Origin of the sequence: Alteromonas sp. MmMcT2-2, assembly GCF_022348305.1 — a bacterium.
GTDB classification, from domain to species: domain Bacteria; phylum Pseudomonadota; class Gammaproteobacteria; order Enterobacterales; family Alteromonadaceae; genus Alteromonas; species Alteromonas macleodii.
In genome coordinates, this window is sequence record NZ_JAKRFA010000027.1 from 1 (window position 1) to 56,193 (window position 56,193).

Genomic DNA, 56,193 nt, shown 5'->3' on the forward strand with positions numbered 1-56,193 from the left:
GCTGCACTCAAATGGTACAGCTCCATAGTTGACGCAGCCTGGGCCGGAGGCATATGAAATTAAATTCGTGGGGATCCCTCAGACTCTGACCCCATTATTTTTGTGTTGTCAGTATTTGTAGACATTCTTATTCGATAAAAGCCTTAATAGATCTGACTTACTTTTAGCAAAGTGAGCGTTTTTTGGTAAACTCTGTCGAGTATTTTTCTAGTCGAAGTAAATAGGACAAACTAATGGCCGTATTCGGTACAGTATTCATGCCACAAATGGCACTTGCTACCTTTGTCAACGATAAGTGGACTGACACCGAATTTGTCAGTGCAGATAGTATTCAGCTGCACCCTGGTGCACACGTGCTTCATTACTCAAGTACATGCTTTGAAGGCTTAAAAGCATTTAAGCACGAAGATGGCAGCATCAACATTTTCAGAATGGATAAGAATATCGAGCGCTTTGCTCAAAGTAGCCGTCTACTAAACTTGCCTGAAATAGACAAAGCGCAAGTCGAAAAGATGATCATCGATATTGTTGCAAAATACGCCTCCGAGGTTCCAGAGCCTCCAGGTTCTATGTATATCCGCCCTACGCATATCGGCACAGAAGCGTCTATCGGTAAAGCGGCAGCGCCATCAGCAAGTTCTATGCTATACGTTTTGTTATCGCCAGTTGGTGATTACTTTGCTGGCGGTTTGAAGCCACTTCGCTTGTTGCTAGACGAAACAGGCATGCGCTGTGCGCCGCACATGGGAATGGTAAAAAGCGGTGGTAACTACGCCAGTGCGTTGCCTCCTATTCTTAAAGCGCGTGCAGAAGTTCAGGCTGATCAAATTCTGTTTTGCCCTAATGGCGATGTACAAGAAACCGGAGCTGCTAACTTCCTGCTTATCGATGGTGATGAAATCATTACTAAAGGGTTAGATTCTAGCTTCCTACACGGTGTGACCCGAGCAACGATTCTTCAAATTGCCAAAGACCACGGCATGAAAGTGAGCGAGCGTGATATTACTGTAGACGAACTACTAGAGCGTTCAGCCAAACCGAATACTGAAGCAGCACTGTCTGGTACAGCGGCTGTACTTACGCCGGTAGGTACTTTTATTCACAATGATAAAGAGTATCAGGTGGGTAACGGTGAAGCTGGCCCTGTAACGATGAAGCTAAGACAAGCGTTAAATGATATCCAATGGGGTAAGGCCGAAGACACTCACAATTGGTTGGTGAAAGTGCCAAACTAGTCTAATCAGACACCCATTAAAAAAGCCTGCGAACGCAGGCTTTTTCGTTTCTAAAAAGGCACTCGATTACTTCGCTTTGCCTTGCTTAGCGACTGCATCCATCATTGCTTTGATAGCGTCAGCATCGCCAAGATATTCTTTAGAGATTGGCTTAAGGTTTTCATCTAGTTCGTATACTAGCGGTACACCAGTAGGAATGTTTAGGCCCAACACTTCTTCGTCTGACATACCATCAAGGTACTTAACAAGAGCACGAAGACTGTTGCCGTGCGCAGCAATAATTACGCGCTTGCCTGCTTGGATGTCTGGACGAATAACGTCGTGCCAGTATGGTAGTACACGTTCGATAGTTAGTTTTAGACTTTCACCACGTGGCAGGATGTCAGCATCTACATTGTTGTAACGTGGATCGTGACCTGGGAAGTGCTCGCTGTCATCTTCAACTGCCGGAGGTGGGATGTCGAAGCTACGACGCCAGATTTTAACCTGTTCTTCACCATGCTTAGCGGCAGTCTCTGCTTTGTCTAAACCTGTTAACGCACCGTAGTGACGCTCGTTCAGACGCCAGTGACGCTCAACTGGAAGGTAGTGCTGACCCATCTCTTCAAGTGCAATATTAAGTGTTTTAATTGCGCGAAGAAGTACAGACGTATAAGCCTGATCAAATGTAAATCCAGCATCTTTAAGAAGCTGACCTGCGGTCTTTGCTTGTGCTACACCAGTGTCGGTCAAGTCAACGTCGTGCCAGCCTGTGAAACGGTTTTCCAAGTTCCACTGACTTTCTCCATGACGAATAAGTACCAATTTATACATAGTTGGGTTACCTGCGGCGTTAGAGTGAAATAGTCTGAGATAATTCCAGAAATTGGACGTTCAGACGTATATTTAAAAATCTGCTGTTATCATCCTTGATTGGCGCTTAAAAATCCAGTTTATGCTGGTACAAAATCGCAGGTAAGACGTGTGTTTATCACTATAACTTGGGAATTATTATATAAAACGGGTAAGGTCTGGATGAGCAACTTTTATCCACTCTTGCATCGATGGCTCTTCAATAAAGCTAAAGTCTTCGAAGTCGAAGCCAGGTGCTACTGTACAACCAACAAGTGAGTAATCACCCATCGTTGCGGCTGCCTGAAAATTCCCTGCTTTAACAACTTCTACATAGTCAGTGCTTTGCCCACCAATGCGACGTTCCCACAACTGTTGTTTTTCAAGTTGAAACAGTTGTAGTGGAGCCCCTTCGTAGTGATTCCACACTTCATCATGTAACACGCGATGAAAACGACTAACTTGTCCCTTTAATAGAAGAAAATAAATATGAGTAAGCGCGGGTCGACTAGCATTGTGCACAAACGATTTAGTTTCGTTTTCAGAACGGAAAACTTGACGATAGAAACCTCCCTCGGGGTGAGGTGCAAGGTTGTACTTCTTAACTAGCGGGTGTGTCATGATAACTTCGTTATTATTTTTATTGCTTACTACTAATGCTTGTATATCTCAAAGCTTTCCTAAGCATGTATTAAGACATTTAATGTTTAACCTTCTTTTAAGCATACCGTTTGGTGCGTTATAAGAAAACAGAAATGTTGCATATTTGTAAACCATCTTAATCAGCAAGTACTCTGTGCATATGCGAAGCTTTCTTATCAATAAGCGCTATCTGCCCTAGTCAGCTTTTTCCAGCTGTTACAGCGCTTCTCCATAATCCATCTGTTTAAACCAATAATGAGAAATAGCTAAAAAAGCGATGCCATTACTAATAGTAGGTGAACTTTTTTTCATGTTTAGGCCGTACAAATTGGAAAATAAGGCGACTAAAAACACGTTGCTCGTTTCTTGCGTTGGCAAAATTGAAACGTACACAATATTCACGAACAGGCAAAGAAGGATGGTGAGCGTATGACATATAAGTCTTTTTCGCAGCTTGAAGTAAACGGCAAAAACTTCAAGGCGGTAAATTTTGACGGTATAGGCAGTAAATATGCGCTCGACAGGCTTCCGTTTTGTATCAAAATTCTTTTGGAAAACCTGATTCGTCATGAAGACCAAGAGTTTGTTAACAGCAACGATATTGAGCAAGTAGCAAAGTGGGACACAGATAATCACGTTGATTACGAAGTGTCTTTTGTTCCCGCACGCGTCATCCTCCAAGATTTTACGGGTGTGCCTGCTATTGTTGATTTAGCAGCCATGCGCGATGCGGTTAATCGTTTAGGTGGCGACGCTCAGGCGATTAATCCCCTCAATCCAGTAGAGCTGGTTATTGACCACTCAGTAATGGTAGATCATTTTGCTGAAGACGATGCGCTTGAAAAGAATACCGACATTGAAATTCAGCGAAATAGAGAGCGTTATCAATTTCTAAAATGGGGTCAGTCTAGCTTTGACAATTTCAAAGTGGTTCCCCCTGGTCGCGGTATCGTGCATCAGGTTAACCTAGAGTATCTTGCTCGTTGCGCGTTTACTAAGGAACAGGATGGGGAAACGTTGGTTTACCCAGATACCCTAGTAGGAACAGATTCGCATACCACTATGATTAATGGCCTTGGCGTACTAGGCTGGGGTGTGGGAGGCATTGAAGCAGAAGCGGCGATGCTGGGTCAACCAGTAACAATGTTATTACCAAAAGTGGTTGGCTTCAGGCTTTCAGGTAAGTTGCCTGCTGGCGTAACTGCCACCGACATGGTGCTAACTATCACACAACAACTACGTGAACATGGCGTTGTTGGAAAGTTTGTAGAATTCTATGGACCGGGTCTTAAGCATCTTACTACGGCAGACCGTGCCACCATCGCAAACATGGCGCCCGAATATGGTGCTACTTGCGGTATCTTCCCTATTGATGATGTTGCGCTAGATTACCTGCGACTCACCGGCCGAGACGAAGATCAAATTGCCCTTGTTGAGGAATATGCAAAGTTCAGCCACTTATGGCACGACGACCACTCAAAAGATGCCCAGTATCATGAGACCCTTGAACTTAACTTAGATGAAGTGGTTCCTTCACTTGCTGGACCTAAGCGTCCTCAAGATAGAATTGCCCTCGATAATGCAGCAGAGGCATTTAGAGAGTGGCATCGTTCGCAAATTGACGTGAAAGTGCTTGATGAAGAAACCGATCTCATCGCGGAAGCGGGGTTAGGTACAACAGACGAGGTGGACGAAGAACACGACTCGTTCGTGGAGTTCAGAGGAAGCAAGTTCAACCTTGAAGATGGCGCTATTGTAATAGCTGCTATCACCAGCTGTACTAATACGTCAAATCCATCTGTACTCGTTGGCGCAGGCTTGCTTGCGAAGAAAGCAGCGGAAAAAGGGCTAACTCGTAAGCCGTGGGTTAAGACTTCATTAGCACCTGGTTCGCAGGTTGTTACTCAGTATCTAGAAGATGCAGGTCTGATGGATCCGCTTGAAGCACTAGGCTTTAACTTGGTTGGCTACGGCTGTACTACGTGTATTGGTAACTCTGGACCGCTACCTGATGCCATTACCGACGCCATTAGAAAAGCGAAACTTACGGTTACCTCAGTTTTATCTGGTAACCGCAACTTTGAAGGGCGTATCCATCCTGATGTGGCTGCAAACTACCTTGCATCACCACCACTGGTTGTTGCATACGCGTTGGCTGGAAACATGAATGTAGATATCACTAAAGAGCCGTTAGGTAAGGCGAGTGATGGTTCTCCGGTATATCTGAAAGACATCTGGCCTACCGAAGACGAAATTCAGCAATATATAGCGGAAAACGTCACCGGTGATTTGTTTAAAGAAAAGTATGCAGATGTATTTAAAGGAAGCGGTGAATGGAATGAATTGCAGGTAAGTAAAACGTCAGTCTACGACTGGCCAGAATCAACCTACATTAAGCATCCACCTTTCTTTGAAGTAATGGGTAAAGAGCCTGAGGCTTTAACTGCAATTGAAAACGCACGATGCTTGGTTAAGGTGGGCGATTCGATTACTACCGACCATATTTCTCCAGCCGGCGCCATCGCAGAAGATAGCCCAGCCGGAGAGTACCTGCAGGCCCAAGGGGTTGAGCCTAAAGACTTTAACTCTTATGGATCGCGTCGTGGTAACCACGAGGTTATGATGAGAGGTACGTTTGCTAACGTGCGTCTTCAAAACCAATTAGCACCCGGCACAAGAGGCAGTGCTACCACACACTTCCCAAGTGGCGATAGTATGTCTATTTTCCATGCTGCCATGCGTTACAAAGATGACGGCGTACCAGCCATTGTAATTGGTGGAAAAGAGTACGGTACTGGCTCGAGTCGAGATTGGGCAGCTAAAGGCCCTTCTTTGATGGGGGTGAAAGCAGTATTAGCCGAGAGCTACGAGAGAATTCACCGCTCTAACCTGATTGGAATGGGGATTTTGCCACTTCAATTTAAGTCAGGTGATAGCGCGAGTTCTTTGGAGCTTAAAGGCAATGAGTCTTTTTCTATTAACGCTGTTGAACGTGGGCAGACTGAGGTTGAAGTTAAAGCCGTGTCGGATGAAGGAAAAACAACAACGTTTATGATGGATATCAGAATTGATACATCAAACGAGTTCACTTACTTTGAAAACGGCGGCATTCTGCATTACGTGATAAGAGAATACTTGAAGAAATAGCACGTATAAGGGTAGTGGTTAGCGACTTCTCTGTAGTGAGAAGTCGCTATGCCATGTGATGTTAGTAATAGCGTTTTTCGCAGATTACTTCTTTAATATTCGAGCCGATGGCAGCGCGTGTCTCACATCTCAAATCTTGGGCTTGTGCACCGTAAAGAGAGATATATTCTTCTACATAAGGCTCTAAAGCATTGATGTAGTCTTCAGGTAAAGCATTCTTTATCTGTCGGTAAGAACGGTTCCATTCAGCGGTTTTTTGTTCCATTGCAACATTCAACCAGAGCCAGCCTTCTTCATAATTAACGGGCGTCCCCCATCCTTGGAAATACATTTGCGCGAGGTAATATTGGCCTTCTTTATTTCCCATTTTTGCAGAAGCAGTCAGCTTCTCCAGTGCTTTTTCATACTTCTCTGCCTTCAGGGCGTGCAAGCCCAATTCTAAAGTAGATAAATATTCGGATTTCCAAATATGATTCTTAGTATGCGACTGAGCCAACGTAGGGGCTGAAAGTACAACTGAAGATAAAACGGCAGCTATTGCTAATAGATTTTTCATGTAGTATCCCTTCTTTTTGATAAATTTATAACGCAATTCACACTCATAGTGAACCGTCTTAAAGTACAGTATTTGTTTTACGTTACTAAAAATTTTAAGAGTTGAGTGATTAATCTCCACCAATAATTTGGACTTGTGCAAGGTCGGTGTCGCCTTTAAGCACTTTGAAAATTGCGTCTTGAACGAGGGTGCGCATGCCATCAGCAGCAGCCTGAGACTTCATATCGGCGACGCTGGCTTCTTTGTACACCATTGACCGAAGCTCTGGCGTCATACCTAGTAGTTCATGTACCCCTGTTCTACCTTTGTAACCCGTGTTTCCACATTCTTCGCAGCCTTTAGCGCGGTAAAGCTCTAGTGGCGTCTGAATATTCAGCTCCGCCATGTGCGCATGACCATACTGGCGCTCAATAAAGGCCATATCGGTTTCAGTGGCGATGTACTTTTCTTTACAGCTACTACATAGCGTTCGAATAAGACGTTGAGCCAGTATACCCACGCAGGCATCTGAGAAGTTCACAGGGTCGAGACCCAAATCAAGTAAACGGGTAATCGTTTCAGGGGCTGAGTTGGTATGCAGTGTAGACAGTACTAAGTGACCGGTTAACGAGGCTTCAATCCCCGCATGTGCGGTTTCTTTATCACGCATCTCACCAATAAGAATAATGTCAGGGTCAGCACGTAAGAATGCGCGCAGGGCCGCAGCAAAGTTGAAGCCAATCTTAGGGCTTACTTGAACCTGTTGTAGGCCGGGTTGCGTGATTTCCACCGGGTCCTCAGCGGTCCAAATCTTCTTTTCAGGCGTGTTTAAATATCCCAATATAGCGTGAAGCGTGGTGGTTTTACCTGAACCCGTTGGCCCAACAACGAGAAGAATGCCGTGAGGCTTCTTAATCATTTCTTCTAAACGTGCACGGTTGTTCGGTGCCAAGTTCATCTTATCAATAGGCATCGCACCGCCAGATGCCAGAATACGCATAACTACACCTTCACCGGCAACCGTAGGAATGGTGGCAACACGAACTTCAACAAGTTGACCATTCATTCTAAACGCGAGTTTGCCATCCTGAGGTACGCGTTTTTCGGCAATGTTCAAATTCGACATTATCTTTATGCGTGCAATAACCGCACTGTGGTGCGAATTAGGCACTTGGTTCATGTCGCGGCACACACCGTCCACGCGCATACGTACACGAGTGGGCGCATTTTTCTCTGGGTCTATATGAATATCTGACGCGTTGAGTCTTTTTGCATCGTGCAGAATACGGCTTACTAAGCGCACCACAGCAGGGGCGTCGTCCGACAGCTCATCGACTTGGTCGTCGTTATCTTCAGTTGATGTACCAATCTCGTCGAGAATATCACTCATCTCGCCGGGGCCACCGCCACCGCTGTTTTCCCCCAAATATTGAAGAATTAAGCTTGGTAGGCTGACAGCTATCTCGTAGCTATCAATACCCATGGCGCTCTCTATTTCCATAAGTAGCGCCGCATTATTAGGTTCAGCCATCAACACGATAGGCTTGTCATGGGCATCGGCAATGACAGCCACATAGTTTCTTTTTAAATAAGAAACATTCAGACGGCTTTCATTTTCGAACCTGTGATACTTATCAGGTAAATAAGGAATAAAAGGCACCTGATAGTGAATAGAAAGCGAGTTGCCAATTTCTTCTTCAGAGATGCGGTGTTCCGATACAAGACGCTGTATAAGAGCGCGAATGTCTGGAGTAGAACTTTGAATATCGTTTAATGTAGCTTCGTCTAATAAGCTTTTGTGAACTAGTAGATCGAAAGGGTTGTTTGTGCCGCCCAGTTCAAATCTGAACTTGTCGCCAAGAATAAGTGCAAGGGCATTGCCTAGCTTTAAATCTTCTTCAGTAAAACCACCACTGACTTTGTTGATGATTTGGATAACACCCATCAACACGCCCGCATTCATTATAGGTACGCATAAAATGTTCTGGGTTTTAAAGTCATTGTCTTTGTCGAACTTATCAGCGAAGCGCAGGCGAGGGTGAATGCTTTGAAGTAGTGCAGGATTATACGGGTCGTCAATAACCACAGCCTTTTGTGATAGGGCAACATAACCAGCAATCGACATTGGGCTAATTGGCACTTTTATTTCCAGTGTCTCTTTACCCGTTTTAAATCTCGCGACCAAATCTTGATGCTGACGTCGACGTTGAAAAATACTCATACGCTGGGCATCAAACAAACCGAGGATAATTGGCTCTAATAAGCCATATGCATCCAGTAACGTGGAATGGTTATTTAAAATGCGTTTTATTTGTGCAAAAGTTTGCTGGTTATTCACTACTTCCATATTCTCACTACTAATAATGTTGGCGCCTAGTCCTTTATGCATTTGGCATTACAAGTGCCTGTTAAGCTGGGGTAACAAGATATACCTATACCACGAAAGCAACAATACTACTTATAGACAGTTACATACACTGGTATAGCGTAAAAATATGTGTATAAAAAGCAAACTGCCTCTTGCATTGCTTCTGCCTTTCTGTATAATTCGCGCCCACTGCCCAATTAGGGCACGTAATTTTTAGCCGCGACCTCACTGCTTTTAGGGTGGTTGCCGAAGTAACGGATTCATCATCACTGATTAGCCTGTTGCTGGCGTGCTAGAAAAAAGAACAGGGTTCCGATTGGGAACCATCGGTTTACGCACATCCTTTCTTTCCGGAATAAATGGAAGAGAAAGGGTGAATTTTTTTGTTCTTTCGATTGGAGCTTAATCGATGCCAAATCAAAGAATTCGCATTCGTTTGAAAGCGTTTGATCACAAGTTGATCGATCAGTCTACGGCTGAAATCGTTGAAACTGCGAAACGCACTGGTGCTCAGGTAAGTGGTCCTATTCCTCTACCTACTCGCAAAGAACGCTATACAGTTCTGATTTCTCCGCACGTTAACAAAGACGCGCGTGATCAATATGAAATCCGTACTCACAAGCGTTTGGTAGACATCATCGAGCCAACTGATAAAACAGTTGACGCGTTGATGCGTTTGGACTTGGCTGCTGGCGTTGATGTTCAAATCAGCCTGGGCTAATAAGAGAGGGTTATAACAATGGCGATTGGTCTAGTCGGTCGTAAAGTGGGTATGACTCGCATCTTCACTGAAGATGGTACGTCTATCCCTGTGACTGTTATTGAAGCGACCCCAAACCGCGTTACTCAGCTTCGTACTGAGGAAACTGACGGTTATCGCGCTCTTCAGGTTACTGCTGGAACTAAGAAAGCTAACCGCATCAACAAAGCTGAAGCAGGTCACTTTGCTAAAGCTGGTGTTGAAGCTGGACGCACTCTAGTAGAATTCCGCCTAGAAGAAAACGAAGGTGCCGATATTGAAGTAGGCAGTGAAATCACTGTTGAAATCTTTAACGACACTAAGAAAATTGATGTAACTGGTACATCAAAAGGTAAAGGTTTCCAAGGTGCTATCAAGCGCTGGAACTTCAGTTCTCAGCGTATGACACACGGTAACTCTTTGTCACACCGTGCTCCTGGTTCAATTGGTCAAAACCAATCACCAGGTAAAGTATTCAAAGGCAAGAAAATGGCTGGTCAGCTTGGTAACAAGCAAGTGACTACTCAGTCTTTGGAAGTTGTACGTGTTGACGTAGAGAACGGCCTTATCCTAGTTAAAGGTGCCGTACCTGGCGCAACTGGCAACGATGTAATCGTAAAGCCAGCTGTTAAAGCGTAACGTCTGGGGGAGTGAACTGATGGAATTAACATTGAAAGACGCGCAAAGCGCTCTTGAAGTATCCGAAGCGACCTTTGGACGTGAATTCAACGAAGCCCTGGTACACCAGGTAGTTGTAGCTTACGGTGCAGGTGCTCGTCAGGGTACAAAAGCGCAGAAAACTCGCGCTGAAGTTCGTGGTGGCGGTAAGAAGCCATGGCGTCAAAAAGGTACTGGCCGTGCTCGTGCTGGTACAATCCGTAGCCCAATTTGGGTTGGCGGTGGCCGTGCTTTCGCAGCAAAGCCTCGTGACTTTGACCAAAAAGTTAACAAGAAAATGTATCGCGGTGCGATCAAGAGCATCCTGTCTGAACTAATCCGTCAAGACCGTTTGGTTGTTGTAGAGAAGTTCGGTGTTGACGCACCTAAGACTAAAGCTCTTATTTCTGCACTTAACGAATATGAACTAAATGACGTTCTAATCGTTACTCCTGAAGTTGATGAGAACTTGTTCCTAGCGGCGCGCAACTTGTACAAAGTTGACGTACGTGACGTAGCAGGCATCGACCCAGTGAGCTTGATTGCATTTGAAAAAGTGCTAATGACTGCTGATGCGGTTAAACAACTTGAGGAGGCGTTAGCATGAAAGAAGAACGTCTACTGAAGGTGCTAGTAGCACCTCACGTTTCAGAAAAGTCTACAATGGCTGCTGAAGCGAACAACACAGTTGTATTTAAAGTAGCTAAAGACGCGAACAAAGCCGAAATCAAAGCTGCAGTTGAAAAACTGTTTGAAGTTGAAGTTGAAGGTGTTCGTACTGTGAACGTTAAGGGTAAAACCAAGCGTCACGGCATGTCTTTCGGTAAGCGCAGCGACTGGAAAAAGGCCTACGTGGTTCTTAAAGAAGGTCAGGACATCGACTTTGTCGGTGGTGCTGAGTAAGAAGGGGATTAGAAATGCCATTATTGAAAGCTAAGCCAACTTCTGCCGGTCGTCGTCACGTTGTTCAGGTCGTAAATCCTGACCTGCACAAAGGTGCACCGTACGCACCTTTGCTTGAAAAGAACAGCAAATCTGGCGGTCGTAACAACAATGGTCGTATTACCACTCGTCACATTGGTGGTGGTCATAAGCAACACTACCGTGTAATCGACTTTAAACGCAACAAAGACGGCATTCCAGCTAAAGTTGAGCGTTTAGAATACGATCCAAACCGTTCTGCAAACATTGCACTAGTATTGTACGCAGACGGTGAACGTCGTTACATTCTGGCTCCTAAGGGTATGCAAGCAGGTGATGCAATCCAGTCTGGTTCGGACGCTCCGATCAAGTCTGGTAACACTCTACCTATGCGTAACATCCCTGTAGGTACTGTTGTACACGCAATTGAAATGAAGCCTGGCAAAGGTGCGCAAATCGCACGTTCTGCTGGTGCTTATGCTCAGATCCTAGCACGTGACGGAAACTACGTTACCCTACGTCTACGCTCTGGCGAAATGCGTAAAGTTCTATCTGATTGCCGCGCCACTATCGGTGAAGTTGGCAATGCAGAGCACATGCTTCGTTCACTAGGTAAAGCTGGTGCTACACGCTGGCGTGGTGTTCGTCCTACCGTTCGTGGTGTTGCCATGAACCCGGTTGATCACCCACACGGTGGTGGTGAAGGTCGTACATCAGGCGGTCGTCACCCAGTAACTCCTTGGGGTGTTCCTACCAAAGGTAAGAAAACCCGAAGCAACAAGCGTACTGATAAGCTTATCGTACGTCGTCGAAACAAGTAATAGCGAGGATTCACCATGCCACGTTCTCTCAAGAAAGGTCCTTTTATTGACCTTCACTTGCTGAAGAAGGTAGAGGCTGCAGTGGAAAAGAACGAACGTAAACCAATCAAAACTTGGTCTCGTCGTTCTATGATCATCCCAGATATGATTGGGTTGACCATTGCGGTCCATAACGGTCGACAACATGTACCTGTCATTATTAGTGACGAAATGGTCGGCCACAAGTTGGGCGAATTTGCGCCAACGCGTACTTACCGCGGCCATGTCGCGGATAAGAAAGCTAAACGTTAAGGGGTAGGAAGATGGAAGCATTAGCTAAACACCGTTTTGCCCGCACGTCGGCTCAAAAGGCACGCTTGGTTGCGGATCAAATTCGCGGAATGCACGTTGAGAAAGCTCTTGAGCTTCTTGCGTACAGCCCGAAGAAAAGCGCAGCGCTAGTAAAGAAAGTATTGGAATCTGCGATTGCTAACGCAGAGCACAACGAAGGCGCAGACATCGACGAATTACGCGTGTCTAAAGTTTTCGTTGACGAAGGTCCAACTATGAAACGTATCAAGCCACGTGCTAAAGGCCGTGCTGATCGTATCTTCAAGCGCAGCAGTCACATCACTGTGGTTGTAGCGGATAACTAGGAGTAGATAATGGGACAGAAGGTACATCCTACAGGTATACGCCTGGGTATCAGCAAACCATGGACATCTACCTGGTACGCTAATACTGCAGACTATGCAGACAACCTGTATAACGATCATCAGGTACGTCAGTATCTGACTAAGCAACTTAAGAACGCTTCACTTTCTAAGATCGTGATCGAGCGTCCTGCTAAGAGCATCCGTGTGACTATTCACACTGCTCGTCCAGGCGTTGTAATCGGTAAGAAAGGTGAAGACGTAGAAAAGCTGCGTAACTACGTATCTAAGCTAGCCGGCGTGCCAGCTCAGATCAACATCGCTGAAGTACGTAAGCCAGAGCTAGATGGCCAGCTAGTAGCTGATAGCATCTCTAGCCAGCTAGAGCGTCGTGTTATGTTCCGTCGTGCGATGAAGCGCGCAGTACAAAACGCAATGCGTCTAGGCGCGAAAGGTATCAAAGTTGAAGTTAGCGGCCGTTTGGGCGGTGCAGAGATTGCACGTTCTGAATGGTACCGTGAAGGTCGCGTTCCTCTGCACACTTTCCGTGCGGACATCGATTACGCAACCTCTGAAGCGTCAACTACTTACGGTATCATCGGCGTTAAAGTATGGATCTTCAAAGGTGAAGTTCTAGGTGGTCTACCTACAACTCAAGAGCAAGCACCAGCTGCTCAACCTAAGAAGAAAGGCCGCAACGCTAAGCGAGAGGGCTAATCATGTTACAACCAAAACGCATGAAGTTCCGTAAGATGCACAAAGGCCGCAACCGCGGCTTAGCAGCGGGTAATACTGTTGCCTTTGGTACTTACGGCCTTAAAGCAGTTGGCCGTGGTCGAATGACTGCGCGTCAAATCGAAGCAGCGCGTCGTGCTATGACTCGTCACGTTAAGCGTCAAGGTAAAATTTGGATTCGAGTTTTCCCTGACAAGCCAATTACTGAGAAGCCTCTAGAAGTGCGTCAAGGTAAAGGTAAAGGTAACGTTGAGTACTGGGTATGCCAAATTCAGCCTGGTCGTGTTCTTTATGAGATGGAAGGTGTTCCTGAAGCTCTAGCACGCGAAGCGTTTGAATTGGCAGCGGCTAAACTGCCATTTAAAACAACCTTTGTAACTCGGACGGTGATGTAATGAAAGCGACTGAACTGAAAGAAAAGAGCGTAGAAGAGCTGAACGCAGAGTTGATTAACCTGCTACGCGAACAGTTCAACCTACGCATGCAGCACACAACAGGTCAGCTTGAAAAAACTGATCAGTTGAGAAAAGTACGTCGTAACATCGCGCGTGTTAAAACCATTCTGACTCAAAAGGCTGATGCGTAATGACTGAGCAAAAAATTCGTACAGTACAAGGTCGTGTGGTTAGCAACAAGATGGATAAGTCTATCACTGTTGTAGTTGAACGTTTTGTTAAGCACCCAATCTACGGGAAGTTCATCAAGCGCTCTACTAAGCTTCACGCCCACGACGAAAACAACGTATGCAATAAAGGTGACGTAGTAACAGTACGTGAATGTCGCCCACTATCTAAGAGCAAATCTTGGATGCTAGTTGACGTTGTTGAGAAAGCTGGCGTTTAATCGCTAACTTTTTTCAAAGTCTTAAAAAAGCCGCTCTCGAGCGGCTTTTTTGTATCTGCAGTTTCTTTAACGTGCTTCCATAGGCTTAAGCGTGTTCATTATCAGCGCCGTTGAAGACTAGCGTCTTGTATAAATCAGCGTAGGCATTGGACATCCTTTCTATACCAAATTTACTTGTGACAAGCTTATACAAAGCCTCTCCATATTGTGCTCTTTCATCAGGGGCTTCAATTAGACTAATTAAGCTCTCCCCAATTCCGTCAATATCTCCCGGCGCTACCATAACACCTGTTTCCTTATGCTTGATAACTTCGGGTATTCCCCCCACAGGACTAGATAACACTGCACATTTATTAGCACCTGCCTGAAGTAAAATATCGCCTAACCCCTCTGAATAGGAAGGATGAACCAGAATATCTACATTAGGGAGTATTTTGGCTACCTCTTTAGTAAAACCGCAAAGCTTCACATGCTCGTCTAGCTTGTGGTGTTCTATAAGTGATTGATAGCTCTCTTTTAGATTTCCCTCGCCAAACAATAAACAGGTTACATTTTCATGCTTGCTCAATACATCGTGCATAGCCAAAATGATATCCGCTTGCCCTTTTTGAGAAATGTACTGAGCGAAGTTTGCAATGACGATATGGTCTTCAGGAATAGAGAATGTACGTCGCAGCCAACCGCTATCTTTGCGTTGGGAATACTGTGTTAAGTCTACTGCTGTTTAAACACCGCTATACGCATAAAGCGAGTTATCAATATATTATTGCCTTTCTCATATACACTATTTACTTACGTATAGGGTCGCTTTGCCCTAGACGCGGGCTATTTAGCCACTACAATGTCGAAAGAATCTATCGGGAACTGCGGCACTAGATAGCTAGAATTACCTGCTTACCGCTGGGAGTGGCTGTTTCGCAGTGCCCAGCACACCGTATTTGAAAAGCATAATTCAACATCGATAGTCGATCACTTGTAGTCGTGCCGTCGAAGTATCTGTATCAAAAAGGATGTATTTATGGTTGTTGCCAATACACGTGGCTATAAACCTACTCTACTTGAAACGCTCTGCCGGTGGGGATATTCGCTTGTATTGGCGATTGCCATTCCCTTCGCATTTATTCATTTATTAATAAAAGCCACGAAAGCAAGCGATGACTCGCATCGAGGGAGATTTGAGCGTTTTGGCATAGTTCCAAAGCCGCTCAAACAGAATGGCTATTTGTTTCACTGTGTTTCAGTGGGAGAAGTCGTGGCTGCTTCATGCGTAATAAAGCGAATAATGCAACACGAGCCAGATGTGCAAATAACCGTTACTACAACCACGTCTACAGGCTCTGCTCGCGTTCGAGATATATTCAAAGACACCGTTCACCATTTCTATCTGCCTTATGATTTGTCGCCGACTATGTCTTCAATGCTGAAACGCATTAAGCCCAAAGCAGTAATGATTACAGAAGTTGAACTATGGCCAAACCTTATTCACGTGTGCTGGAAGCGCAATATTCCCGTTATGGTAATAAATGCTCGCATGACTGAGCGCTCGGCTAAACGTTATAAAAAAATCGGACAACTATTTAACCCTATGTTGGCTAAGCTATCTCACGTATGTGCTCAAGGGCAGAGAGACTATGATAATTATGCATGGCTTGGTGTTGCGCAAGATAAGCTAACCCTCACGAATAATATTAAGTTTGATCAAGCCGCAAATACAGCGAGCTCTTCTGCACATTTTCTTGGGTTAGCTAAGGGTGAAAGGCCAATACTAGTTGCAGGCAGCACGCACGAACCTGAAGAGAGCGTTATCGTTGAATCTGCAAAGGTTTTATGGAACGAGAACCCTCAACTACGGGTGATTATTGTCCCTCGCCATCCAGAGCGTTTTGAAGCCGTAGCAAAATTACTTGAAAGGCATAACCTGAACTTCGTCAAAAGTTCAGAGGTGGATAACGTTCCAAACGATGTGAACATTATCCTGTTGGATGAAATGGGTAAGTTAAATCATGCTTATGCGGTAGCAACATTTGCCTTTGTTGGCGGCTCTATTGCCGATAGAGGCGGCCATAATGCCCTTGAGCCGGCAGCATTCTCGTTGCCAATAATGATGGGGCCACACACCTATAATAACCCTGTTATCTGCGACTATTTAAAAGAATGTGGCGCATTAAGCATTGTAGAAGATGCTTCTCGCGTTTCTTCAACGGTACAAGAATGGCTTGAATCACCCAGTAAAGCTGAAAAAGCGGGAATGGCCGGTAAAAAGGTACTACAGGATAACAGCGGCGCGTTAGATTCTACTTTAGCGTGTATACATCGCAATATTCGTTAAATGCCCTCAGTCAAAAACAGCAACTCGTTGTTATTGAACAAAAAAGGAGCCCCGCATTTGTGCCTCTGATGCACCAAATTAGGCGCTGTGACAGCTGAAAGATAATGAATAGGGACTTGATTTTTAGCTATCTATTTGATTATACAGGGATTGTCAAAGTTGGTTCGCTGCTTGCTATGAAGTGTGTGACAGCGTAACAACAGTAAAATCCAAATAAATATGCACCTTTTAAAAAGGGCACTGCGTTGCGCGTTTTCCAGGGAGAGACCTCCTGCCGGTGGGCAGGAGGTTTTCTTACTTTTGCACTTCTACTTTTTCTTCTTTTCGTTCTGGTTCAATCAAGCTAATCACACGCCATCCTGCTTTAGGCTGAATACTGTTACCGTTGATAAAAGTATAGCTCTTACCTTCAGCGTTGATCGCAATGAGAGGTGTAGCGCGCTCACCATACTGTTTAATGTACTGCTCGTAAGTAAACTCATCAGATAAACGGGTGGTTTTCACCATTGAGTCACGGGCAATGGCCGATGCTAAATACCCATAAGTAACACCTTCATCGAACAGAGTAAGTTTTTTCGCGTATTGTTCGCTAACTTGGTGACTTGGTCGCGTAGATTGTTCGTTATTTGTCAGCGCCCATACTTTGTCTTTGCCCATCGTGTATTCAAAGTGATAAGCAATAAGTGGGTTAAGCTGTTTATAAGGCGACATAATCAGCACGGTACCGAATGTATTCAGGTCAAGATGTCGCGCTGCATGGTCAGACATTGGGTTGCCAAAATATACTGGGATATCCTTCATACGCGCTTCTCTTATTGCGTCCCAGTTAGTATCTGCAATGGTAACGTCTAGCTTTTGGTTTATCATTTCCGTCGCTAAGGCGCGGTTGAATTTACTGCCACCGAAAATCAGATAGCCAGTTGGCGCAGGCGCTCTCACCTTAAGTAGCGACGCAACAGTGCGTGAAGTAAGGCTCTGCACCACCACTGTTGCAATAATCACCATAAAGACAATAGGAACGATAATCCCTGCACCTTCATAGCCTATTTCTTCAAGCTTTAAAGAGAAAAGGGCAGAAACCGCCGCTGCAACAATACCGCGAGGTGCGATCCAACTTAACAAAGCTAACTCATTTAGCTTGAGTCCGGTACCAACGGAGGACGCCAGTACAGACAATGGCCGTGCCACAAACATAATGGCAGCAAGAACCACAATTGAGCCCCAACCAACATCCACAACCGATTGTAAGTTTAGGCGAGTGGCAAGCAAGATGAATAACCCTGAAATAAGTAAAACACTCAGGGTTTCCTTAAACTCAAGAATGTCTTCTACATCAACGTCCTTCATATTAGCCAGTACCATACCAGAGATGGTAACGGCCAAAAGGCCAGACTCGAGCGCAACATAATTAGACGCTGCAAACACACCCAGAATAACGGTTAACACTGCGGTGTTAAGCAAATAGTGCGGTATCCAGTCTTTGCGAATAGACAGACCAAGCAGATAGCCAGAAGCGAGACCGAGTACCGAGCCAATTCCAATGGTTTTGCCAAACGCTATTAGCGTATGGGTAATGGCGGTTTCTTGCGATGCAACGATAAACTCGAAAACCAGTACGGCGAGCAGAGCGCCGATAGGGTCTATGACAATTCCTTCCCAGCGTAAGATATTGGCCAAATTCGTTTTCGGTCGCACGGTTCTGAGCATGGGCACTATAACCGTGGGGCCTGTTACGGTAACAATGGCTCCGAATAGGAAGGATAGCTGCCAAGTAAGATCAAGACTGTAGTGCGCTGCAGTGGCTGCGACAAGCCAGGTTACAACCACGCCCACAGAGCAAAGGTTTCGAACCATGTTCCCATGACCCGCGATGTCGCTGAACTTCAGCGTCAGTGACCCTTCAAAAAGAATAATGGCAACAGAGAGAGAAACGACAGGAAACAGCAAATCACCGAATAAGTCGTCCGCGTTGAGCACGCCAAAAACAGGGCCAACCAAAATACCGACAATTAACAACGGTAAAATAGCAGGGAGCCTAACCTTATAGGCTAAGTATTGGCAGGTAATTGACAGCAATCCAACTGCAACGAGTGAAAGAAGCGGGTCTGACAAAGTGAGTCCTTAACGTGTTGATATTATTCCATGGTATATCAGCCTAAACGTTTGTCATACAGAGACTTTAGGCCAACCTATGTTTATAGCGATATACGCTTGGGCTAAAAGTTTAGACCAATAGACCTTATTTAGCGCACTAAAATGCATGTTAGAGAGTGGGTAGGTTTGATATTATTCGTTACTTATCGTTCTTTTCGGAGCCTTTCATTGAACACTCACTTTAAATTCGCGGCGTTATCAGCATCGCTTGTACTAACATCGGCATGCGCGGTTCAATATCCCATCCCTTCTGCACAGTTACAAATAGAAAATATCGTTGAGTTGCCGGAAGAACTTTCAGAAACATCGGGTCTATTTTGCGAAGTGGACGGCATGTATTCATTAAATGACTCAGGTAATGCTCCCGTCATTTATCGTATAAATTACCAGGGTGAAATTATTGAGCGTACGCGTTTACCGCTCACCAATAAAGACTGGGAAGCAATAACCGCCGACGCTTCATCGTTTTACATTGCGGATGTGGGAAACAATAAAGGCAAAAGAGAGCAGGTCGAAATACATAAAGTAAACCGCTCAAATGTGAATGACATCACCTCTATTACGTTGAAATACGAGGGTAATGACGCTTCGAATAACATTCCTTATGCACATGATTTCGACTCAGAGGCGATGGTTAAGCATGGCGATGACCTGCTTCTTTTTTCTAAAAGTTGGAAAACTGGTATAACCCATATCTATAAAGTGAACGAAGACGAAGCTGAGCAAACCATTAGTACGTTTGCGTCCATTGATGGACTGCCGGGCGTGGTAACTGGGGTAGACTTCGATCAGCACCAAAATAGGTTTGTTATCACCGGCTACAAATCAGATCCATTTGGAAACTTTGCCACTTTCATGGCTCAAGTATCGAGCGACTTTGCCCTTCTTGATGTATGGCCGCTTGAGCAATATAAACAAGTTGAAGGCATATGCGTGGATAATAGCGGCACATACTGGTTCAGCGAAGAAGCTACTGAAGGGCGCAAAGCATCGTTGTCTAGCGCCAGAGTAATGCCATAACAAGTAGCGCCAAAACAGGTAACGCCAACGAGCAACGCCATAAAAAAGGCGAGCTGATTGAAGTCTGGTAGCCAATCCCCCAAGCTTATTCGCGGTTGTGAATAAGCGCTCTTTCATTGTCAGCAGTTGTTCTTTTAAAGTTATCTTTTAGTCGATGTTAGTAAAATGGCTAATACCCAACTGCCTACTTTCCTGTCTATACTGAAATTGTGATCGAATAAGTTGTAGCCAACCACAATTTGAGAGGCAGCGAAAAATGAGACGATTGAACCAGTCCTTTTTAGCAATGTGTATTTGCCCATGTTTTTTATTGGCGGGTGCAGCAAATGCTTCCGTAGTTGAAAAGGCACAAGAATGGCTCAACAAATATTCAGACAGTGACGATACGTTTTCCCTAACTCTCACTAAAAATAAAATTAAGTTCAAAGGCTGCAAACAAAAGCAGTATCAACTTGCATTTAGCCAAAAACTGGCGCCAATGTTTAACGTTGAAGCCATTGTCCATTACAATTAAGGGCTGCTTGACTACGGCGTTATGTCTCAGCGTGTCAGAAGCCACGAATTTGAAGTAGTAAGCTGGTGGGATCGAGGTGATTATCGGTTGGGGTTAAGCCATAAAATACGCCCCCGTCATGAGATGAGTATTCCGGTTGCCGATACAATTCGTCTGCCTACCAGTACATCAGCAGGCCTTTACGTAGAAATTCCATTCAATGAAGACAAGCACCTTCTTACTGTTGGAGCTATGAGAGAATCGTGGGAAAGTGAAGGAGCATCAATGCAATTGCCATGGCGCTTAAGCCGTGACAATCAAGTAAAAGTAGAATACGCCATCACTTTCTAAATGATGGCGCATAAGGTTGTGTTATCTCACCGGTTTGCCACTCATAAGACGTAAGTAAACTTAAAGCTTAAATCTGCTCACTTCAGACGAGAGTTCCTGCGCCAGTTCGTCGAGCTTGTCACTCACGCTAACCAATATCTTAGTCGCATTCAGGGTTTCTTCACTTGATGCACTAATGTCATTAATGTTTCGACTGATATCTTCAACCACCGTGGCTTGCTCTTCCGTAGCCGTCGCCACTTGCGTGTTCACATCATTAATGTGAGCAATCTCTTCGGCGATATCTTGAAGCAATTTGTCTATTTCATTGGTTGCGGTTACCACATCGGTTGTGCGCGCGCGGCTAGACTCCATTTGCGAAACGGCAGATTTAGAGTCTTGCTGGAACTTATCGATCTTCACCTGTATTTCATCAGTCGCTTGAGCGGCACGTTGTGCAAGTGTTCGCACCTCATCAGCAACGACTGAGAAGCCTCGGCCGTGATCGCCAGCCCGAGCTGCTTCTATAGCAGCATTTAGCGCAAGTAAATTGGTTTGCTCTGAAATACCTCGAATTGTATCGAGGATACCGCCAATGGCTGCGGTGTGTTCATCTAGCGATTGAATAACCCGAGACACATCTTGAATTTGACCCGAGAGACCGTTTATCGCGTGTACTGCACGTTGGGTAATTTCTCGACCGTGAGCGGAATTAGTTGTAGCCATATTCGCATTTTGCGCAGCATGGGTAGCTGACTGGGCTACTTCATTTACCGTACTGCCCATTTCTGTTAGCGCGGCTGCCGCCTGTAAGGTTTGATCGCGCTGGCTCTTGGTTGAGTTTTCTGTTTGATGAGACTGCTTCGCAACATCTTGTGCTGACGCCTTTAGTGCGTGACTTGTTTTCGCCACTTGCGAAATGGTGCCGTGAAGGTGATCAATAAAGTTATTGAACCCTTCCACTAATCGGGCAATTTCCTTTTGTTCTGGCATAGGAATACGAGAGCGTAAGTCGCCTTGTCCTCTGCCAAGCTGCTGGAAAACATCGGCTAGTGATTCAAGTGGCTTGGTAAGCGTGCCTGCTAGCCAAATACCAATAAGTGCGAAAGCGCCTGCTATCACCAAAGCCCAAATAATAATCTGGCGGCTGCCTGCATTTAGCGATGCGTAAAGCTCATGCTCAGGTACTTGTGCAACCACGTACCAACCGGCTTTTTCCACATAGGTACTGGCAAACAGTTGCGTGTCGCCTGCCGCGTCGCTGGTGGCCATAGCAAAGCCCTGACGATTGAGTAGTTGCCCTGATGTGCTTGAATCGCTTATGGACGCTAACTTAGCCTTTCCTAATAACTCGGTATTGGGATGCGCGATAATGGTGCCGTTTCCGTCAACAAGAAAGACAAAGCCGGTTTGCGCAATTTTCACCGCATTGATGATATCTAGCAGCTCATCGACCGATTTAGCGACACCCGACATACCTCTGCCGTTTACTTGCTGGTAATTCGCAAAAAGTCGGTAACCTTGGCCCGGTTCGTTGTATAGACTTAGTGATATTGGTTCGCCGCTATTTTTATAAGCGAAAAACCACCCATCAAATTCATCGTTTTGTAGCACCCGCAAGAAACCATCTTGGTTCCAATATTTGTAGGTGGTTCTGTCTACAAATGAGGCTACCGTTAAATCGTTAAATTCAACGATATTACTTAAATAGCTAAGGAGACGGCGTTCGCCAGCGCTATCTGCGCCTGCCGACGACCAAGCAAGAATGTCGGGGTTAGAAGCAATGCCGTGAGCAACGGTAAGCATTACACTTGCTTCCCTGTCCACTCGGTTACCAACCTGTTTAAGTAATGAAGGAAGCTGAAGTTCTTCCATGTTCTCTTTAACGAGGTCACGGGCAATCCATTGGCTAATAGAACCTACAAGAATAGCAGCAGCGAGCACCGCCACAATAAGAGAAATAATGAGTTTTTGTTTTATACTGAAAGTCATGACTTTCGACCACGTAAGTTAATGCTGAAATTTATGATCAAGGGTGACGTGGCATTGCAGGCACAGCAACGTCTGATAATGAGTCCTAGGCGGGTCAGTACTACTCTCTGATTCTTACGCTAGTGCTATTGTTATTTTTAAAGCGCAGACAAGTTATCGACCTTTTCCCTGCAAGGTTTATACTTTTTGCTAGGGCAAAGAGATTGTGAAGCATAATTGACCAATAGGTCAATAGAAAGATGAGGCTTTACAAAAACGTCAGTTATAAAAAAGCCCTCTGCTTTACGAAGAAAACAAGAGGACCAATGGCGTACTGAAGCTAAATATTTAATTAGCCACAGCTAGGGCCTGTTGCTCTTTGATGTACAGCGAATAACAACAGGACCTAGGAAGGGTAAGTGCGTTAACTTACTCTTTGCTTTCCTTAGGAATAGGGAAACCACGGTCACGCATCAATGCGTCTACCTTGGCGTCACGACCACGAAACTTGCGATATGCTTCAGCTGGATCCATTGCGTTACGTACGGCGAATAGATATTTCACTAAGCGATCGCCTACTTCTTTATCGTAGAAACCACCCGGTGCTTCCATAAAGGCTTCTGCTGCGTCAGCTGTAAGAACTTCTGCCCACATGTAGCCGTAATAGGCCGCAGCATAACCTTCACCCGAGAACACGTGACCGAAGTGAGGTGAACGGTGACGCATAACGATTTCTTCTGGCATACCAAGCTTCTTAAGCTCTTCACGCTCAAAAGTATCAGGGTCAATCTTGCTAGGATCGGTAGTATGATACTTCAGGTCCATAATGGCAGAAGCCATGTACTCAGTGGTTTTGAAGCCTTCATTAAAGGTTGAGGCCTTCTTAATCTTTTCAACTAGTTCTGCTGGAATTGGCTCGCCTGTTTCATGGTGAACCAGATAGTTGTTGATTACCTCATCGGTGGTCAACCAGCGCTCTAATAACTGAGACTGGAACTCAGTGTAATCGCGTACGCCAGAATGCGAAGACGGGTATTCTACGTCAGACGCTAAGAAGTGAAGGGCATGACCAAATTCATGGAAGTAGGTTTCAGCATCATCCCACGAAATAAGTGTAGCTTCGCCATCAGCACCTTTCACGAAGTTCGAGTTGTTTGAAGACAATACGGTCTTCTTACCATCGAACGTGGTGTAAGAGCGATACGTCGTTGCCCAAGCACCAGAGCGTTTACCTTGGCGTGAGAATGGGTCAAGGTACCAAAGACCGATATGCTCACCGCTGTCTTTGTCAGTTACTTCCCATACTTTCACGTCTTCGTGGAAAACGGGTACTTTGCCTTCTTCAACAGGTGTGAAGTTGAAGTTGAACAAGCGACCTGCAACGTAAAACATCGCTTCGCGCAGCTTATCAAGCTGTAAGTACTGCTTTACTTCGTTTGAATCTAGGTCGTACTTCGCTTGGCGCACTTTTTCTGCATAGAAGCGGTAGTCCCATGGCGCAATAGTAATGTCTGCACCTTCTTCATCGGCAATGGCCTGCATGTCGGCCACTTCTTCTTCAACGCGAGCAATAGCGGCAGGCCATACTTTCATCATCAGATCCATGGCGTTTTCTGGGTTCTTCGCCATACGATCTTCTAAACGCCACTGTGCGTAATTTTCGTAACCTAACAGCTCAACGCGCTCGTCTCGAAGAGTTAGGATGCGCTTGATAATGTCATTGTTATCAAACTCGTCGGCATTGTCACCGCGGTTGTAGTAGGTACGCCATACTTTTTCGCGAAGCTCACGATTGGTTGAGTAGGTCAAGAACGGGTCCATAGACGAACGCGTATTGGTGATCGCATATTTACCTTCTTCGCCGCGAGACTCTGCTGCCGCTTTAGCTGCCTTTACAAACGAAGCGGGTAGGCCGTCAAGCTGGTCTTCAGTAATATAAGTAACGTAGTTTTCTTCGTCTGCTAGTACGTTGTTAGAAAACTTGGTGTGCAGCGTAGCAAGTTCTTGGTTAATTTCAGCGTAGCGCTTTTTCGCTTCGCCATCTAACGTCGCACCGTTGCGTGCGAAGCTGTTGTAAGTCATCCATGTAATACGCTGTTCTTCTGGCGTGAGCGATTTCAGTTCATCAGACTCGTACACCGTTTTAACTCTTTCAAAGAGTTTTTCATTTTGCGTAATTTGAGTGAAGAAAGCTGACAGTTTTGGTGACATCTCGGCCTGAATTTCGCGGAATTCAGGGCTAGACTTGTTTGAGCTCCAAATGCCGTAATACGTGAATACGCGTCCAAGCTCTGCACCTGCACGCTCCATTTCAACAATGACGTTTTCAAACGTTGGTGGCGCTTCGTTATTTGCGATGGCTTCGATCTCTTTAAGATTCAGTTCCATGGCTTTTTCTAGCGCAGGCTTCAAATCTTCCAAATTCATTTTATCGAAAGCAGGCACACCGCCGTACGGGCCTTTAAACTCTTGAAGCAGCACGTTATCAAACTGTGCTTGTTGAGATGTCGCTGTATTTTGTACATCTGTGCTGGTGGTCTCAGGTGCTTTTTGTTCTGAACATGCACCGAGTGCAACCACAACCGCCATAGCGGTGAGTGATGATTTAAATTTACCCATGAGTTTTCCTGTCTGTTTTTATCTATACGTTTTATGACAAAAACCATCTTAAGATAATGTAAAAATAAGTTAAATGCTCTTTAACGTAATTCCTTGCAGCACAGCGGTTTGAAGAGAAATCGCGCTGATATGCAATTCGTCGAAATTGGTCAAATTTTGATTGGCTTTATGCTGGTTGGAAATTACACTGCGCGCGTTCTAAATAGCTGTCTTCCGCAGCTCGTAAACCACTGACTTTTTTACTGTGATCATCATGTTTGAATTACTTCTTCACGCGTTTCCCGTTGCATTCGCTTTGGCTTCCTTTTGGTCGAACACTGAACGTAAATTACTGCTAATGAATTTGGGGTTATGTATTGCTATTGGCTCACTTTTGGTTTTCGAGCAAGCGTGGGGAGGAGCTGTAGTAATTACGGTGGCGGGGCTGAGTACCAGTTATCGCTTAATAAAACAAAAACTTCTGTCTCCTGTGGCAACCTACATTACATTAATCTCTATGATGGCTATTGTGCTGACGGTGAATAACCTAACCGGTAAAACATCGTTAGTTGAAGCTATGCCGGTGTTAACTTTTATGGCATACCGGTTTGGTGAACTTCACTGTAAGGAAGCGGGTTTAAGGGTATGCATGATTATTGGCTCCATCAACTTCACTGCGTACGGAATAATTACGCAAACGTGGGGATTAGCCATTACTGAAGCCCTGTTTGCAGCCTCGAACCTGTGGTATTACATGAAGCTAAGACGTGCCATGCGTACCAGCCCTGTTTGAAGCATAAAATAGTTCATGTCAGACCGATAACTGCACTAACCTAATGACAAGAATGTGGACGTACTGAAACCGTTGCTTGTATTGAAACCATAGCCGCTTTGTGATTTATTGTGTCTTTAAAGGGAATCAAAATTTCACAGGGAAGACGATGCAACGCAAACCCATCGACAAGGCACTATTTCTTGGTGTTCCAGTGTTTCTACTGGCTCTTTTTATTTTAAATATCACTGCAGAAGGTGAAGTTAAACTCGCGGCTACCCTAGGCAGTGTAGGGCTATGTATAGGCTTTTTCTCTTATTTAAGAAGCAGGCGCTTCGGTAATAGATATCCCGTTGAAAAATTGATAGAAAAAGATGGTGATTTTGTGGTGTTTCATTTTTTACAGGGACTTGATCGCCAGCCCCTCAGGGTGAACGCCAATACTATCTATGCGCTTAATTTTTCTCACCATTACCTTGGAGTCATTTTGGAAAGCGGCAACGGTAAAGGGTTCGACTTTCACTATCCTCATAAGGAAGCCGTAATAAAAGCGAGACTTCAAGTGGTGCTAGGTGATGATGGATTTAACAACGTAAAAAAGAATGTCTAAATAAAGCGAAAAAAGTGTAAAGCAAAAAAAGTGTAGAGCGAAAAACAGTGTAAAGAGAAGCCCGAAAGTAATGTTTACTCGCGGGCTTTTTTAATTTATCACTGTAAAGACTTACGCAAACACCACGGTCTTATTTCTGTGAATAATCACGCGGTCTTCTAAGTGGTAGCGCACGCCATGAGCTAATGCCGTTACTTCACAATCTTTACCCTTACGCACCATATCAGCTGCACTGTCGCTGTGACTAATACGCTTAACGCTTTGCTCAATAATAGGGCCTTCATCTAAATCTTTAGTTACGTAGTGACAGGTTGCGCCGATTAGCTTTACGCCGCGATCATAGGCTTGCTGGTAAGGCTTAGCACCTGCAAAGCTCGGCAAGAAGCTGTGGTGAATGTTAATGGCTTTACCTTGCAACTCTTGGCAAAGCGTATCAGGTAAAATCTGCATAAAGCGGGCAAGTACGGTCAAATCAATTTTGTATTCTTGAAGTAAAGTCGTGATTTGCGCAAAAGCGGCTTCTTTCCCTAACGCTTTAAAGTCTACCCAATGGAAAGGGACTTTGTACCAGTCTGCAAACTGTTTCATTTGCGGGTGGTTGCCAATAATAACCGGAATATCACAGTGTAGTTCGCCTGTGTGCCAGCGGTGAAGCAGGTCAACTAAACAGTGAGACTCAAGGCTGGCAAGCAGAGCGACGCGCTGTTTTTTGCTGGAGTCGCTCAGCTTCCAGTTCATCTGATATTCGTTAGCAAGCGGGGCGAATTCTTTAACAAAGCTTTGATGATCTAACTTTAGCGAGTCGGTGCTAATTTCATGGCGCATGAAAAAGCGGCCGGTTTGTAAGTCAGTGTGATGGCTTGCTTCAACGATGGTAGCGTTATGGTCGGCCAAAAATTGCGACACGCTGGCAACGAGCCCAATTTGGTCTGGGCAGTCTATTACTAATCTAAATGTTTGTTGCATTTGGGCAGTTTGAATAAAAAAACAGGCTTTCTTTTTACCTGTGCCGCCATGCGTTGTAAAGGCGGCGCGCTACTTTAAACCAGCTTAAATTGCTATAACTCATAATCACATGAGGTCTTAAGCTCAAAAGGTGCGAGTCAAATGGACATCAATTTACCCAAGTCAGCACGGTATTGCGTTTGCCTTTACTCGTCGGTTATCCCTCGGCGCAGCTTTTCTCTTACCGACATATTGTGTTTTAACGGCCAAGACTGGCGGATAAGGTAGACTACCCCTTGCGGTGTAGAGACAGACTCAAAAAGGTGAAATGCCGAAACGTGAACGTCTACATTGGGGCTGTAAAGGGGAAGAGGCAAGCTCGACGTAGCCTTTCTAACAAGCGTAACGTGAGGCTTATATTCTCTACTTTCTACCTCTATTGCCGCCTTGCGGGCTGCTTTTCGCGACAATTTGGCGAGTTCACCTAGCGCCTTTGGCGCATCTGTCGGCGAAGCGAAGAGTATCTTAGGACCGTTCCATAATCCCGTCGCATCGAGGGTTAGAGAAAAGGGTTCGCTCACAAGCTGATCGAGTTCATACACCAACGCTTCGTGCTGCCGATGATTTATCTCACCTAAAAAGCTAAGCGTTATGTGGAAGTTCGCCGCCGGCACTGCGTACGGTTGCGCGGGCCCTTGGCTATTGGTGTGCTCGTAGCGCGCATTGGTAGACTTTCGAGAACGGGTATACTCGCTTTTTACCCATTGACGGGGCATAACTTCAGGCAATGCCTGTTGGCGCCAGCTATCTAGAGCAAGTTTTTCTGTGGCGCTAAGATCTAAACCAATAAAGCTTCGCATAGCTTTCCTCCTTCCAATTTGCCCTTTAGCTTGTACATCACGTTAATGTCCATATAAACCTAAGTTTATCATGGCGCTACCTGCGATTTCCAAAACAAGACGCAAGTATTGAGCTATTTGCCAAATCTAAAAAAATAGCAGTGAGGTTCGGGTGCATTGCTCAAATCAGGTACACTATACCCATCAACTTATAACACCTTTATGCCCTTTATGTTACAGCCGTTTTCTCACTTACCCGCTTATGAACTCGTTACGCCGCTTGAAGAAGCTGTAGCCGCTAGCAACGTCATCATAGGGGCTCCTCCGGGCGCGGGAAAGTCCACCGTACTTCCTTTGTCACTGCTGAAATCATCGCTTAAAGGAAAAATATTACTTATGCAGCCACGGCGCGTGGTGGTGAGAAACCTTGCGGACTATTTAGCTAAGCAATTAAATGAAAATGTGGGCGAAACGGTTGGCTATCGCATTAAAGGGGAGTCGAAAACATCGTCTGCCACTCGGCTTGAGATCATAACCGAAGGGGTGCTGACTCGCATGATTCAGCAAGACCCTGAGCTTGATGGAGTAGCCGCTATCGTCTTCGACGAATTTCATGAACGCAGTATTCACAGTGACTTCGGTTTGGCACTAGCGCTTGAAGTACAGTCTGGGCTTCGCGATGACTTACGATTAGTTGTAATGTCGGCTACCTTGGATGTAGCACCCCTTCAAATGTTGCTCAATGCGCATAGCGTGCCGCCAGTGGTAAACTTGAATACGCAAGGGCGCATGTTTCCCGTTGACATCCGCTACACACAAGATGTGCAGGCGCATGAGTTAGTACCCAAAACCTGCAATATCATAAAGCAGGCCGTAGGCGAACACGACGGTGATATTTTGGTTTTCCTTCCTGGGCGAGGAAGCATCAATGCTGTTGCCAAAGAAATAAAAGGGTTAGCTGAGAGTGCGGACATGGCCGTTCACATGCTCTATGGAGCGTTAAGTAAATCTGTGCAACAAGCCGCTATTACGCCAGACCCGCAAGGCAGACGAAAAGTCATATTATCTACCAATATTGCTGAAACGAGTCTTACCATTGAAGGCGTGACGGTGGTTATTGATAGCCTATGGGAAAACAGTGCTCAGTATCATCCGTCCAGTGACATAACTGCGCTTACCCAGCAGCGCATTTCGCAAGCATCCGCCATTCAAAGAGCGGGACGCGCGGGGCGTGTAATGGCCGGAACCTGCTATCGTTTGTGTAGCAAAAGCAGCTTCGAGCGTTTGGCCAAATACAATGCGGCGCAAATTGAAAAGGAAGACTTAAGTAGCTTTTTGCTTGATACCTTAGCCTGGGGCAGTAGCCCAGATACCTTGGCATTGTTGACGAAGCCTACACAAGCGCAGCAGCAGTTCGCACAACAAAAGCTTCAGCGGGTTAATGCTATCTCACAATCCAGCATTACTCCCTATGGAAGAGCGCTGGCCCAGTTACCCTGTCAGCCCCATTTAGCCCACTTATTGCTGACCGTTAAACAAGGGATTGATGGACTTAGTGCTGATGACAACGACGCGCTTCGCCACGCCGCACCTTTTGTTGTGGCCCTTAGCGAAAGTAATGTCAGTGTGGGCGGCGCAACAAATGTCATGGATGCGCTGCTAAACGCTAATAGCATCACGCGCAGTCAGCTTACACAGCAAGCTTCCCGTTATGCGCGCTACGTGCAAAATAATGATGGAAAAGCACAACGCTTTAAGCCTGATATTAACGAACTAGACGAGCAAGCACTTGGGCTTTGTATCGCTATCGCATTTCCTTTGCAGGTGGGCTATAGGCGCAGTGCGTCAGATAAATCGGCAGAGAGCTCGAATACAACAAATGGTAAGCCTAAGACCGGTATAGTCGAATACAAACTGGCAAGTGGCAAAGGTGCAGAGCTCACTGCTGCTGGTAGTGCGTCCATTTTTAATGAGAGCGAAAATGGCGATGGACCATGGCTGGCAGTGCTCGACGGGCAGCTGATAAAAAGCACGGTGACAATACGCTTGGCACAGTCAGTGCCTGAAAGCTGGTTGCGTTTAGCCTTTCCTGACGCGTTCAAAGAAAAGCGCAGCGTTATTCTTAACAGCGATACTGGGGTAATGGAAGCCAGAGTAAGTACGGGCTTTTATGAGATAACGTTAAATAGCACACCGGTTTCTGGACAGGAAAAAAGTCGTGAAAAAGCATTCTGGGATGATGCGTTATGCAACGCATGGTTCGCCTACCTTGATGCACTTCCTCTATCAAGCTGGCCGCTTTCTGACGCAGACTGGCAATGGTGGCGAAGAGTGGCAATGGCTGGCAAGCTCAATTTGCCACAAGACAGAGCCTTCGATGAACCCGATCCGTGGCCGTTGTCATTGAACGCTCTCGTGCACGAGGCCAAAGACAGTTTAGCGCCTGTCTTAAAAAACTGTAAAAACATCAAAAACCTTAAGCAGTTACCGTGGAAAACAGCCTTGAATAATGGTCTTTCTTGGCCTCAGCAAGATGCATTAGCCACACTCTTGCCAACTCACGTGACTATTCCAACCGGCAGAGAGGCTAGCCTGGATTATCGCGATAATGGAGATGTGGTGCTGTCGGTCAAAATGCCAGAGTTATATTCTCAAGGCACGCCATTAACGATAGCGGGTGGGCGAATTACCGTTGTATGTGAGCTGCTGTCGCCAGCAGGTAGGCCATTACAAACCACCAGTGATTTAGCCGCCTTTTGGCATGGCAGTTATAAGGAAATACAAAAAGAAATGAAGGGGCGCTATCCAAAGCACTTTTGGCCAGATGACCCCGCAAATGCATCGCCGACCAGCAAAACAAAAAAGCATATGTAGCGCGCTGATACGGCTACACGAACCATCGTTTTCAGGTGATTTTTGTTTATTTTAAACAAGAGTAGTATCTATACGCCATTTTCCTATATGCCAGTTTCGTACACAGTATGTTTTTTACGACAGTGGTCGTGCGCTGAAACTTGCGCTAAGTTGGAGTATGAAACCTCACTCTTATTTACAGGTTAAACTACGCAATGAAACTATCTTGTATTGCCACTGCTGCTTTTTTATTTGCTACTTCAATTAACGTTCAAGCTCACGATTTTTGGCTAGAACCCACAGCATATCGTTCTCAAGAACCGAATTCGCTGGCATTGCAGTTTAAAGTGGGTCATAAGGAAGATACCTCTCATTGGAACCTTGCATGGGATAGAATAGTCGCGTTGCGCACCTACTCTTTTGACGGTGTAACTGATATGGCTGCCAGTGTTGTACCTAAAACCTCAATGCTGCCGGGCATGGCAAAAACAACCAAGCTCCCATCCGGTACTCACGTCATAGGGTTTGAAAGCTATCACGCCACAAGCACATTAAAAGCGAAGAAGTTTAATCAGTATGCAAAAGAAGAAGGCTTAACTGAGGTATTGGCGCACCGCGAGGCAAGGGGACAAAACGATATTGCCGGCAAAGAGCTGTACTCTAGAAAGGCGAAAACCATTGTGCAAGTTGGCGATGCGGTAACGAACAACGTATTAAAACCCATTGGCCACACATTGGAAATAGTGCCTCTTGAACATCCTTACAAGCTTGCAGGAAACACGCTATCTGTTCAGGTATTATTTAAAGGTAAGCCTTTGAGTAACGCGCTTATCGATGCGTATTCCTTGGTTGATCACAGCGCTAAAGAGCAAGCGGTTAAAACGGATACTGAGGGCAAGGCGACATTTAAATTTGACGTCGAAGGACCTGTAATTCTGAATACAGTTTGGGGAGTCCCACTTACAAATAGCTCGGCTGCAGATTTCGAAACCTATTTTTCAAGCCTAACGTTTGAGTACTTTCAGTAACCAACAAAGTGAGTGGTTTACACCTTGTAGGCCACTGAAAATACCAAACAGTGAATGCGCGCCAGAAATGGCGCAACATATATCAAATTTAAGAAGTCGTCGTTTCAAGGTCGATATTAAGTGCAGCCATCACTTCAAGGCCTGGGAAACCATCTGCAATCATGTTGTTACTAATTTGGTAATTGCGAATGCCTTCGCGGGTGGCGGGGCCAATAATGCCGTCAGGCTTACCCACATCAAAGCCCAAATCATTCAGCTTGCTTTGAAGGGCAATAATATCTTTGCGATTGTACGCAGGTAGATCAGGTAACGTGGCTTTAATGCCAGACGCGCCAGCGATACGGTCGGCCAATACACCCACGGCAATGGCATAAAACTCTGAGTTGTTCCAGCGCATAATAACGCGGAAGTTTTTGTAGGCGATAAAGGCAGGGCCGTTGTGACCAGCTGGCACAATAACATAGGCGGTAGTATCGCCTTCGCCCAATTCAGAACCATCAGCTTTTTTCACGCCTTGGGCGTGCCATTCACTGAGAGATTTTCTATTTTTATAGCCTGACTCTTGATAGTCAAAGTTCTCCGGCAGTTGCACTTCACGACCCCAGCGGAAGCTGCGCTCCCAACCCAAGTTGGCAAGAAAGTTTGCCGCAGAAGACAACGCATCTTCTTCACTTGCCCACAAGTTTATTTGTCCGTCGCCATCGCCATCAATAGCGTAGTGGGTATAGGCCGAAGGCATAAATTGGGTGTGCCCCATGGCACCGGCCCACGAGCCAATCATGTCTTCTTTTTGCAGCTTCTCTCGCTCCATCAATTTCACAGCAACAAGAAACTCTTGGGTGAAGTAGGTGCTTCGTCGCTTATCACAAGCCAAAGTGGCAAGCGAGTCGAGTACCGGCATTTTGCCTTTATAAGAGCCAAAGTTTGTTTCTAGTCCCCAAAAAGCGAGCAGATAATGAGGAGGCACGCCGTATTTTTCACTTAGCTTATGCAAAAGTTTGTCGTGCTTTGCATACATCTCTTTACCTTTTTCGGTACGCCAGTCGGTAACGCGCTTGCTGAAGTACCCTGGAAAGGTTTGTACAAATTCTGGTTGGCTTCGGTCTAGCTCAATCACACGATCTTGGTGAACAAGACGAGGAAACACATCATCGATAGTCTGCTGGCTAACCCCTTCCTGCTTGGCTTTATCAGCAAGCGCTGCGGTGCAGCTAGCGAATTGTTCATTGGCTAGCGCTGAATTCATTGTCGCACCCGCGAGAAGCAGCGCCATAGACGTGCGAAGTGACGGTCGAAGAAATGAGGCGTAAGACTTGGCCCCTTTAGGCGAACGAGTAGAGAAAAAAGAAGACTTAAATGAAGCTAAGCGCATAGTACGGTTCCTGTGTTACTTGCCAGCATGCTATCGCATTGTGACCGTGAAACGCGAGTAAAATTCATTTTAGTCCTTCAACATATTAGCACCATGGGACGTTTCAGAAGTATACAAATTCGGAGTGTGCATATTTGGAAACAGTTGTTGAGAGGCGGCCCGAATGGTAATGTTGATACTATTAAAACTAACGTTTTAAAGGCGTTCGTTAAATCCATATCGCAATATGTGCGATGTCATCCTCAATGATCTTCATGGCGTTTTCACGTGGCAAAAAGACAGACAAAAGACAATCCATCTTCAAAAAGTAAAGCATCAAGCAATGGCAAAGGCTCGGCCAAGCGCTCGTGGTTTTTCAAACTGTTTTGGCGAGTCACTCTTATTGGTTTGGTTGTGCTTGGGGCGTATGCCTTCTACCTTGACGCCCAAATTAAGCATGCGTTCTCTGGAAATAAATGGGAAGTTCCCGCGCAGATCTTCGCCCGTCCGTTGGAAATCAGCAAAGGTGAAGAGATAACGCCCCAAGAAGTCATTGATGAGCTCAATTTGCTGGGCTACCGCAAGGTAACCTTTGCCGACAGTAGCGGTGAATATAGCTATCAAAATAAGGTGCTGACTGTACAGCGCCGCGCGTTTCAGTTTCCAGAAGGCGCAGAGCCTCTGCGTCATTTAGTGATCACGTGGGAAGGTGCACGTATTGGGGAAATTTATGACAAGTCGCAAGGCCGCCCGTATGGTTCTGCAAAGCTAGAACCCTGGTTAGTAACGCGCATGACAAGCGGGTCTCAAGAAGACCGTATGCTGGTAACGTTAGACACCATTCCTGAAATGTTGCCAAAAGCGCTAACCCTGGTGGAAGACCGCAATTTTTATAATCACCATGGCGTTGCGCCGCTTTCAATATTGCGGGCTCTAATGGCAAACATTGCAGCCGGACGAACGGTTCAAGGCGGCAGTACGCTAACGCAGCAGCTGGTTAAAAACATGTTTTTAACCCGTGAGCGCTCCATTGTGCGTAAGGCAAAAGAAGCCATTATGGCGGTGATCATTGATGCCCGTTACAGCAAATCAGAAATTATTGAAGCGTACTTAAACGAAGTGTTTTTGGGGCAAAATGGCGATATGGCCGTACATGGTTTTGGACTTGCCAGCTATTTCTATTTTGACCGACCAGCTAACGAGCTAAGTACGCCCGAAATAGCCACGTTGGTTGCTATTATTAAAGGCCCATCTTATTACAACCCACGCAAATATGCTGAGCGCACGAAAGAGCGTCGTGATTTAGTGTTGCGCATGCTGTTTGATGAAAATGAAATTAGTCGTCAAGACTACGAACGTTTTGTGAATATGCCGTTAGGGCTCGCCAGTGGGGCTAGCTTAGCAAGCGGTAAACACCCTGCTTTCATGGAGCAGGTTCGTCGGGAACTCAATGAAATTCTGGCTGAGCCTAGCTTAAGAGATTCGGGCGTAAAAGTGTTTACAACACTTGATATCGTAGCCCAGCGCCGCGCTGAAAGTGCATTGTCGGGTACGCTAGACGGTTTGCAAAAAGACAGGAAAGTGCCATTACAGGGTGCAATGGTAGTCACAGATAGTGCAAGTGGTGAAGTACGCGCTATCGTTGGCGGAAAAGACTTTGCGTTCAAAGGCTTTAACCGAGCACTAGACGCAAAACGCCCTATAGGCTCGTTGATTAAACCTGCGGTTTACTTAACCGCACTAGAAGATCCAACACAGTTTAACTTGGCAACGCCGCTTAAAGACGAACCCATTACCCTTGAAAGTCGAAATGGAAAAACGTGGTCGCCGCAAAACTACGATAAAGAGTTCAGAGGGCAGGTGCCATTACTTCAAGGGCTAGTCGAGTCTTTAAATATACCTACGGTTAATTTAGGCATGCAGATAGGGCTTGATGCGCTAGCCGATACGATAGAGCGATTAGGGATAACCACCCCCGTAGATAAAGTACCGTCGTTGACCCTTGGCGCTTTTGAATTGACCCCTTTTAGTACCAATCAAATGTATCAAACCCTATCAAATGATGGACGTTATATACCTCTTCATACGGTGACGTCTGTAGTTACGGCTGATAATGCACTGCTTTGGAAAAAGGCTGAATTTTTCGCTCAGCGCACCGATGAAGCGGCAACCTATCTGCTTAACTACGCCTTATACAAGGTAACCACAGAAGGTACTGCAAAGCGCATTGGCTGGAATTTTGGCAATGTGAATATGGCCGGCAAAACGGGCACCACAGATGATTATCGCGACAGCTGGTTTAGTGGCTTTGATAGAAATAACGTTGTTACAGTGTGGGTGGGTAACGACGATAACCAGCCGGTTAATTTAACCGGGGCAGGTGGAGCCTTACCCGTCTTCATAAACTACATGAAATCTCAGTCACCCAAGTCATTATCAAGGCGTTTCCCAAAAGGCTTAGGCATTGCACATTTTGACGCCAAGACCGGCGCGGTTGTGGTTGCAGGATGTGCTGGGAGTTTAAGCGTACCGGCTATTTTGGATGTGCTTCCTCCACCTCAACAAGATTGTTCAGGCCGTCCTGTAGACAAAGACAGCGACAAGGATGATAAAAGCTGGTGGGAACGGATATTCGGATAAAAAAACTCCAGTAAGAAGATAGAAAACACAATCACTTGGCTGGGATACAGTCCGTGCTTTCTATCTCCCTCTGGAGTAAAAGGCCTAGGGAAGGCAAATCTTTTAGCGGTAGTCGGTTAGGTTCCTATTTGTTTTTATTGCGTTTTCAGTGACCTTTCTGAAGGAATAGGCGCGCTGTTGAAAACACCAGCGCACTGACTACAAACGCAATAACCGGTCCGAGTACCACCATAAATAGGGTTGCGGCGGTTAACATGTGCATTCTCCTTATGCGTCGTTATCGTCTGAGCTGATAGGCTCAATCGGCGTAATAGTGATGTCAGCAACCAATGCATTTGCTTCTTCTACTTCTGGCTCAAACGTATGGCTTGCAGTTAACACGTCATAAGTCACGCCTAGGTCCAAGTTCTGCTTTACGTCATGCATGGCGCTTTCAACGATAAAATCTGTATGTGAAACAATGTTGTTCTGAGTGTCGTCAGCGAACGCTGATGCGCCCAATACGCTAGTTGCTAAAGTTAGTGCAGTGAAAGTTTTGCGACCGATAAACATAGTAATCTCCAAAAATTAAGTTAGACACTGCACTTGAACATACTGCGTGGCAGCTATCATGTTGCTAAAGGTTTCGATAATAAGTCGTTATCAATTAACAATTAGTTTATAGCGAGGGATGTGCCAACTCGTAAAAATAAGGTAAGTATATGAATTTAATGAATTTTAACTTTTAGTAAAAAATAAAGGTGGAATTGAGGAATTAAAGAAATACTAAAATTTAGCGAATTTAATGTAGAGGTGGTCAAAATGACTAACGCAAATTTTTTAACACTTGCGCAGCGACACTGGTGACCATGAGAAAGGTCAGAAATAGGGGCGCTAGTCTATAAAGAAGAGCAGCGCCGCCAATGTATAAAAGAGTGAATAGGTCTAGGACGCTTTACTTCTAAATTGTGAAACCATTGTCATTACTAGCGCAATGATCACACCAGCAGCAATACCAACAACACCATCAGCAAGTATAGACATAACCAGCGATGCGTCTGGGATAAGTGCGGTAAACCAGTCGGTAATAACGTGCAAAAAGCCAATGCTGTGTGTGAGGATGCCACCACCGACTAAAAACATAGCAACAGTGCCTACAACCGCAAGGGTTTTCATTAATGCGGGGGCGGCAACTAATAACGCTCTGCCAATAAATCGTTGAAGGGTGTTCATTGAACCTGTTAACGACTTGCGAAGCATGTAAAGCCCAACATCGTCCATTTTAACTAGTGCCGCTACCAGCCCATAAACGCCAAGGGTAATCGCTAAGCTTAGTGCTACTAGTACACCAATTTGCGTAGTAAGTGTTGCATCGGTCACTGTGCCTAATGCAATTACAATAATTTCAGCAGACAGTATAAAGTCTGTGCGTATAGCGCCTTTTATTTTATCTTTCTCAAAAGCTACCATATCCACATCTTCGTGGGTAAGCGCTTCTATTCTGGCTTCTCGTGTTTTTTCTTCATCTTCGTGGGGAAGATATTTGTGCAGTAGTTTTTCTGCACCTTCAAAACATAAATATAACCCGCCCAGTACCAAAAGGACGGTTATAAGTGAGGGCACAAAAGCACTGATGGCTAATGCCGCAGGAACCAATATTGCTTTATTAATAAGTGAGCCTTTTGCTACTGCCCATACAACAGGTAGCTCTCGGTCTGCTTTAACGCCTTGGACCTGGTCGGCGTTTACCGCTAAATCGTCGCCCAAGACGCCCGCTGTTTTTTGCGCAGCGACTTTCGACATGGTTGCGATGTCGTCCATTAACGTTGCTATATCATCAAGTAGGGCAAGTAAGTTAGCTGCGGCCACGTCGAATATCCTTTGTTATGTATTACAGTTAGAGTAATCCCCAGTAAATAGCAGCTTAGCGTACTTAAAACATGGGTGATATACAATCAGGAATAATGCCGATAAATCACAATTCGTTTTAGGCAATTTTCAGGGCTATCACCAACAGAAAAGGCGAACTCAGAGGAAGTGTGAGTTGAGAAGAGCACGCTCGTGCTCTTCTCATGTTGAAGTTAATTACCCCAAATGCTGTTTACCAGTTCTGGATGATCAACAAAAGGGTTTCGATTGTTCTGGAAATTGAAGGCAGCGTCATTCCTATCGATTTCCTTTTGGCTTACAGGGTCTTGAGAATGCCAGCTTAAAAGCAGAGTTAAGAACCAGCTTTCAAATACTTGATCACTCGTACCATTCAACACTGCGTCGCCATAGGTGCTATTCGTTTCCCAATTTGCAATGACGTTTTCATAACGTGTCGCCATGTAGAAATACGCTCTAGCGAAGTCACCTTTGAACTCGTCGATGGGCTCAAAAACGGTGCCTGTATAACCAGAAGCAGAAGAGCCCGCGCCCAGTTTGGAACCATTCGATGACGTATAAGTAGCACTTGCGACATCACCGTACGGATAGCTACTTCGGCGACCGTTAACGTAGCCGTCGGTTGCAAAAACGTGATGAACATCAGTATTCATCGGCGAGACTGCACCGCCAAACCAGCTGCGCGGGAAGGCGTGTTCGCGGTTATAGCAACTGCCTTCTCCACTATAGCTGCCACACTGGTCAGAACCAGCCGTGTAGCTGTAAGCGTCACTACCATTTGGGTTTTCTGAATACATGTCCAAAATGGAGCCGTCATTTTCATAGTAGCTGTCGCTTGTGTATGAAATATAGAATGTCCAAAGGTCGCCATAGCTTTGTGTATTATGATTTTTGATAATGTTGTAAAGCTCGGTTTTTAACGCATAGCCTGACAGACCGTTGGCACTTGCATAGTAACCAGTGAGTTCTGATGAACCACCACCACTGCCGCCGCCACTCGTTGTACCAACGCTAAAGCTGGTGCTTTCACTCGCGCCGAAAGAGCCGCCATTAGCAACAGACACGCCCTCTATTAGCAAGTTATAGCTGCCAGAGCCATAGGAGCAGCAAATTCCATCGCCATAGGCATCACTAATGGTAAAGGTATATTCTCCATCAGTAAGGCAAACCGCTTCAGTATAACTTTGGTTGCTAGCGTAGCTGCTGCCAGAGGCTTCAACTTGGTTGTTTGCGTTAGTTATTTGCCAACTGGTTTCGCTGCCGTAATTGTCGGTAGTTAAGTTCAAAACGCCTGAATGGCTAGCACACGTGCTTCCACCGCCGTTATTGCCACCTGACCCAAGCGTAGTCGGCTCGAATGCGTCTACATAGACGGTTTCTGACCCATCAAAGCCCGTCTGATCATAAAAGCGTAACCCCACCTCAATCTCTTTTGACGCTGTAGCGGAATAAGAGAAAGTAAGCTGTTGCCAGTTTCCAGTTAATGAGTTGTCAGAATAACCTTGATAACCGTCTACATATAGGCGTGCTTTTACAGCACCTTCAGTGTGATATAGCCTCACTGAAAATTCATAATTTTGACCGGCGGTTACATTGATTGTCTGACGGAAGTCAGTTGAACCTTGCGTTGTCGTATTGACGGTAACTGCAGCAGACTTGCTTCCCGAGAATGAGTAGGCCGAGTTTTCAGCTACACTAATGCCGGAGTCGATAGTTGACCATGAATTAGGTGCGCCAGACGTCCATGTTTCAAAGTCTCCATTGGAGACCTGACCCATGGCGATAGCGGGTAACAACGCACTTGCCAAGCCGACTATTTGACGTAAGTTTATATTCATTTATTTTCCGTTATTGTCTTTATTTTAAATGTATATTTATTCCTTAAACGTAGTATTCGACGCCTTCCTAGGCGTATCAAATATTGCACGTATTTGTGACAAAATGAATAAAAGTGCTTAATCTAACGGCAGAGAGTACTGAGTTAACGGCAAGGAAATAGATGCAAATAAGCGGTGAGGTTAGGCAAAAGATCAGTACTACCTATTATGGACTGTTGGGAGCAATAAAATGACTGACAGCCCAATTCCATCGCTATCCGTACGCTCATATACGAAGCAAACGTGCCGCCATAAACACAACTACTTTCAGTTAGTGCTGCCCATCAACGGACATATCTTGATAGAAATCGATAATTTTAGCGGGCGGGTAGGCGTAGGCGAAGGCGTATGCATAGCGCCGAATGAGGTCCATTATTTTAGCGCTAACGAACTGTCAAAATTTATTGTGGCGGACTTGGAGTATGTGCCAGTTAATTTAAATGACAGGTTGCACCCGATATTTCAGGTAACGTCCGCATTACAGGCGTTTTTATCGTTTGTAGAGATTCAAATTAGCCAGTTTGCTGACCAAGGCCATGAAGAAATACTGGCGCTATTTTTAACCTTGCTAGAAACATCCTTGAAAGGATGCAGCATGGATAAGCGAATGACTCCTGTATTAAGCCATATTCATCGCGACCTTGCCCGAGGCTTTACACAGGTGGAGTTAGCACGGATAGCCTGCATGGGAACAACGCAATTCAAAACACGCTTTAAAGAAGCCACCGGGCATAGTTTACGAGATTACCTTGTAAAAGTGAGGATGGAAAAGGCCAAAGCACTACTTAGAAATACCGATACACCAATGTTGGGTATAGCTCAGCTAACAGGGTATGAAGATGTTGCAGCATTCAGTCGCCGGTTCAAAGCGTATTTCGGGCGACCCCCTAAGTTTTTCAAAAGAAAGTGACTGTGATAAGGGCTTACCTCACATGACGGTAAATCGTTGATAGAGACAACTAGTTAATCTCTTCGTCTTTAGGAAGTTTATTGACTCTGGCTTCTATAAAACGTTTGTGGTCGTCCATTTTGGTGCATTCTAAGGTTCCACCAGCAATCCCACTCAATATCGCCAAAGTTTTATTGGTCGTACTGCTACAGTTTACGCGTTTCGAAGGGCGTCGATTTTCATTAGCTTGTATTTGCTGTGTGCTTGGCCCGCTAAGCACAGGACTATTTTTACGCTCTTGAAATGCTTTTGCTGCCTGTTCTGCGTCTTCAGCGACTTTGTCACTGTGATACTTTTCAAAGTAGAGGGCTGCGCCATCTTTTACCGACAGATTCAACGAGCCTGCGCGCCGATTTGCGTCTTTTGATAATGTGGGCGACGGCAGTGTATTAGTCGGCTTACTTTCAACGGGTACCTTCTGTTTATCGGGCTCAGCATTTTTCTGCTGCTTGGACGCAGGGCTTTCTACAATTTCATTTTTACTATCAAGTGCTTCAGTCGCTTTGGTTGCGTCAGGCTTCAACTCAATTTCTTGCCTTTTAGGGGAAACATCGATTGGTTTAGTTTCTTGTGGTTTAGCTTGGGCAGGAGGGCGTGGAACGGGGGGATAGTACAGTCTGGCGCTTATCTCCGGCGTTCGCTCCAAAACATTTACTCGTGCTTTTTGATTGTTGATGCCCATTTGAGAAAGTATGACCACTACGATGACCCCAAACACATGTGCACAGCCCGAAATTAATAGTGGGCGCCACGCCGTTTTCTTTGCAACGGAATGGTGTTCAATGCTGCGCTCAGGCGCAAAGAAAGATGGGGTGATAGTCGTCATAGTAAACAACAGACCATGGGCCCTATCGAATAGTTCCATCCTAATTTCATCGCACTTTTTAGTCCTCTCACCTTACCGCAACCTCATACCGCTTCAAAATTGGGCAAATTTTTAACAGTGCACCATTAGTGTGCATTATTTTTGTGCGTTCATGAAGCGTTTGCTTGTATGTGTTTGATTTATTTGGCTAATCATTTGTGGCATGGCTCTTGGTTTATCTTCCCATAGTTGGAAACACGACCATAAATCACAGAATAACCAAAACAAACTGGGAGCAACTCATGAAACTAGTCACAGCGATCATCAAGCCGTTCAAGCTAGATGATGTTCGTGAAGCCATTTCAGAAATCGGTATCGACGGTTTGACCGTGACCGAAGTGAAGGGCTTTGGACGTCAAAAAGGACACACTGAACTTTACCGCGGAGCGGAATATCAGGTGGATTTTCTACCTAAAGTCAAACTGGAAATTGCTGTTCAGGATGATCAAGTAGAGCGCCTGGTAGAAGCCATCGTTGGCGCTGCCAAAACAGGCAAAATTGGAGACGGCAAGGTGTTTGTTTACGACCTTGAACACGCCGTTCGTATTCGAACTGGTGAGTCGGATAGCGACGCGCTGTAAGCCACAACGATATATTTGCGGAGAAAACCATAATGGAAATCACTTTTGAACTTGGGTATGCGCTAGATACCTTTTATTTTCTAATCTGCGGTGCACTGGTTATGTGGATGGCTGCAGGTTTTGCGATGCTTGAAGCTGGTCTTGTTCGAGCGAAAAACACCACAGAAATTCTAACTAAAAACGTGGCGCTATTCGCTATCGCTTGCACTATGTACATGATTTGCGGTTACGGCATTATGTACGGTGGCGGCGACTGGGGTCCATTCCTAAGCGGTATCATGGCTGATGGCGCAACAGGTGTCGCTGAAGAGCCAGCAACATATGCACCTTCTGCTGACTTCTTCTTCCAAGTAGTATTTGTTGCAACAGCAATGTCTATCGTATCTGGTGCAGTAGCTGAGCGTATGAAGCTTTGGGCATTCCTAGCGTTCGCAGTTGTTATGACGGGCTTCATCTACCCAATGGAAGGTGCTTGGACATGGGGCGGCGAAGCAGTATTCGGTATGTATACGCTTGGCGACCTTGGTTTCTCTGACTTTGCAGGTTCAGGTATTGTTCACATGGCCGGTGCAGCTGCTGCTCTTGCTGGTGTTCTTGTGCTTGGTGCTCGTAAGGGTAAATACACCGCTGACGGTAAAGTAAACGCGATTCCAGGTGCAAACTTACCGCTTGCAACTTTAGGTACATTTATCCTGTGGATGGGTTGGTTTGGCTTCAACGGCGGTTCAGTACTGGCTACTGCAACTGTTGAAAGTGCAAACTCAGTAGCGATTGTATTTATGAACACAAATGCTGCAGCTGCTGGTGGTGCAATTGCTGCACTTATCGTAGCACGCATTCTATTCGGTAAAGCTGACCTAACTATGGTACTTAACGGTGCACTAGCCGGTCTTGTGGCTATTACAGCAGAGCCTTCAACACCTACACCATTACAAGCTACTTTGTTCGGCGGCCTTGGTGGTATTTTAGTAGTGCTTAGCATTGTTGCACTAGACAAGCTTAAGATTGACGATCCAGTGGGCGCCATTTCAGTTCACGGCGTGGTAGGTCTTCTAGGTCTTATCCTTGTACCTTTCACTAACGATGGTTCAAGCATCTCTGGTCAGCTAATTGGTGCAGCGACTATCTTTGTATGGGTATTCGTAGTGAGCCTAGTGGTATGGCTAGTGATTAAAGCGGTTATGGGTGTACGTGTGAGCGAAGAAGAAGAATTCGACGGCGTAGACATGAGCGAATGTGGTCTGGAAGCATACCCAGACTTCACAAGCAGCCGTTCGTAAGAGAGTCTCGATTAGGCAACGAAACAACAATAACAATAATGCCTTATTACTTTGTTTAAGCCCCGCTAATGCGGGGCTTTTTTCGTTTCATGCAATGTGTTTTATGACCATTACTGGGCTTAGGAAAAGAGCCTAGGCGTAATGTGGTAATAACGCTACACTATGAATCGATATACTGACGCTAGATTTATTATCGGCAACGTTTTAGTAAAAGGACGGTTATGATTGCAAGTGTGCGACTTCTACCTTTGATACTGGCTTTCTTTAGTATCAGCTGTTTGGGCTATGACAGAATAACGGGGCATCCCTTTGCAAGTCGCTCAGAAGTTATTGCAAAGAACGGCATGGCAGCAACAAGCCAACCATTAGCTACGCAAGTGGCGTTGGATATTTTAAAACAAGGCGGCAGTGCAGTTGATGCAGCTATTGCAGCCAATGCCATGTTAGGTTTAGTTGAGCCTACAGGCAGCGGTATTGGCGGCGACCTATTTGCCATTGTGTGGGATGCAAAAGAAGAGAAGCTAGTCGGCTTAAACGCTTCTGGCCGTTCACCCAGACAGTTAACCAAAGCGGTGTTTGCCGAGCGTGGTTTGCATCAAATTCCAAAATTCGGTCCGCTACCTGTTTCTGTCCCTGGCGCTGTAGATGGCTGGTTTGCACTACACGAAAAATTTGGCAAGCTGCCTATGTCTGCGCTGCTTACCCCATCTATCAAATATGCCCGTGAGGGGTTTCCTGTTTCAGAAGTTATTGCCTACTACTGGCAGATGAATCAAGAGCGAATTGGTCACTATGACGGTTTTGCAGAGACTTTTCTTATCGACGGGAAAGTTCCGCAAAAAGGCGATGTTTTTAAAAACCCTGGCTTAGCCGTGACCTATGAAAAGATTGCAACAGGCGGGCGAGATGCTTTTTATAAGGGCGATATCGCACGCACTATCGATGCTTACATGAAGTCCCAAGGCGGCTTTTTGTCATACCAGGATTTGTCATCACATACCTCGGAGTGGGTAGAGCCCGTCTCTGCTAACTATCGCGGGTATGATGTGTGGGAACTTCCGCCCAACGGACAAGGCATAGCGGCACTACAGATTCTTAATGTGCTTGAGCACTATGATATCGAAGGAATGGGGTTTAACTCAGCAGACTACATCCATACCTTTGTTGAAGCCAAGAAGCTCGCCTTCGAAGATCGCGCTAAGTTCTATGCGGATCCAGACTTCAACGATATTCCAGTCGACTGGCTAATTTCGAAAGAGTATGCCGCTAAGCGCCAGAAGCTCATAGATAATGAACGCGCAGCGAATCGCGTTGATGCGGGTATTTATGAAGGGGATACCATTTATCTGACCGTTGCTGATAAAGAGGGCAATATGGTGTCCTTAATTCAAAGTAACTACCGCGGAATGGGCTCAGGCATGACACCTCCAGGGCTAGGTTTTATTCTTCAAAATAGAGGTGAGATGTTTACCCTTGAAGAAGGGCACTTTAATGAATATCGCCCGGGAAAGCGTCCATTTCACACCATTATCCCGGCTTTTGTAACAAGAAACGGTAAGCCAGTGATGAGCTTTGGCGTGATGGGCGGTGGAACTCAGCCTCAAATGCATGCGCAAATTATTGTAAACATTCTCGACTTCGGAATGAATTTGCAGGAAGCGGGGGATGCTCCACGCATACTGCACAGTGGGTCGAGTAGCCCAACGGGCGCGTTGATGACTGATGGTGGCTATGTGAGCTTAGAATCGGGGTTCAGTGAAACCGTTCAGCGAGAACTCATGGAGCGGGGGCATAAGCTTCAACGCGTGGTAGGCGCGTTCGGTGGCTATCAGGCCATCGCTTGGGACGAGCAGAAAGGTGTCTATTTTGGCGCTTCAGAAACGCGAAAAGATGGACAAGCCGCGGGCTATTAAGCACACTAGTGTAAATAATAGGCGGCGGAGTTAATTTGTTCCCCGTTTGCTGCTTCGCTTTAAAGGGTTTCAAAGTTTGAAGCAGCCGCTACACTTTACGATAAGGTTCGCACAACAAAGCGCGGCGAATGATCGCCAGCAGCGAAACGTCAGAACAAGGCGTTAATAACAACAAGAGCGGCAATGACACAACCACAAAAAGGCCTCTGCGCTGAGCCAAATTTACATGCACAGTATTTATTACTGAACGTCATTGATGACGATAGCCAAGCCGTACGCGCCAAACTATCTCGCGTGCTGGATATATTCGAGCATTTTGAGAATGAGCACTACGAAGCCATGGTAACCGGGGTTGTCGCTATTGGCACCGGTTACTGGGCTGAGGTATACCCCGGTTTGATACCTGTTGAGCTTGCCCCTTTTCCTGATATGCAGTGTGACGATAGAAGTGCCCCCACCATGCCTTGCGATCTCTTCATTCAAATTCGCGCTGATAGGCTGGATATTTGCCATGCGGTTGGCATTGAAGTGATGGATTTGTTGCGTATTCATGTAGAACTGGTGGAGCAGATAAGAGGGTTTAGGTACTTAGATGGCCGTGACCTCAATGGTTTTCTTTATGGCGCAGATAATCCACGTGGCATGAAGCGGAGACAAGTCGGGATTATTGGCGAAGATGATCCTGATTTTAGCGGTGGCAGCTATGTTCACATACAACGCTATCGCCATGATTTAAGGCGCTGGAATAGTCTTTCAAGCCGTCAGCAAGAACAAGTGATGGGCACCACGCAAGAGCACAATTTGGTAAGTAGCGAACTATCTGAATCTTCACATTGTGTTAGGGCAAGCACTGTTGCGCCCGATGGCGACGAACCAAGGCTAATTAAGCAAGGCATGCCATACGGTGATATGGCCTCTCAAGGCTTATTCTTCGTAAGCTGTAGTGCCAGTGCGCGGCCATTTAAACAGATGCTCCACAGCCAAATATACGGCAACGGTGAAGGCGATTATGACAGATGGCTGGACTTTACCAGTGCTGAAACAGGTGCTGCGTTTTTCGCGCCATCCATTAATTTTATTCGCCAGCAGGCTAAGTTATCTGAGTCCTAAATTTAACCGTCGCTTATGGCCATTGGGATTAGTAGACTAGCGCACCATCCCAATCCTCCTTAAAATCGACGCTTTTGTAAATTCGACAAACATCTATGTGATGATGCGCTAGCGAATCGTTTGGGCTCATAGCGACAGCGGTCTCAAAAAAAGAAATGGCCTCGTCCCACTGCTGATTTATACGGCATGCGATACCTGCGGCAATCTTGGTCTGAACCGCCAACTTCTTTTCCTGCTCACTCTCTGAAAGGTGGCTTAACACCTCGTATATTTCAATTGGCGCTTTTCGTCCTTTCACTCTTACCCAGTCAAGCAAGCGGGTTTTAATTGGGAAGCCAGACCCTATGGTCTGAAGAACTTGGGCACTTACGATAATATCCGCCTCGTATTTGGGGGTTAAAGCTTCTAAGCGAGAAGCAATGTTTACGCTATCGCCAATGACGGTGGTATCCATCCTATCTTCTGAACCTACCGTACCCATAATAACAGGCCCAAAGTGGATACCTATTCCCATATTAATTGGTTCGTAGTTACTGTTCTTTCTATGGCCGTTATATATTGTCAGCGCTTTGCGTAAGTCGAGCGCAGCATTAACCGCATCCATAGCTTTTTGTTGTGAAGATCCTTCGCGATGATCGAACAGCGCCATAATGGCGTCGCCCATGAACTTATCAATAAAACCGTGGTTTTGATGAATAGGATCGTTCATTCTGGTGAAATAAGAATTAAGAAAGTTCATCAACTCTTGTGGCGTAATACGTTCAGAAAAACCGGTAAAGCCTCTGATATCGCAAAACATAATCGCAACGTCGTTTTCAGCCGCATAGCCAAGACCCAGCGCGTCTACGTCAGAATTCGACATGTGCTCCACAAACTGCTTTGGAATGAATTTTTGAAAGGTTTGTGTAAGCCTTTGGGCCTCATCGGCAGCTGTGTGAAAGTGCGTTTCGTCGTCGTTTTTTGCGACAGTGGTGGAGACATGACGCCGACGTTTAAATTGGCTAGCTCTGTATGCAAACCGACGGCTGCGCCTTACGTGCAAAGTTGTGATAGCGACACTGTAGAGAAAAAGCGCGCAAATAGCGCCAAACTGCCAATCCATTGATAACACCACACCTATAAACTGCTTTTAAATGAAGGCTAATAATCTAGCCCGCGAGGAATTCAAGCGTTACGTATGAGAGAAGCAATGAAGAAGAGGCACTAATACGCCACGGTGGGCGTATTAGTGCAAAAATTACCAGAAAGGAATTAACTTAAAGCGTTGAGAACACTTTATCTGCTGCAGCAAGGGTTTGCTCAATGACTGCAGCGTCATGCGCTTTAGAAACAAAGCCCGCTTCATAAGATGCAGGTGCTAAGTAAACGCCTTGCTCTAGCATACCGTGATAGAATTTATTGAATTGCTCGGTATTACAGTTAATTGCTTGCTTGTAGTTCGTAACTTTCTCTACGTCAGTAAAGAATATCCCAAACATACTGCCGGCAATATTAGTAGTTAGACTAATATTGTGTTTGTCAGCAAGGGCTTGGAAACCATCCACTAGCGTTTGCGTATTTTCGAAAATTGAATCGTAAAGTCCAGGCTGCTTTATTTGCGTTAAAGCAGCAAGACCTGCAGCCATTGCTACTGGGTTACCAGAAAGCGTACCCGCTTGGTAAATTGGCCCTGTCGGTGCTATGTGAGTAATAATGTCACGACGGCCACCAAAACAGCCCACTGGCATGCCGCCGCCAATGACTTTACCCAAGCAAGTCAGGTCTGGTTTGATGTTATAACGCTCTTGCGCCCCGCCGCGAGATACGCGGAAGCCTGTCATTACTTCATCAAAAATCAATACGCTGCCATATTGGTCACAAATAGCGCGAAGTCCTTCAAGGAAGCCTTCCACAGGAGGGATACAGTTCATGTTACCTGCGACAGGTTCAACGATAATGCACGCAATATCATCGCCATGGGCTTCGAAGATTTCTTTTACGCTGTCTAGGTTATTGTATTCAACGGTAAGCGTATGCTCAGCAACATTTGCTGGAACACCTGGTGAACTTGGTACACCAAGGGTTAGCGCCCCTGAGCCCGCTTTAACTAGCAGAGAGTCGGCGTGCCCGTGGTAGCAGCCTTCAAACTTAACAATTTTGTTTCTGCTCGTGTAGCCGCGAGCCAGGCGAATAGCTGACATAGTGGCCTCTGTACCAGAGTTCACCATGCGTACCATTTCCATAGATGGAACCAGTTCGCTAACCAACTCAGCCATGATCACTTCAGCTTCGGTAGGCGCACCGAAAGATAGGCCGTTATACGACGCTTCAATAACCGCTTCGCGAATTTGGGCGTTATTGTGACCTAGAACCATAGGGCCCCAAGACTGAATATAGTCAATATATTGCTTACCATCCGCATCCCACATGTAAGCGCCATCAGCTTTCGTGATGAAGCGAGGTGTACCGCCTACCGCTTTAAAAGCGCGAACGGGTGAATTTACGCCACCAGGAATGGTTTTTTGGGCGCGGGTAAATAGGGCTTCAGATTTTTGCATGTAATTACTTACTCTTATTGCTGTACCAAACAACGTCACGCTCGTACTTAGTGAGAAGGTTTTCTACACCCAGAGTAAGCGCAAACAATGCCATTCTGACAAGTACACCATTGTCGGTTTGTCTAAAAATGGCGAGGTTTGGATTGAGGTTTAGATCGTTATCTAATTCGTTGGCTTCCATACGTGAATCTCGTGGAAGTGGATGCATGATAACGGTCTTCGACTGAAAGTGTTTCGTGTAAATCGACTGATTAAGGCGGAACTTACCTCGGTATTTGTTGGCTTCTTCTTGAGAAGGAAAGCGCTCTTCCTGAATGCGTGTTTGATAGCATATGTCCGCATCCATATTCCCTTCAAGGGTATCGGTAATCGTAAGCTGGTGCCCCGCATTTTCGATGGCGTCTATGATGGGCTGAGGCATGGCCAGCTCTTTTGGCGAAATGAGCGTAAAGCGAATGTTTTTAAACAAACATAACAAGCGAGATAAAGAGTGTACTGTTCGGCCGTAGCGCAAATCACCAATCATGGCGATGTGTAAGCCGTCAATGCCGTGGCCATTGTATTCCAGTTCACGTTTAATCGTGAACAAGTCCAACAGTGCTTGGGTTGGGTGTTCGTTTGCACCATCACCACCGTTGATAACAGGTACACGACTACCTTCGGCAAATTCTGCCACTGAACCCGCCGCAGGATGTCGCATTGCAATAATGTCGGAATAGCCGCTCAGCACACGGGCTGTGTCGTACAATGACTCACCTTTAGCCAGCGCAGAGCTTGACATGCCGGTGGTTTCTCTAACTTCACCACCTAAAAGGTTGAATGCGGTACCAAAGCTAACTCGCGTACGGGTACTTGGCTCAAAGAAAAGGTTACCGAGAATGGCGCCATCTAGCACGGTTGTGCGCTTTTGTCGTTTGGCATAGGGTTGCATGGAATTGGCAACTGAGAACACTTTCTCAATGGCCTCGCGATCGAATTGATTAACCGAAAGAATGTGGTTACCGGTAAAGTCAGACATGCGCTTCTCAATCATCAACGAAAACGGCGCTAGTTTATAATACCGCTGGGGTTAAGTCATTAGCGCAACGTTAATCTTGCCTTACGTTTTTCTCAGTTTGGCGTTTTATTGAAAAGGGCTTTCCAAAAATCAAAATGCAAGTGTGCATGTGCGCATATGTCGGCTAATTGTGTTGCTGAGTATAATGGGTAAAGAGTAAAAGGATCTTTTCAGCTGCGCTATTTACGTGGGCTGTAATCGCTTCGTCTTGAAGCGGAGACTGTATGCCGCACAGCATCATGGTGTGATATTCCCCCTTAAGCAGGGCGCAATAATCTACTGCCAGCTGTTGGGCGATATCACGGCTTAAGCTACCTTCTCCGAACTTCTCTATGACATCACTCAATGTAGATAGGGAAGCTTCTGGGCCAGCCTGATAAAAAAGTGTTGCCACATGAGGGCTATTTACCGCTTCAGCTATAATTACTCGAAAGATAGCAATGGCTTCAGGATCTTGTAATAGTCGCACAAATTGACAGCCAACTTTTCGTAAACATTCTAATAGTGAGAGTGAGCCTGAAGTGGCGTCGATAAGTTGCTGGGTGTCGAGTTGGTATGATCTGCATTTCGATGAGATTGCCGCTTGAAAGAGAGCATCTTTTCCTTCGAAATGAGAATAGACCGTTTGTTTAGACACACCTGAGGCTTTAGCCACAGTGTCCATAGATGTGTTGGCAAAACCCTCTTTTAAGAACAGGCAAGACGCTGCATGCAATATAAGATGGTATTTCTCTTCGCTTTTAGGTCGGCCTTGCTTTCGAGTGGTAGCCACGTTCGTTCTCACTTTATTGACGAATATTTAAATATCAAACTGGACGGTCTAGTATTTATATACTAGCATAGCACAATAAGTATGCAAATATAGCCCAGAGCAAACGCTAAACTGGTTAAAGGAAATGTTATGACTGCTGCAACGACGCCTTCTAAAAGTGGCAAACTCTCACTTATTATCGCTATTGCCGTTTTTACTGCAGCGTTGGTCATTCTTTTGATGACAGCAGGTCTTGGCAATGCGACACAAACGCCAGAGGCAAGAGTTCCGGTTGCAGTGTCCACTGGAACAGTCAAAATTCAATCGGGCTTTGAAACTCCAATCAATGTTTTTGGGCTTGTCGAATCCCCGCGGGCCACTTCGCTTTCATTCGATATGGCAGGGCAAGTCAATACATTACTTGTTGAAGAGGGCGATGTAGTAAGTAAAGGGGATGTTCTAGCCCGTCAAGATATTCAGCGTCTCAATGCCAGAAAACGTGAGCTTCAAGCCTCACTTGAGCGTGCAAACGCCGACCTTGAACTTGCTAGAGTAAACAGCGAAAGAACCACGTCGTTGGTTGAGAAAAAGCTAGAATCAGCGCAGCGACTAGACGAAACCAAGGCAAGTCTCAATGTCGCTAAGGCACAAGTTAGTGAAATGCAGGCCGCCCTTGAATCACTGAATGTAGAAATAGAAAAAACGACCCTTATTTCTCCCTTCGATGGCGTAGTCAATCGACGCTTTTTTGATGAAGGCAGTGTAGTTAGCGCTGGAACCCCCGTGTTTGGAATTACGGGCATAGAGAATTATCAGGCACGTTTCGCGGTACCTGCCGATGTTGTGGATCAGTTTGACCTTAATGAGCCGGTGCTGGTTAGCGTCGGGGATATTGATGTGGCGGGTACTGTTACGCAACGCTTACCTGTTCGCAACGTGCAAACGCGAACCATTGATATTTTAGTGACATTAAATAGTAATGAGCGGGTACGCCCCGGTGACATGGCCATTTTGTCTGGCTTTCGTTCTCACTCTGAGACAGGAAGTTGGCTGCCGGTTAACGCGCTAAGCAACGGCTTGCGCGGTTTGTGGCGCGTATTTGTTTTATCAAACGAGCAAAACGCCACCCTTGAAGCCCGTGTAGTGGAAGTTGTATATACCGACGGAAACAACGCGTTTGTGCGCGGAGCGCTTAAAGATGGAGAGGTTTACGTAAGCGAAGGTACACACAAACTCGCACCTGGCCAAATGGTATCAATCCCCAGTCAACATCAAGCTGGGGCACGCTAATGAAGTCATTTAACTTCGGCTCAGATAAATCTTATCCATGGTATACCTTATTTTACCGACGAGGGCATTTACTCATACTGAGTCTTCTGGTGCTAGTCACAGCAGGGTTGTCAGCATTAGGCTCTCTGCCGCGTATTGAGGACCCGCGAATAGATACGCGAAACGCACTGATCATCACTCAATACCCAGGCGCGTCGGCGGAACGGGTAGAGGCTTTGGTTAGTGATGTGCTTGAAGACAGGCTTAGAGAAATATTTGAAATAAAGGAAGTGAAGTCCACGTCGCGTGCTGGTATCTCCATCATTCTCATAGAGACGCAAGACTGGATAAATGATTCAAGTAACGAACAACTATTCAGTGAAATTCGCGATGCCATTGGCGCTGCCGCTGAGTCATTCCCTGAAGGTGCAATGGCGCCAGTTTTCGATGAAAAGCGCGGCGCGACTGCGTTTACTTTATTGCTATCTGTGCGTGCGGACCACTTTGAAAATACCCCTATTACACTCACCGCGCGTTTGGCCCAAGAACTTACAGACAGGCTGCGAAACGTTAACGGCACTGAGCTTGTGCGTGTATACGGCGCGCCACAGGAAGAGATTAGCGTCAACATCGACCCTATTAAGCTTGCTGCAACGGGTCTTACCTTACAGCAAGTAAGTAACTTAATAAGCCGCGCTGACCCCAAATTGCCTGCGGGTATGCTTAACTCCCAGCAAAGCAATTTGCGCTTTACAGTGGGGGATGGCTTAGATGGCGTGAACATGATTGCTTCAATACCCTTGGTGAACCAGCAAGGTCGCTACTTACGGGTGGAAGACGTTGCGACTGTAGAGAGAAGTTTCACAACACCTCGAAAGGACGTGGCATTCTTAAATGGTGAAGAGTCTATCTTTGTAGCAGCGCGTATGCAGCCCTCGCTACGCTCAGATGTATGGACAGAAAATGCATTAGCAGTAGTGGAACAGTTCAATAAAGACTTCAGCGGAACCTTAACCGCGACTGTTGCATTTGAGCAAAACGAATATACTGCCACTCGCCTTGCTGACTTATCGATGAACCTGCTTATGGGCTGCGCCGTGGTCATGATGGTTATTCTACTTTTCATGGGGTTTCGTGCTGCGTGGATTGTGGGCCTGGCACTTCCCTTATGCGCCGCTTTTGCCTTGTTCTCTTTAAGTTTTTACGACGAGCAAATTCACCAAATGTCTATCTTTGGCATGATCATCGCCATTGGTTTACTAATCGATAACGCCATTGTTATTACCGATGAAATTCGCATTAATTTACAAGATCCTAATTTAACGCGAGTAGGCGCTATGGCGAAAAGCGTCTCTCATCTATTTGTGCCGCTTTTGGCTTCAACGCTCACGACCATTTTAGGCTTTATGCCGATTTTTCTTTTAGACGGCAACATTGGTGACTTTGTTGGCCCGATTGCCATTAGCGTGGTGATGGCGCTTATTGGCTCGCTGTTTATCTCTTTAACTATCATTGCAGCCCTCGCTGCCCGATTTTTGCCAAAGCACGACAACAGTTCGCAACATGAAACAGCATCGAAGGCGTGGTGGAAAGTGGGATTACAAGCGCCAGAGCTTAGTCTGGCTTTCAAAAAACAATTGGGTAGATGGATAAAGCAGCCGATTTTGGTGTTACCGATTATTGCTTTGCTTTGTTTATCTGGATTTGTACTGTCTAAAAGCTTAGCCAATGTGTTTTTCCCAAGTGCAGACAGAGATCAGTTCGAAGTGTACCTGTGGACCAAAGAAGGCAGTAGCATCGACAACACCACAAACTACGTTAAAAAAGTCGATAGCGCCATACGCAGCGAGCAAGGCGTGAAACAAGTAAGCTGGTTAGTCGGGGGCTCTGCCCCATCGGTGTACTATAACCAGACGATGACCCGTGACAACATGCCTTACTTTGCAAATGCTGTGGTGTCGACAGATACAGTGGATGACGCTGTTGCGCTAGTGGGCAAACTACAACAAGAGCTTGATAGCGCGTATCCAGAAGTACAAATTGTAGTGCGAGCCTTTGGGCAGGGTCCGCCTATTGCGGCGCCTGTTGAGGTAGAGATTTTCGGCCCTGATCTGAATGTGTTGAATGACCTAGGCGACAAAGTACGCATGTTAATGTCTGAAGTCGACGGCATTTCTCAGTCTATAACCAGCGTTTCAATGGGAGAACCCGAGCTTAAAATAAACGCGGACAGCGATAACCTGTCTTACTTGGGGCTTACGCTTTCCGAGCTTGCCAATCAAATGCAGATAAACTTTTCAGGTATTACCGGTGGTTCTGTTTTGGAAAGCACAGAAGAAATTCCTGTACGCGTGAGGCTAGACGAGGCGTATAGACAAAATGTAACGGGCGTAGACGCCATGCCAATTCCGGTTGCAGGAGACAATGCTATTTCTTGGTCGCCACTTGCTGCTGTAACAAACTTAACGCTTCAGCCTGCAACCAGCAGTATTACGCGCCTTGATGGCGAAAGGCTAAATCGTATTCAGGCGTTTTTGCTTCCTGGTGTCCCGGCCATTGATGCAAGTAATCATTTGCGAGATCTTCTCGAAAGTCGATTAATTCTTCCCGAAGGATATCGTATTCATTTAGCGGGAGACGCTGATGAACAGCAGCAAGCATTAGGTAAATTAGCGACCTATGCGCCGGTGCTGTTGGTTCTTATGGTAACAACGCTCATTCTGACTTTTACCAGCTTGCGCATGGCGGGTGTAATCGGATTAGTGGCAATACTTTCTGTAGGGCTGGGTATGTTCAGTCTTTGGATATCTGGATTGCCGGTTGGGTTTAATCCGCTGCTAGGTTGTGCTGGCCTTATTGGCGTAGCAATCAACGGATCGATAGTGGTCATTGCCGCTATCAACGCGAACCCCAAAGCAAAGCAGGGAGACACGAAAGCCATTGTTGAAGAAACCATGAGCTGTAGCCGCCATATTTTATCGACTACTTTCACGACGGTAGGTGGATTGATTCCCTTGCTATTGTTCAGTGAAGGTAGCTTTTGACCGCCGTTGGCCGTGGTGCTGGCTGGTGGAGTAGGATTCTCGGTAATCTTGTCGTTAGTCTTTACGCCAACTATAGTGGCTGCTTTTCAACGATACCGTTATAGAAATCACACATTGGCATAATTTTACGGTTAAACTATCCCTTTTTAACCCACGTATAAATTTGGCTTACTTAGCGTATGCGAAAATCAAATCCTCTTTTGCGTTGGTGGCAAACCGACTGCGTGAAGTGTAAACGCATGAGACTTTATATCGTTTGGGCCGTAATCATGTTGGTGGTGTATTTTTATGTCTGGTACTAGTGTCGAACCAATCTATATCCGAGCAGCCTCGAAAAGTAACGGTATTACCAGCCTGGTGCTGGGCTGTATCGGTTTGTGTGTTGCGGCACTGTGGTTAGCCTTTCTTCCCGATTGGCTGTTCTTAGCGGGGATTTTTATCACCAGTGCCGCGTTAGTGTGCTTGCTCGTAGGGTACTTCAAAATTCGTGAGCCCGACTATAGTTTGGAAATAGCCAAAGACTATATCACTTATCGCCACCGTCTGGGCAGTTGGCGCATTCATTGGGACAACCTGCTGCGCGCAGATTGCCCCCGTGTTCGCCATGGGCTGGAGCATATTCCCCTTGAAACCATCGGTTTCAAAATCAAAAGTTACACGGATTTCCTCAATACGATTTCACCACGGCTTGCAACGCACTTGTTAATGGAGCAGCGGCCATTGCTAATGCAGAACACAGATGAGAATTGCGCCTCTGGAAGCTGTTATGAGCAATCTATGTTTGACGATAAGCAGTACGTTATGGAAGACGGGACCATCATTAAAGGCATTAAAGCTATGCTGGCACATCGTATGGTAGAGCTAAGAAAGCGCCTTGGGTATGATATTTTTATCGCGAGTTCAGAGCTAGATAGGGATGCCAGCGAGTTTGCAGGACTTATTGCTCAGTGCCAGAAAGCTAGGGCCTGTATATGGTCTCCCCCATTATTGCAAGAGTAAACATGCTGTTTTGACTAAAATGGTTTGCGTCCGTATATCCGGCTTCTCGTTGAAGT

The 56,193-nt window shown here is 45.8% G+C and carries 48 protein-coding genes and 1 pseudogene; 30 read left to right on the top strand and 19 right to left on the bottom strand.

Going from position 1 to position 56,193, the window contains the following annotated elements:
- Positions 1 to 233: 233 nt before the first annotated feature.
- Complete coding sequence (locus MHM99_RS14760; RefSeq protein WP_014947969.1) at positions 234 to 1,235, top strand: branched-chain amino acid aminotransferase; 1,002 nt, start codon at positions 234 to 236, stop codon at positions 1,233 to 1,235.
- A 66-nt stretch (positions 1,236 to 1,301) separates the two neighbouring features.
- Here MHM99_RS14760 and gpmA read toward each other — a convergent pair whose 3' ends face one another.
- Together gpmA and MHM99_RS14770 are read right to left on the bottom strand one after the other, a co-directional pair.
- The gene (gene gpmA / locus MHM99_RS14765; RefSeq protein WP_014947970.1) at positions 1,302 to 2,048 is read right to left on the bottom strand and encodes a 2,3-diphosphoglycerate-dependent phosphoglycerate mutase; all 747 of its coding nucleotides are present in this window, start codon (positions 2,046 to 2,048) and stop codon (positions 1,302 to 1,304) included.
- Between the two features lie 177 nt (positions 2,049 to 2,225).
- On the bottom strand, positions 2,226 to 2,687 hold the full coding sequence (locus tag MHM99_RS14770; protein WP_014947971.1) for a cupin domain-containing protein: 462 nt from the start codon (positions 2,685 to 2,687) through the stop codon (positions 2,226 to 2,228).
- A 450-nt stretch (positions 2,688 to 3,137) separates the two neighbouring features.
- On the opposite strand from MHM99_RS14770, the gene acnA reads away from it, so the two are divergent.
- Entirely contained in the window at positions 3,138 to 5,855 is a 2,718-nt protein-coding gene (gene acnA, locus MHM99_RS14775) for an aconitate hydratase AcnA (RefSeq protein ID WP_168463233.1), read from the top strand.
- Positions 5,856 to 5,916: 61 nt separating this feature from the next.
- Here the strand turns inward: acnA and MHM99_RS14780 are convergent, their stop codons facing one another.
- A complete protein-coding gene (locus MHM99_RS14780; protein ID WP_014947973.1) occupies positions 5,917 to 6,411 on the bottom strand; it encodes a sel1 repeat family protein in 495 nt (164 codons plus the stop codon).
- A gap of 109 nt (positions 6,412 to 6,520) precedes the next feature.
- Complete coding sequence (locus tag MHM99_RS14785) at positions 6,521 to 8,737, bottom strand: GspE/PulE family protein (protein WP_080986449.1); 2,217 nt, start codon at positions 8,735 to 8,737, stop codon at positions 6,521 to 6,523.
- 430 nt (positions 8,738 to 9,167) lie between these two features.
- Between MHM99_RS14785 and rpsJ the strand changes: the two genes are divergently transcribed.
- Genes rpsJ through rpsQ form a run of 11 tightly spaced genes read left to right on the top strand, consistent with a single transcriptional unit; the run spans position 9,168 to position 14,106 of the window.
- Positions 9,168 to 9,479, top strand: a complete 312-nt coding sequence (gene rpsJ / locus MHM99_RS14790) for a 30S ribosomal protein S10 (RefSeq protein WP_010179497.1) — start codon at positions 9,168 to 9,170, stop codon at positions 9,477 to 9,479.
- Positions 9,480 to 9,497: 18 nt separating this feature from the next.
- The gene (rplC, locus tag MHM99_RS14795; protein ID WP_014947975.1) at positions 9,498 to 10,136 is read left to right on the top strand and encodes a 50S ribosomal protein L3; all 639 of its coding nucleotides are present in this window, start codon (positions 9,498 to 9,500) and stop codon (positions 10,134 to 10,136) included.
- A 19-nt stretch (positions 10,137 to 10,155) separates the two neighbouring features.
- Entirely contained in the window at positions 10,156 to 10,761 is a 606-nt protein-coding gene (rplD, locus tag MHM99_RS14800) for a 50S ribosomal protein L4 (RefSeq protein WP_012516958.1), read from the top strand.
- A complete protein-coding gene (gene rplW / locus MHM99_RS14805) occupies positions 10,758 to 11,057 on the top strand; it encodes a 50S ribosomal protein L23 (RefSeq protein ID WP_012516959.1) in 300 nt (99 codons plus the stop codon). Before rplD ends, rplW begins: the two co-directional genes overlap by 4 nt.
- Before the next feature lie 14 nt (positions 11,058 to 11,071).
- Positions 11,072 to 11,896 carry a 50S ribosomal protein L2 gene (rplB, locus tag MHM99_RS14810; RefSeq protein ID WP_014947976.1) on the top strand — a complete coding sequence of 275 codons (825 nt, stop codon included), beginning with the start codon at positions 11,072 to 11,074 and terminating at the stop codon, positions 11,894 to 11,896.
- Between the two features lie 15 nt (positions 11,897 to 11,911).
- On the top strand, positions 11,912 to 12,187 hold the full coding sequence (gene rpsS / locus MHM99_RS14815) for a 30S ribosomal protein S19 (protein ID WP_012516961.1): 276 nt from the start codon (positions 11,912 to 11,914) through the stop codon (positions 12,185 to 12,187).
- Between the two features lie 11 nt (positions 12,188 to 12,198).
- Positions 12,199 to 12,531, top strand: a complete 333-nt coding sequence (gene rplV / locus MHM99_RS14820) for a 50S ribosomal protein L22 (RefSeq protein ID WP_014947977.1) — start codon at positions 12,199 to 12,201, stop codon at positions 12,529 to 12,531.
- 9 nt (positions 12,532 to 12,540) lie between these two features.
- Positions 12,541 to 13,245, top strand: a complete 705-nt coding sequence (gene rpsC / locus MHM99_RS14825) for a 30S ribosomal protein S3 (protein ID WP_014947978.1) — start codon at positions 12,541 to 12,543, stop codon at positions 13,243 to 13,245.
- Positions 13,246 to 13,247: 2 nt separating this feature from the next.
- The gene (gene rplP / locus MHM99_RS14830; protein WP_014997065.1) at positions 13,248 to 13,658 is read left to right on the top strand and encodes a 50S ribosomal protein L16; all 411 of its coding nucleotides are present in this window, start codon (positions 13,248 to 13,250) and stop codon (positions 13,656 to 13,658) included.
- Positions 13,658 to 13,849, top strand: coding sequence for a 50S ribosomal protein L29 (rpmC, locus tag MHM99_RS14835; RefSeq protein WP_014947980.1), 192 nt, complete (start codon positions 13,658 to 13,660; stop codon positions 13,847 to 13,849). The genes rplP and rpmC overlap by 1 nt, the downstream gene beginning before the upstream one ends.
- A complete protein-coding gene (gene rpsQ, locus MHM99_RS14840; protein WP_014975444.1) occupies positions 13,849 to 14,106 on the top strand; it encodes a 30S ribosomal protein S17 in 258 nt (85 codons plus the stop codon). The genes rpmC and rpsQ overlap by 1 nt, the downstream gene beginning before the upstream one ends.
- Before the next feature lie 85 nt (positions 14,107 to 14,191).
- Here rpsQ and MHM99_RS14845 read toward each other — a convergent pair whose 3' ends face one another.
- Positions 14,192 to 14,782 carry a glycosyltransferase gene (locus MHM99_RS14845; protein WP_275445580.1) on the bottom strand — a complete coding sequence of 197 codons (591 nt, stop codon included), beginning with the start codon at positions 14,780 to 14,782 and terminating at the stop codon, positions 14,192 to 14,194.
- Between the two features lie 342 nt (positions 14,783 to 15,124).
- Here MHM99_RS14845 and MHM99_RS14850 point away from each other — a divergent pair, with 342 nt between their 5' ends.
- Complete coding sequence (locus MHM99_RS14850) at positions 15,125 to 16,435, top strand: 3-deoxy-D-manno-octulosonic acid transferase (RefSeq protein WP_049588567.1); 1,311 nt, start codon at positions 15,125 to 15,127, stop codon at positions 16,433 to 16,435.
- A 294-nt stretch (positions 16,436 to 16,729) separates the two neighbouring features.
- Here MHM99_RS14850 and MHM99_RS14855 read toward each other — a convergent pair whose 3' ends face one another.
- Positions 16,730 to 18,547 (bottom strand): sodium:proton antiporter, encoded by a 1,818-nt coding sequence (locus tag MHM99_RS14855; protein WP_049588566.1) that lies wholly within the window; start codon positions 18,545 to 18,547, stop codon positions 16,730 to 16,732.
- 210 nt (positions 18,548 to 18,757) lie between these two features.
- Here MHM99_RS14855 and MHM99_RS14860 point away from each other — a divergent pair, with 210 nt between their 5' ends.
- The 3 genes from MHM99_RS14860 (at position 18,758) to MHM99_RS14870 (ending at position 20,453) form a co-directional block, all read left to right on the top strand.
- Positions 18,758 to 19,609, top strand: coding sequence for a hypothetical protein (locus tag MHM99_RS14860; protein WP_049588565.1), 852 nt, complete (start codon positions 18,758 to 18,760; stop codon positions 19,607 to 19,609).
- 256 nt (positions 19,610 to 19,865) lie between these two features.
- Positions 19,866 to 20,123 carry a hypothetical protein gene (locus MHM99_RS14865; RefSeq protein WP_231514235.1) on the top strand — a complete coding sequence of 86 codons (258 nt, stop codon included), beginning with the start codon at positions 19,866 to 19,868 and terminating at the stop codon, positions 20,121 to 20,123.
- Between the two features lie 21 nt (positions 20,124 to 20,144).
- Positions 20,145 to 20,453, top strand: a complete 309-nt coding sequence (locus tag MHM99_RS14870; RefSeq protein WP_231514236.1) for a hypothetical protein — start codon at positions 20,145 to 20,147, stop codon at positions 20,451 to 20,453.
- Between the two features lie 60 nt (positions 20,454 to 20,513).
- Here MHM99_RS14870 and MHM99_RS14875 read toward each other — a convergent pair whose 3' ends face one another.
- A complete protein-coding gene (locus MHM99_RS14875; RefSeq protein ID WP_049588564.1) occupies positions 20,514 to 22,424 on the bottom strand; it encodes a methyl-accepting chemotaxis protein in 1,911 nt (636 codons plus the stop codon).
- A 408-nt stretch (positions 22,425 to 22,832) separates the two neighbouring features.
- Positions 22,833 to 25,022, bottom strand: coding sequence for a M3 family metallopeptidase (locus MHM99_RS14880; protein ID WP_039225122.1), 2,190 nt, complete (start codon positions 25,020 to 25,022; stop codon positions 22,833 to 22,835).
- Between the two features lie 253 nt (positions 25,023 to 25,275).
- Here MHM99_RS14880 and MHM99_RS14885 point away from each other — a divergent pair, with 253 nt between their 5' ends.
- Complete coding sequence (locus MHM99_RS14885) at positions 25,276 to 25,794, top strand: YgjV family protein (RefSeq protein WP_049588563.1); 519 nt, start codon at positions 25,276 to 25,278, stop codon at positions 25,792 to 25,794.
- A 148-nt stretch (positions 25,795 to 25,942) separates the two neighbouring features.
- Positions 25,943 to 26,383, top strand: coding sequence for a hypothetical protein (locus MHM99_RS14890; protein ID WP_049588562.1), 441 nt, complete (start codon positions 25,943 to 25,945; stop codon positions 26,381 to 26,383).
- Positions 26,384 to 26,494: 111 nt separating this feature from the next.
- On the opposite strand, the gene purU is transcribed toward MHM99_RS14890, so the two are convergent.
- Positions 26,495 to 27,349 (bottom strand): formyltetrahydrofolate deformylase, encoded by an 855-nt coding sequence (gene purU, locus MHM99_RS14895; protein ID WP_049588561.1) that lies wholly within the window; start codon positions 27,347 to 27,349, stop codon positions 26,495 to 26,497.
- A gap of 185 nt (positions 27,350 to 27,534) precedes the next feature.
- Complete coding sequence (thpR, locus tag MHM99_RS14900) at positions 27,535 to 28,188, bottom strand: RNA 2',3'-cyclic phosphodiesterase (protein WP_239220005.1); 654 nt, start codon at positions 28,186 to 28,188, stop codon at positions 27,535 to 27,537.
- Between the two features lie 156 nt (positions 28,189 to 28,344).
- Between thpR and hrpB the strand changes: the two genes are divergently transcribed.
- Both hrpB and MHM99_RS14910 read left to right on the top strand, forming a co-directional pair.
- Positions 28,345 to 31,041, top strand: a complete 2,697-nt coding sequence (gene hrpB, locus MHM99_RS14905; RefSeq protein ID WP_343213285.1) for an ATP-dependent helicase HrpB — start codon at positions 28,345 to 28,347, stop codon at positions 31,039 to 31,041.
- Between the two features lie 194 nt (positions 31,042 to 31,235).
- Entirely contained in the window at positions 31,236 to 32,048 is an 813-nt protein-coding gene (locus tag MHM99_RS14910; RefSeq protein ID WP_239220009.1) for a DUF4198 domain-containing protein, read from the top strand.
- Between the two features lie 88 nt (positions 32,049 to 32,136).
- On the opposite strand, the gene MHM99_RS14915 is transcribed toward MHM99_RS14910, so the two are convergent.
- Entirely contained in the window at positions 32,137 to 33,420 is a 1,284-nt protein-coding gene (locus tag MHM99_RS14915; RefSeq protein ID WP_156085821.1) for a lytic murein transglycosylase, read from the bottom strand.
- Between the two features lie 267 nt (positions 33,421 to 33,687).
- On the opposite strand from MHM99_RS14915, the gene mrcB reads away from it, so the two are divergent.
- Positions 33,688 to 36,039, top strand: a complete 2,352-nt coding sequence (gene mrcB / locus MHM99_RS14920) for a penicillin-binding protein 1B (protein WP_239220011.1) — start codon at positions 33,688 to 33,690, stop codon at positions 36,037 to 36,039.
- A gap of 267 nt (positions 36,040 to 36,306) precedes the next feature.
- Here the strand turns inward: mrcB and MHM99_RS14925 are convergent, their stop codons facing one another.
- The 3 genes from MHM99_RS14925 to MHM99_RS14935 all read right to left on the bottom strand — a co-directional run bounded on the left by MHM99_RS14925 (position 36,307) and on the right by MHM99_RS14935 (position 39,743).
- Positions 36,307 to 36,591, bottom strand: coding sequence for a hypothetical protein (locus MHM99_RS14925; RefSeq protein WP_014975460.1), 285 nt, complete (start codon positions 36,589 to 36,591; stop codon positions 36,307 to 36,309).
- Between the two features lie 372 nt (positions 36,592 to 36,963).
- Positions 36,964 to 37,887 carry a DUF808 domain-containing protein gene (locus MHM99_RS14930; protein ID WP_039225115.1) on the bottom strand — a complete coding sequence of 308 codons (924 nt, stop codon included), beginning with the start codon at positions 37,885 to 37,887 and terminating at the stop codon, positions 36,964 to 36,966.
- A 212-nt stretch (positions 37,888 to 38,099) separates the two neighbouring features.
- Complete coding sequence (locus MHM99_RS14935) at positions 38,100 to 39,743, bottom strand: endonuclease (RefSeq protein WP_239220013.1); 1,644 nt, start codon at positions 39,741 to 39,743, stop codon at positions 38,100 to 38,102.
- A gap of 229 nt (positions 39,744 to 39,972) precedes the next feature.
- Between MHM99_RS14935 and MHM99_RS14940 the strand changes: the two genes are divergently transcribed.
- A complete protein-coding gene (locus MHM99_RS14940; protein WP_014975463.1) occupies positions 39,973 to 40,692 on the top strand; it encodes an AraC family transcriptional regulator in 720 nt (239 codons plus the stop codon).
- A 49-nt stretch (positions 40,693 to 40,741) separates the two neighbouring features.
- On the opposite strand, the gene MHM99_RS14945 is transcribed toward MHM99_RS14940, so the two are convergent.
- On the bottom strand, positions 40,742 to 41,596 hold the full coding sequence (locus tag MHM99_RS14945; RefSeq protein ID WP_239220015.1) for a hypothetical protein: 855 nt from the start codon (positions 41,594 to 41,596) through the stop codon (positions 40,742 to 40,744).
- Between the two features lie 242 nt (positions 41,597 to 41,838).
- Here MHM99_RS14945 and glnK point away from each other — a divergent pair, with 242 nt between their 5' ends.
- The 4 genes from glnK (at position 41,839) to MHM99_RS14965 (ending at position 46,480) form a co-directional block, all read left to right on the top strand.
- Positions 41,839 to 42,177, top strand: coding sequence for a P-II family nitrogen regulator (gene glnK / locus MHM99_RS14950; protein ID WP_012516988.1), 339 nt, complete (start codon positions 41,839 to 41,841; stop codon positions 42,175 to 42,177).
- 32 nt (positions 42,178 to 42,209) lie between these two features.
- On the top strand, positions 42,210 to 43,457 hold the full coding sequence (locus tag MHM99_RS14955) for an ammonium transporter (RefSeq protein ID WP_014948004.1): 1,248 nt from the start codon (positions 42,210 to 42,212) through the stop codon (positions 43,455 to 43,457).
- Positions 43,458 to 43,678: 221 nt separating this feature from the next.
- The gene (gene ggt / locus MHM99_RS14960) at positions 43,679 to 45,370 is read left to right on the top strand and encodes a gamma-glutamyltransferase (protein WP_131137939.1); all 1,692 of its coding nucleotides are present in this window, start codon (positions 43,679 to 43,681) and stop codon (positions 45,368 to 45,370) included.
- A gap of 183 nt (positions 45,371 to 45,553) precedes the next feature.
- On the top strand, positions 45,554 to 46,480 hold the full coding sequence (locus MHM99_RS14965; protein ID WP_049589087.1) for a Dyp-type peroxidase: 927 nt from the start codon (positions 45,554 to 45,556) through the stop codon (positions 46,478 to 46,480).
- A gap of 28 nt (positions 46,481 to 46,508) precedes the next feature.
- Here the strand turns inward: MHM99_RS14965 and MHM99_RS14970 are convergent, their stop codons facing one another.
- The 4 genes from MHM99_RS14970 to MHM99_RS14985 form a co-directional block, all read right to left on the bottom strand.
- Entirely contained in the window at positions 46,509 to 47,582 is a 1,074-nt protein-coding gene (locus tag MHM99_RS14970) for an adenylate/guanylate cyclase domain-containing protein (RefSeq protein WP_039225111.1), read from the bottom strand.
- Positions 47,583 to 47,736: 154 nt separating this feature from the next.
- The gene (gene hemL / locus MHM99_RS14975; protein ID WP_014948008.1) at positions 47,737 to 49,017 is read right to left on the bottom strand and encodes a glutamate-1-semialdehyde 2,1-aminomutase; all 1,281 of its coding nucleotides are present in this window, start codon (positions 49,015 to 49,017) and stop codon (positions 47,737 to 47,739) included.
- 4 nt (positions 49,018 to 49,021) lie between these two features.
- Complete coding sequence (locus MHM99_RS14980; protein WP_014948009.1) at positions 49,022 to 50,035, bottom strand: aspartate carbamoyltransferase; 1,014 nt, start codon at positions 50,033 to 50,035, stop codon at positions 49,022 to 49,024.
- 163 nt (positions 50,036 to 50,198) lie between these two features.
- Complete coding sequence (locus MHM99_RS14985; RefSeq protein WP_049589088.1) at positions 50,199 to 50,846, bottom strand: TetR/AcrR family transcriptional regulator; 648 nt, start codon at positions 50,844 to 50,846, stop codon at positions 50,199 to 50,201.
- Positions 50,847 to 50,975: 129 nt separating this feature from the next.
- On the opposite strand from MHM99_RS14985, the gene MHM99_RS14990 reads away from it, so the two are divergent.
- The 3 genes and pseudogenes from MHM99_RS14990 (at position 50,976) to MHM99_RS15000 (ending at position 56,137) form a co-directional block, all read left to right on the top strand.
- Entirely contained in the window at positions 50,976 to 52,115 is a 1,140-nt protein-coding gene (locus MHM99_RS14990) for an efflux RND transporter periplasmic adaptor subunit (RefSeq protein WP_049589089.1), read from the top strand.
- Positions 52,115 to 55,261: pseudogene (locus MHM99_RS14995) on the top strand (efflux RND transporter permease subunit). Before MHM99_RS14990 ends, MHM99_RS14995 begins: the two are co-directional and overlap by 1 nt.
- Before the next feature lie 165 nt (positions 55,262 to 55,426).
- Positions 55,427 to 56,137 carry a DUF2982 domain-containing protein gene (locus tag MHM99_RS15000; RefSeq protein WP_239220017.1) on the top strand — a complete coding sequence of 237 codons (711 nt, stop codon included), beginning with the start codon at positions 55,427 to 55,429 and terminating at the stop codon, positions 56,135 to 56,137.
- Positions 56,138 to 56,193 lie beyond the last annotated feature (56 nt).

What these genes read in the sequence shown, in the direction of transcription:
- MHM99_RS14760 (WP_014947969.1), top strand. Translation starts at nt 234, where the DNA reads ATGGCCGTATTCGGTACAGTATTCATGCCACAAATGGCACTTGCTACC.
- gpmA (WP_014947970.1), bottom strand. Translation starts at nt 2,048, where the DNA reads ATGTATAAATTGGTACTTATTCGTCATGGAGAAAGTCAGTGGAACTTG.
- MHM99_RS14770 (WP_014947971.1), bottom strand. Translation starts at nt 2,687, where the DNA reads ATGACACACCCGCTAGTTAAGAAGTACAACCTTGCACCTCACCCCGAG.
- acnA (WP_168463233.1), top strand. Translation starts at nt 3,138, where the DNA reads ATGACATATAAGTCTTTTTCGCAGCTTGAAGTAAACGGCAAAAACTTC.
- MHM99_RS14780 (WP_014947973.1), bottom strand. Translation starts at nt 6,411, where the DNA reads ATGAAAAATCTATTAGCAATAGCTGCCGTTTTATCTTCAGTTGTACTT.
- MHM99_RS14785 (WP_080986449.1), bottom strand. Translation starts at nt 8,737, where the DNA reads ATGGAAGTAGTGAATAACCAGCAAACTTTTGCACAAATAAAACGCATT.
- rpsJ (WP_010179497.1), top strand. Translation starts at nt 9,168, where the DNA reads ATGCCAAATCAAAGAATTCGCATTCGTTTGAAAGCGTTTGATCACAAG.
- rplC (WP_014947975.1), top strand. Translation starts at nt 9,498, where the DNA reads ATGGCGATTGGTCTAGTCGGTCGTAAAGTGGGTATGACTCGCATCTTC.
- rplD (WP_012516958.1), top strand. Translation starts at nt 10,156, where the DNA reads ATGGAATTAACATTGAAAGACGCGCAAAGCGCTCTTGAAGTATCCGAA.
- rplW (WP_012516959.1), top strand. Translation starts at nt 10,758, where the DNA reads ATGAAAGAAGAACGTCTACTGAAGGTGCTAGTAGCACCTCACGTTTCA.
- rplB (WP_014947976.1), top strand. Translation starts at nt 11,072, where the DNA reads ATGCCATTATTGAAAGCTAAGCCAACTTCTGCCGGTCGTCGTCACGTT.
- rpsS (WP_012516961.1), top strand. Translation starts at nt 11,912, where the DNA reads ATGCCACGTTCTCTCAAGAAAGGTCCTTTTATTGACCTTCACTTGCTG.
- rplV (WP_014947977.1), top strand. Translation starts at nt 12,199, where the DNA reads ATGGAAGCATTAGCTAAACACCGTTTTGCCCGCACGTCGGCTCAAAAG.
- rpsC (WP_014947978.1), top strand. Translation starts at nt 12,541, where the DNA reads ATGGGACAGAAGGTACATCCTACAGGTATACGCCTGGGTATCAGCAAA.
- rplP (WP_014997065.1), top strand. Translation starts at nt 13,248, where the DNA reads ATGTTACAACCAAAACGCATGAAGTTCCGTAAGATGCACAAAGGCCGC.
- rpmC (WP_014947980.1), top strand. Translation starts at nt 13,658, where the DNA reads ATGAAAGCGACTGAACTGAAAGAAAAGAGCGTAGAAGAGCTGAACGCA.
- rpsQ (WP_014975444.1), top strand. Translation starts at nt 13,849, where the DNA reads ATGACTGAGCAAAAAATTCGTACAGTACAAGGTCGTGTGGTTAGCAAC.
- MHM99_RS14850 (WP_049588567.1), top strand. Translation starts at nt 15,125, where the DNA reads ATGGTTGTTGCCAATACACGTGGCTATAAACCTACTCTACTTGAAACG.
- MHM99_RS14865 (WP_231514235.1), top strand. Translation starts at nt 19,866, where the DNA reads ATGAGACGATTGAACCAGTCCTTTTTAGCAATGTGTATTTGCCCATGT.
- MHM99_RS14870 (WP_231514236.1), top strand. Translation starts at nt 20,145, where the DNA reads ATGTCTCAGCGTGTCAGAAGCCACGAATTTGAAGTAGTAAGCTGGTGG.
- MHM99_RS14875 (WP_049588564.1), bottom strand. Translation starts at nt 22,424, where the DNA reads ATGACTTTCAGTATAAAACAAAAACTCATTATTTCTCTTATTGTGGCG.
- MHM99_RS14880 (WP_039225122.1), bottom strand. Translation starts at nt 25,022, where the DNA reads ATGGGTAAATTTAAATCATCACTCACCGCTATGGCGGTTGTGGTTGCA.
- MHM99_RS14885 (WP_049588563.1), top strand. Translation starts at nt 25,276, where the DNA reads ATGTTTGAATTACTTCTTCACGCGTTTCCCGTTGCATTCGCTTTGGCT.
- MHM99_RS14890 (WP_049588562.1), top strand. Translation starts at nt 25,943, where the DNA reads ATGCAACGCAAACCCATCGACAAGGCACTATTTCTTGGTGTTCCAGTG.
- purU (WP_049588561.1), bottom strand. Translation starts at nt 27,349, where the DNA reads ATGCAACAAACATTTAGATTAGTAATAGACTGCCCAGACCAAATTGGG.
- thpR (WP_239220005.1), bottom strand. Translation starts at nt 28,188, where the DNA reads ATGCGAAGCTTTATTGGTTTAGATCTTAGCGCCACAGAAAAACTTGCT.
- MHM99_RS14910 (WP_239220009.1), top strand. Translation starts at nt 31,236, where the DNA reads ATGAAACTATCTTGTATTGCCACTGCTGCTTTTTTATTTGCTACTTCA.
- MHM99_RS14915 (WP_156085821.1), bottom strand. Translation starts at nt 33,420, where the DNA reads ATGCGCTTAGCTTCATTTAAGTCTTCTTTTTTCTCTACTCGTTCGCCT.
- MHM99_RS14925 (WP_014975460.1), bottom strand. Translation starts at nt 36,591, where the DNA reads ATGTTTATCGGTCGCAAAACTTTCACTGCACTAACTTTAGCAACTAGC.
- MHM99_RS14935 (WP_239220013.1), bottom strand. Translation starts at nt 39,743, where the DNA reads ATGAATATAAACTTACGTCAAATAGTCGGCTTGGCAAGTGCGTTGTTA.
- MHM99_RS14940 (WP_014975463.1), top strand. Translation starts at nt 39,973, where the DNA reads ATGACTGACAGCCCAATTCCATCGCTATCCGTACGCTCATATACGAAG.
- MHM99_RS14945 (WP_239220015.1), bottom strand. Translation starts at nt 41,596, where the DNA reads ATGGAACTATTCGATAGGGCCCATGGTCTGTTGTTTACTATGACGACT.
- glnK (WP_012516988.1), top strand. Translation starts at nt 41,839, where the DNA reads ATGAAACTAGTCACAGCGATCATCAAGCCGTTCAAGCTAGATGATGTT.
- MHM99_RS14955 (WP_014948004.1), top strand. Translation starts at nt 42,210, where the DNA reads ATGGAAATCACTTTTGAACTTGGGTATGCGCTAGATACCTTTTATTTT.
- ggt (WP_131137939.1), top strand. Translation starts at nt 43,679, where the DNA reads ATGATTGCAAGTGTGCGACTTCTACCTTTGATACTGGCTTTCTTTAGT.
- MHM99_RS14965 (WP_049589087.1), top strand. Translation starts at nt 45,554, where the DNA reads ATGACACAACCACAAAAAGGCCTCTGCGCTGAGCCAAATTTACATGCA.
- MHM99_RS14970 (WP_039225111.1), bottom strand. Translation starts at nt 47,582, where the DNA reads ATGGATTGGCAGTTTGGCGCTATTTGCGCGCTTTTTCTCTACAGTGTC.
- hemL (WP_014948008.1), bottom strand. Translation starts at nt 49,017, where the DNA reads ATGCAAAAATCTGAAGCCCTATTTACCCGCGCCCAAAAAACCATTCCT.
- MHM99_RS14980 (WP_014948009.1), bottom strand. Translation starts at nt 50,035, where the DNA reads ATGTCTGACTTTACCGGTAACCACATTCTTTCGGTTAATCAATTCGAT.
- MHM99_RS14990 (WP_049589089.1), top strand. Translation starts at nt 50,976, where the DNA reads ATGACTGCTGCAACGACGCCTTCTAAAAGTGGCAAACTCTCACTTATT.
- MHM99_RS15000 (WP_239220017.1), top strand. Translation starts at nt 55,427, where the DNA reads ATGTCTGGTACTAGTGTCGAACCAATCTATATCCGAGCAGCCTCGAAA.